Raw genomic sequence first — 50,252 nt, 5'->3', positions numbered from 1 at the left:
CAGTAACGTCACCCACCTAACCTCCCTCGAGGGAGGAATCGGGTAGTGCAGGAAACGCAGGTTTGAAAGCAATTTATGACAGCGACAATAAACCATTCCGCTGACCACCAATATGGGATCCGCACGCAAGGAAATCTCTCAGCCCGGTGCGTGTCCCCACTCACCGGAAAATCCCATTACATCAAAGGCCTTTTCATCGGTTCTGCAAGCTACTTTGTTCGGCAAAATAGCCTTCCAGCCCAATGAACACCGAGTATAGTACGAATATAGGGCGACTTTAGCACGGACAACCATCGCTATAAGGTCGCTGAAAAGACGCTATATAGTCGCTGTAACGTCGCTGTAGTTAGGAAGAATTGGAATTGAAAACAGCTGGAAATTGTTATTTTTAGTCGGATGATCTAAAATACATATTATTTTATAAATGGCAAGAAAAAAAGCAGAACGAACGGTAACAGGCGACATTATTGTTGAAAGCCGCTCTTATGGCACGCATACCCGCAAACCCAGGGGAACTCATAAACCTGTTGAAATTAACGCCGCCTTTAAGGCAAGCGCTGTTAACCTGGCAAAGGCTAACAAGGCAGCCGCTTTATTAAAACGGGAGATCGACCAGTTTCGCCATGACTTTGGCGGTGGTTTACTATGGCAGCGAATGCTGTCGGTGTTCCGCGGCTATTATAAAAACAACGAAGCGCCGAACCTGCAGGGTTTCCGGCATTTCGAGATACATAAGGATTACCCGCTTAGCCGGCTGATGACTGTAACTACCAAAAATGTTTTTGTGGAAGATGGCAGTATCCACGCAACACTCCAACTGAGCACGCCGAATTTTAAGCGAAAATTTGTAGACGGATATTGCATCGGACTGATCGCTTTCTTCGCTGATTTCGAAGAAGAGAAAACCGCCAGCAGCGTTGACTGGACTCCCGTTATTCCTTTAAGCAAACCGCTTGAAAAAGTTGAGTTCATCTTACCTGTTCCTGATGGGTATAAAGAGTATTTGCTCGGCGTAAAGCTGCTGGCAGCTGAAGGAAAAACCGTTCAGAAGAATGTAACAATAACGGGAATGTGCTGCATCGAAAGCGGGTTGATCCAAGCGCCTGATAATGAGGGATCAACCGAGAATTAAGGGTAAAAATTTTACACAGCTTTTTCCGGCAAAAATTTCTGCGGTGATATGCCAAAATGATCTGCCAGTAAATTAATGTGGTTCAAATTATATTTAGCTCTGCTTTTTGAACTTTCGATATTCGCAACAAATGCCTGAGATGATCCGATAATTGTTGCTATATCTTCCTGGTTTAAGTTATGATCAGCTCTTAGTTTCCTTACAAAGTCGATTACATATTGTTCAATATCGGTAGTGCGTTCCTGGCTTTTCATTTAAGCCTAAATAATAGAACAAAATGATTGCATATATAATACATGTATTATATATTTAAATCGTGAAATCTTCTTTTATGAAACTTCAAAACACTTCACTAAAACCGATAAACGCGCAAATTGCTGGACCACCATCCTTCATCCGCCTGATTATTGAAACGCTAAGACCGGACAAGATCTTCCGGATTAAACAGCAACTTATTGATGAGCCGGAACAGACTCTCCTTATAATCGTCTTGCCGGATAATTGCACGCTTACTTTCGATGAGCTCCAGCCTTATTTAGATTTTGCCATAATCGGCCAGCCGGCTTTGAGTTGTATGCTGCATCGTTCGGATTGGCTGATTCGCCAGTTGCGAAGCGGGCATCCATTTTATTCATTTGTATGTATCCAAAAGAATCTCTTATTCGATACCGGATTAATACCCTTGCCGGATTTCTCAACTGAACTAAAGGAGCTTGTTTTGCTAAAAGCCAGGCGTAGCTTTGACCATGCATTTGAGCGTTCTATCAGTTTTTCGGAAGGCGCTTGGTTTTATTTTAACAATGTAAGTAACCTGCCCCTTACTATGTTCATGCTGCACCAATCTGCCGAGCTGGCTTTGCGGGCGGTGATCTCTTCTTTTTGCGAAAGGGCGAAACGTTCGCATGAGATACGTATATTGCTGCGCTGCGCCGGATATTACCTGCCGTCGCTGTACGTTTCTTTAGCGATTGACTGGGAATTAGTAAAACTACTGGATCAAGCTTATTTAAAAGGGCGTTACGCCGGCGATTGGATTGTTAGCGCTGACCAGGTAAATGCCGCGTTAAGGATGGTCGATCGGTTGCAGCTGGTTGTGTTCGAAAGTATGGCGGCATTTGTGTCTGGAATATAGCTTAAATGTATACAACAGGTCATAGCTGTTTTGTCCGGGTCAGTTCTCTTACCTCAGCAATTGTATCCACCCTTTATACACCTTCGCATTTTGCCCGGTACCGATCGTCAGTAAATAGAAATAAGTTCCTTCATTCAGCTGCGAGCCGTCCCAGTCATTTTTATAGTTATCCTGGTGATACACTTCATTTCCCCAGCGGTTATATATTCTAATTGCCATTCCCTGAGTCGGATCTACGCCTTTAACTACAAACCTATCGTTCCGGTTATCCCCATTTGGCGTGATAACATTTGGAATGAACATGCCGGATATCTCCTTTTGTACCGTTGATGAATTATTGGAGATTTCCGGATCCTGGTCAGTTGTGCTTATGGTAGCAGTATTCATTGCTGTTCCCTGTAGTCGCGCTTGCACCGTGATGCCGGCTGAAGTACTTTCGCCCGATCCCAGTGTGCCCAGTATCCAGATCAGCGTACGTGTTGCCGGATCGTAATTGACCTGGCGGGGGCTTGTTGGCAGGGGAATATAATCTACCTGCAAAGGCAGAACATCCGTTATCGTCACATTTCTTGCGTCGTCTGGTCCGTTATTAGTTACAGTTAATTGGTATTCGAACTGATCACCAATGTAAATTTTCTCTGCTGCCTGAGTTTTAACGATGCTCAGGTCTGCCAGATTTTGCACTGGCGTAATTACCGGATCCTGGTTACTTCCATCCGATTTCGTACCGGTTGGAAAAGTCTGTGTGTCCACAGTTACCAATGCCTGGTTACTGATCGTTGGAATACTGACATCGTCGTTTACTTTCACGCTAAAGTTTACGGATGTTTCCGCATTAGGAGCCAAGGGTCCCGGAACCAGGAACTGTATATTATTTCCATTCAACGTACCACCCGAAACGTAAGCTGTTCCTACTGGTAACGGATCGGAAACGGCAATTGAGTTGATTGATGCCAGACCAGTATTGCGTATATGCACGGTGTAAGTCAGCACTTCGCTCCGTTGTGCCTTGCCATCGCCGCTGGCATCGCTTACCGTTTTCCAGGTAATCAGCTTGACTTCCGAAATAACATCGACCGGAATTTCTGTTTCACAATTTGCATTGGGATTGGCTTCACCGCAGCCCGTCGGCTTTTCAAGACTATCCGCTTTAACAATTGCCTGGTTGGCTATTGCGCTTGCTCGAGTCGGCGCATCCGATGCTCTAACGCTGAAAATGTATGTACGTTCTTCGTCAACGTTCAAACCTGCGTCTGTAAACGTTACCTGGTTATTGCTGAATGTGCCGCCGTTTACGTACGCCGTCATAGCCGGAAGCGGATCCGATACAGTTAATGTGTTAAGCTTGATGGTTCCAGTATTTTTTACATGGATGGTATAGGTGAGTATTTCTCCAGGTTGCGCCTTTCCATCACCGTTTGCATCTGTAACGGTTTTCCATGTTGAGAAATCACGCAGATAAACCAGGAAGGTATCTAATCGAACCACATTATCGCAAGGCACTTTGTTGATAGAGGCAACCAGGTACCTTCCCGCATCGGATTTTTTGAAAGAAGAAATAACATAACTATTGCCGGTTACGCCGGGAAGAATCTGCCGGTCCTTATCCCACAGGTAAAGATTCGCTGAAGGTGGAACACTAAGCGTTACTGTTGAACCAAGCGTAGCAATGAAGTTTGAAGCCGACACAGCGACCTGGTTTAGGTTTCCAGGGAACGGTGTAACTGTAACTGTTACCTCGTTAGCTGTAAACGCCCTGTTCTCACAAACACCATTACCCTGAACGGTTACGTAAAAAGTTGTAGAGCGGACCAGCAGTGGCAATGTCGGATAATCAGGCCCGGTAAACAGTAATTGCGTTAAACGCGCATCGGCATACCATTTAAACACCGGGTTGCTAATCGTAGTGGTAGTTGCATGAAGTGTTACTATGTTTCCGTAACAAACGATGGTGTCCTTAGCAATAATATCCGATGGCACAGCATTCCGTATCACATTTACCGTAACAGGTTGTCCATTTAGACTTTCGCAAACACCGCTTGCGTTAACGGTTACATAGTAAGTGGTATTGCTGGTTAAAGAGCCAGTCGTATAAGTTGGCCCGGTCGCCAGGTAGTTGGCAAGCCCGGCATCGGCATACCATTTAAATTCGGCTTCCGCGATCGTTGTACTTGTTGCAGTTAATGTTGCCACGCCTCCACTGCAGATTTCCTGGCCGTTAACGGAAATGTCGGCAGGCATACCTTTGCGGTTAACGGTAACTGTAGCTGTTCCGTTAAGGCTGAGATTAGCTGGCGCGGAAACACTTCCGCAAACACCATCTCCTGTCGCAACGATATAGTATATAGTCGTGTTAGTCAGTGCAGGCGCGCTGTAAACACTCCCTGTGTAAACAAGTTGGGTATGGGCGGCATCAGCATACCATTTATAAACCGGGTTTTTCAGATTGCTTGCCGCAGACAATTCGGCGGCTTCGCCGGCGCAGATGATAACATTACTAAGTCGTAGTGTTGGCTCGGTTGAAGAGGCGCTCACCTGCACGGTAACGGGTTTCGCGGCAGAAGGCGAACTTTCGCAAACCCCGTCCCCTCTTACCGTAACGTAGTAGGTAGTGTTTTGAGACAATGGTGGTGTGGTAAATGATTCGCCGCTGCCCACTGCTGTTTGCAGGTTCGCGTCACCGTACCACTTGAATACCGGGTTTGTTAACGTGCTCGAAGCGGTTAGCGTTGCTGGTTCGTTAGTACAGGTGATGCTGAGATCGGAAACGCTTAAATCTGATTGTTGCGCAACGTCGTTTACCTTCAGCTCAATTACTTTTGCTGTTAGGGGCAGGTTTTCGCAAATGCCATCGCCGCTAACGGTTGCGTAAAATATGGCGTTAGAGTTAAGTGCAGGTGTAATGTATTGAATGCTGCTTCCGCTCGCCACCAGGGATGTGAGCCTTGAGTCATTGTATAACCGAATAGTTGGATTGCCCACAGTTGTAGTAAGATTGATGGTGCTCACCTCTCCCCTGCAAACAACCGCATCTCCGCTGCCGCTGATATCGGTTGGCCGGCCGAAACGGTTAACATTTACTTTTACAGCTTTCGCTTCGTCCGGTGCATTTTCACATACATTATTCCCGCTTACCGTCACATAAAAAGTGGAAGTCGAGGTTAGCTCGGCTGTGCTGTATTCCGGACCGCTCGCCAGGTAGTTGGTCAACTTTGAATCGGAATACCATTTTATCTGGGCGCCCGGAATCGCACTCGATGCACTTAATACCACATTGTTTCCGATACAAGCCTGTTGATCGCTCGCTGTGATATCAGCAGGTATTGCCCTGCGGTTAACAACAACCGACACCTGGAAGGAGCTGCCCGGAACATTTTCACAAACACTGTTCCCGCTTACAGTTACGTAATACGTTTTCGTATCGCGTAAATTTGGTGTGGTCAGTTCTGTTCCAATATATATCAAGGAAGTTAACGCAGCATCGGCATACCACCTGAATACAGGAGATTGAACCGTACCGCTTGAAGCCGTTACTTTAGTTGCGGTATTATAACATATAACCTGGTTGGCCGCTGTTATGTCACTCGCAACAGCATTTCGCTTAATGCTCACATGTACCGGCTTAGCGCTGCCGGCAGCAGCCTCACAAAGGCCCGGTGCGCTGACGGTGACGTAATAAGTAGCGTCGGTGTTGAGTGCCGGGGTTTGATACATATCACCGGTGTGCAGCAAGTTGCTTAATGAATTATCCGCATACCATCTAAATACCGGGCTATTAATAGTAACACTGGATGCGTTTAAAATAGCGAAGGAACCGGCGCATATTGCCTGATCGTTTACAACTAGATCAGTCGATGCTGTACGAGCCTGAACTGTCACCGTAACTTTCTTGGCTGTTCGCGGCGTGTTTGCGCAGAAACCTGTGCCGCTTACGGTGACGAAGTAACTGGTACTGGAAGTTAAGGCAGGTGTTTGATAAGCTGAACCGGTAAAGAGCAACGATGTCAAGGCTTCGTCCGCGTACCATTTAAACTCAGGATTGGGGATCTTACTGCTTGTTGCAGTTAGAGTCAGTGCATCTCCCGAACAGGTAATAACATCAGTGATCGCTATATCTGACGCAGTTGCGAGGGGATTCACGGTTACGTTAACCGCTTTGGCATTATTGGCTGCATTTTCGCAAACGCCGCTGCCGCTAACCGTCACATAGTAAATAGTTGAATAATTTAAGGCCGTTGTCGCGAACTGCGCACCGGTTCCCAGGTACTGACTCAACCCTGCATCGGCATACCAGTTGAAAACCGGGTTGGCAACCGTCGTAGATGAAGCCTGCAAAGTAGCCGTGCTTCCGGCGCAGATAACCTGATCCGCGGAGCTGATATCAGCGGATGTGGCGAGGCGGTTAACATCTGCATGTATAATTTTGGCGGTACCAACGGCATTGGCGCATACACTGTCACCTTTCAGTGTTACATAATAGTCGGTTGGAGCTGTCAGAACCGGCGTCAGATAATCAGGTCCGGTATGCAGGTATTGAGTTAAAGCGGCATCGGCGTACCAGTTAAATTCCGGGTCTAAAACATCATTTGTACTAACCGCAAGAAGCGTACTGCTGCCGTTACAAATATTCGCATCGGCTGCAAGAATGTCTGATGCTGTCGCAAGCCTGTTCAATTTAACAGTAACAGGTTTCGCATTATCCGCTGACGTTTCACATACATTGGTACCGCTGACCGTTACGTAAAAAGTAGTTTCGGCAGTAAGCGGAGCAGTAGTATACGTCGGACCGGTAAATAACAGAGTGGACAACAAGGTATCGGCATACCATTTAAAAACCGGCGCTGTTATCGTATTGCTGCTTGCTCTTAGCTCCGCTGCCGATCCCGCACAAACGGCATCAGCTGCAACTTCAATATCATCAGCGACAGATTGCTTGTTTACCGATACCACCACAGATCTGGCATCGCCGGGTTTATTCGCGCATACACCATCGCCCGATACAGTTACGAAATATGTGGCGGATGAAAGCAAAGCCGGAGCAGTAAAGCCAGGTCCGGTAAAGATGGGTGTTGCCAAATCGTTGCTCTGATACCAGTTAAATACCGGGTTGCTGACTGTGCTTGTTTGTGCAACAAGTGTGGCAGGCGTACCGGGACAAGTAGTAACGTCAGCCAGATTAATATCTGATGTTGTCGCACTACGGCTGACCGTCACTGTAACGACTTTCGCTTCGTTTGGCTTGTTTTCACAAACTCCGGCTGAACCCGCGGTGACATAGTAAGTAGTTGTGGCGGTCAGTGAAGCAGTAGTATATGTTGGCCCTGTCGCCAGGTATTGTGTTAAGGCGGCATCCTGGTACCATTTAAATTCAGCCGCATTAACCGTGCTGCTACTGGCCGCCAAGGTAACCCGGCTCCCGCTGCAAATGGTTTGATCATCAGCAACGATATCAGTTGCAACTGCGTGCTTATTAACGGTTACTGTTACCGTTTGCTCCACCTGAAGCGCCGCAGGTCCGCCTACCTGGTCGCATATTCCATCACCGACAGCTACCACGTAATAAGTGGTTGTCGCATTCAACGCCGGCGTGGTAATTGTTTTCCCGGTAAACAATGCAGGCGCTGTATGAGCGGCATCACCATACCAGTTATAAACGGGGTTCTTCAGGTTACTTGCTGCCGATAAGGTTGCCGCCTCACCCTCGCAGATAACAGCGCCGGGAATGATGAGCGTTGGTGTGGACGTCGAAGCATTAATATTCACAGTTACAGGTTTTGCAGCAGCCGCACTGCTTTCACAAACACGGGTACCGCTTACCGTTACATAATAGGTTGTAGTTTGGGCCAGCGGCGGCGTAATAAACGTAGCGCCCGTGCCTGCCTTAGTTTGTAATCCGGCATCCGAATACCAATTGAATTGTGGATTTTCCAGCGTACTGGAAGCAGACAAAGTCGCCGGCTCGTTGGTACAGGTTAGGCTGGCATCCGTAACGGTCAAATCAGCCGTCGTTGCCCGGTCGTTTACCGTGATGTTAACCTGTTTCGTATCGGGTTTAAGATTTTCACACACTCCGTCACCGCTTACCGTTACATAATAACTTGTACTTGCCGCTAAAGGAGGTGTTGTGTAAGCAAGTGTGCCAGTGGCGCTGCTTAGCAGTGTAGTTAGATTGGCATCGCTATATAATTTTATTGTCGCACCAGGAATAAGGGTACTGAAATTAAGCGATACCGGATCTCCGTTACAAACAGTTGCGTTGCCGCTGCCAGTGATATCGGCGGCAATCCCGTGACGATTGACTACTACCTGAACCGCTTTCGCAGAATCAGGCGCATTATTACAAATTCCCGTCCCCCTTACCGTCACATAATAAGTAGTGTTAGCAATCAAAGCATTGGTAGTATAAACCGGTCCTTCACTTAAAAAATTCGTGAGTGCCGCATCGCTATACCAGGAGAATACGGCTCCGGGGATGGTGCTGCTCGCTGAGATCGAAGCTGTTGAACCTTTGCAAGTCTGCACATCATTGGCAATAATATCTGCCGGCAAAGCTTTGCGGTTAACAGTAACAACAACTTCTTTTGCCGTATTTGGACTGTTCTCACAAACACCAGTGCCGTTAACGGTTACATAATAAGTACTGTTCGCCCATAACACAGGTGTAGTAAAATCAGCTCCCGTCGCTAACGGCTGTGTTAAAGCGGCGTCGGCGTACCACTTGAATATAGGACTGTTTATTCCTGCAGCCGAGGCGTCCAGCTGAACGCTGCTTCCGGAGCAAATCGCTTTTCCATCCGATGTTATATCCGCATTGATGGCCCTGCGCTGCACGGTGACATTCACTGCTTTCGCTTCACCTGCCGGTGTTTCACAAACTCCAGTTCCGCTTACTGTTACAAAATAGGTCGTATCTGCGTTTAAGGCGCCGGTGGTAAAAGTAGCTCCTGTAAACCTGAGGCTGGTGAGGGAAGCATCGGTATACCACCTGAAAACGGGAGCAGTAACCGAAGTACTGCTTGCGGTTAAAGTAGCTACAGTGCCGGAACAAATACTTGCGTCGGCTAAAGTAATATCAGCGGCCGTCGTTCCCGGTGTGACGACTACCGAAACTGGTTTCACTACCTGGCAGCCTTCTTCGTTCTGGTATGAGATGTAATAAGTTCCGCTGGCTGTCACGGCTTGCGGACTAGCCAGAGGCTGGGTCGAGGCGGCATCAAGCCAATAGTGAAATGCCGAGCCACCGCTACTGCCTGCTGTTACTCCGGCGGCGGTTAGATTAATTGTTTGAGGCGAACACACCGGCGCTGGGTTGGTAATAACCAAAACAGGCTGCGGGTGAATAGTAACGGTAACAGACTGAACGTCCGAACAACCGCTGGCATTCGTCAACTTGATATAATAAATTCCGCTTTGGGTAACAGCGGCGGGATTTGTTAAAGGTGTTGTGCTGGCTGTACCATCCAGCCAGTAAGTTTTCGTACCGGCATCGCTTCCTGATGTAATGGTGGCGGCGGTAAGATCAACAGCTTGCGGAGCGCAAACGGCTGCCGGCTGATTAATGGTTAATATAGGCACTTCATTAAATGAAACGTTCACCGGCTTCACGATCGGGCAACCGCTTCCATCATTTGCTTTCGCCTGGATATAATAAATGCCTGCCGCGGAAACTCCTGATGGATTAGAAGTTTGATTCAGCAGCGCCGGATCTGAGAAATAAGAGAATGCAAGATTCGGATCGCTTCCGGCGATGATGGCAGGAAGTGTTAAGTTTACTGCTTCACCTGTGCAGGCTGCAGCAGGATTAGTAATAACCAGTTTGGGTTTCACGATAGCAGGCACAACGACCGGTTTGATGACACTGCAACCTTTATCGTTCGTTAGCTTGATATAATAAGTTCCGGGGATAAAAACATCATGCGGCATAGGTACAATACCGGTGCCGTCGGGGTTTCGCCAAACAGACAATATACCCTCGTCACTTCCTGCAGTTAAACCCGGGTCTGTCAGGTTAAATGTGGGCGGAACATCGGAAAAGCTATTGCAGTTAATTTTTGTTACCGCATTTACCACCAGGTTCGGAATGGCATTAACGGTTACCTGCACCTGCTTCACGTTGGGAACCACGTTCGCACAAACACCATCGCCGCTAACTGTCACATAATAATAAGTGGTACCAGTAAGAACAGGAGTTGTAAAATCCGGACCAGTGAATACTAGAGAAGCTGGATCAAGATTGCTATTTGTATACCAGTTAAATACCGGGTTGGTTACCGTTGTTGTTATAGCATTTAGCGTAGCTGATGACCCCGAACAGACAGCGACATTCGGCGCCAGGATGTCCGCAGTAACTGCATGTCGATTTACGGTAACGGTTACAGGCAATGCCGTCGGTACGGGATTCTCGCAAACGCCTGCACCCTGTACGGTTACATAATACGTTGTGTTGGAAGTTAACGCGCCGGTTTCAAAAGTGGGACCGGAACTTAATAAGGTATTCAGTTGAGGATCGGCATACCAACTGAAAACGGGAGAACCGACTGTTGTGCTGCTTGCCGAAAGAGTTGCCTCTTCGCCGCTGCAGACGGTAGCCGCCGGAACAGTTATATCAGCGGCAGCTGCCCGGCGACTGACTGTTATTGTCACCTCTTTTTCTACGAGAATCCTTGTCGGAGCAGATACATTATCACACACGCCGTCTCCGGTCACCACTACATAGTACGTCGCCGTGTTGTTCAGGTTTGGTGTGCTGAAAACTTTGCCGGTATACAGCGGCGGATCCGTATGGCCAGCATCAGCATACCACGTAAAAACCGGGTTTTTCAAATTGCTGCTTGCCGAAATAATGGTTGCCTCGCCCTGGCAAATGGTTGTGCCCGGAATGATCACGGTTGGTGAAGCTCCCGCCGCGCTAACTTCTACGGTAACCGCTTTTGCAGTTTGAGGCGTACTTTCGCAAACACCGGCGCCCCTAACAGTGACATAATAAGTAGTGGATTGTGCTAAGGGAGGTGTAGTAAAAGCTGCTTCGCCACCTACAAGGGTTTGCAGCGAGGCATCCGAGTACCATTTGAAATGAGGATCTGTTAACGTGCTCGAAGCTGTGAGGGTTGCCGTTTCGTTGGTACAGCTAAGGCGTGCACCTTCAACGTTCAGATCAGCGGCCGCGGCCCTTTTATTTACCGTAACGGTAATTTGCTTAGCGTTCGCACTTAAATTTTCGCAAACATTATCACCACTCACGGTTACGTAATACGTGGTACTTTCATTTAATACCGGAGTGTTATAAGTAAGACTACCGTTTCCTGTCGCCAGTGCAGTATTCATCTGCGGGGTATCATAAATTTTAAGTGCAGCGTTAGGAATTGTACTACTGAATTGCAGAGTAGTGGCGTCACCGCTGCAGACCAGTGCATCGTTAGTTCCCGAAATGTCGGAGGCCTGTCCTCTTCTGTTAACTATGACCTGAACAGCTTTTGCTGAGTCCGGTGCGTTAGCGCATTGCGCCGATCCCTTTACGGTGACATAAACAGTAGTAGTAGAGAATAATGTTCCGGTGGTGTAGACGGAACCCTCGCTCAGGAAATTCGTTAATCCGGCGTCACTGTACCATTCAAACGCCGCACCGGCGACTTGGCTGTTCGCAGTCAATGTCGCTTTGGCGCCGCTGCAAATCGTTGCGTTATTGACCACAATGTCGCTGCTTACTGATTTCGGCTTCACTACTACAGTCACCGCCTTTGCACTGCCCGGCTCATTCTCGCAAACACCGGTCCCAGTTACAGTTGCATAGTATGTTTTGCTCGTCCACAGAACCGGAGTTTGAAGAGAATCCTGGTCACTCAAAAGCTGTGTTAACGCCGCATCCGCATACCATTTAAAACGTGCGTTAGCAATTGTGGCGGAGGGAACCAGGTTAGCAGAACTGCCGGAACAAATCGACGGGTTATTAATCTGGATATCAGCAGCAACTGCTTTCCGGTTAACATTTACTGTAACTATCCGCGCGCCCGCGGCATCGTTCGCACATACACCATCGCCGCTAACGGTTAGATAATATTGTGTGGTTGTATTAAGAGTGGGTGTTGTAAATGATGGACCTGTAAAAATTGGGGTATTCAATGCGGCATCGCTGTACCAGGTAAATACGGGATTTACAACACCGGCAGCAGTTGCATTTAAAACAGCGGTAGCGCCCGTGCAGATTGATGCATCCGGTAATAAGATGTCAGCAGCAACAGCTTTCCTGTTAACTTTTACCACGACTTGCTGCACATTTTCGCAGCCATTGTAAGATGTGGTAAATTGATAGATTACGTTTAGCGCACCGGCTGTCGAATTGATTAAAACTTCATTGACACCATCGGTCCCGCTGCTTGCAGGCTGATCGATTCCTGGAACGGCCGCGCGTGTCCACTTAATTATAGATCCCGGAATAGAACTTTGCGGTGTATAAATAAAGGTAGAACCGCTGCATATATCCGGCGGAGTAAGTGTAGTGGTAAGGGCAGGTTTTGGCTTTAGCGAAAGTGTGACGAAATCACTGCGGACGCAACCTCCCGATTCGTAAGACACGTTATACCTGCCTTCATCTGCTGCTGAGAAGTTTGCAATCGTTAAAATAGCGTTAGCGACTCTGCTTCCGTTGGGTTTTGTCCATTGAACGTTGGACGATCTTCCGATGATATTCAGCGTTAGCCCGACTGTATTTCCCTGGCAGGCAACACCGGTTCTCCCGACAGTATCAGCGCCTGATATACTTACACTCGAAACAGAAGTGGTTCGTATCAGGGTTAAATTTTGGGTAGTGGAGTATCCACAGGCATCGGCAATCTGGACGGTGTATTCACCTGCCGCGCTGCCCGGAAAATCGGGCGACGACTGGTAAGCAGTATAACTAGCATCAGAGGCTCCCTTGGGCTTGATCCGATAAGTAAGCGCTTTACCGCTTCCACCCTGTGCTTCAATATGCAGCTCACCGACACCGTTATCGCAGGTTACACCGCCTGATTTCCCAACATTCACCGATACAGGCTGATAAGGAGGAATGGTAACAGTACGTTCCAGGTAATGACAAACCTCCTTTGAATTGACGGAATTCATGTAAGTTAATTTATAAGTTCCGGGGCCAACTTCAAGTGTGGAAGTATAATCTGTATTGTTCGGTATATTTTGAACAGTTCCTATATTTTTATTTGAGCTGTCAAATATCCGCACACCATACGTATCAGTTTTGTTAGATATACCTCCATCCGGTGCCAGGTACCAACCCTTCCCTGTAAGCTTATATTTTCCGCACGCGCTGCCCGGCACATAAGAAACTTCGCCGGCATTAAATCCGCCGAAAGGCATCGTTAACGTAAAATCTCTTTCTGAATAATTACAGTCACCGAACTTAAAACCTATCCTGTAAATTCCTCCGGGCAGATCGTTCCAGATCGGGTTCTTATCTGCAGTGCTGGTAACCGAAGGCCTGGATACCGGCCCTGAAACAATGGAATAAGTAATCGGAACCGTATTATCTACCGGAATACCATAAGATCTGATGCCCCCGGTTGTGAAATCGCAGCCCAGCGTACTGATATAATTGTAAATAAAAGCCATGCTTACAGTAGTCGCTGTGGTTGTACTTATGTTATTGCTCTGATAGGTTCCATTTTCAGTTGTTATAAACACATTATAAGTTCCTGCTGGAAGACCGCTAAGGTTCAGCGGGTATGAATTATTGTTATCATTCCAGGTAAAGGTCCGCTCAGCTGTACTGGTTGTATGTTTAATCCGTATGTCGACAGGGCCGCAGTTATAGCTGCTAAAATTTCGAACAACTGAAGGCGCACAATAACCGCCGATGGAGGAATAGGGATATATAAAATTATACTCAGGCGAGGTAAGAACAGCGCCCGGATCGCAAGGATGCCGGAACTGAACCCTGTATGTGCCGTTTGCCGGAAAATATTGATCGCCAGGTATGTTAAATGTCGTAAAAATATTGGCCCATGGCGTGTATATCCCGGAGCCGGATGGATATTCTACCCGTATATCTACCGGGTATCCACCTGGCATATTTTTCCCGTTTCGTTCAAAAATTATGTTTCCACTGATATCCTTCAGCGTTACGTTGGCAACGGAAAAGTAAAAGCTCAGATCGCAACCGGTACTGCTTTGCGTTGTTCCCGCTATCTCAAAACTGCTTAATGTTATACCCTGAAGATTGTATTTGGAAGTGACCGTAATATTATTGGCAGTAATCGTATTGCCGCAGGCATCCGTAATATCCACCGCATAGGTGCCGCTCGTCAACTGAAGGAACGCCGCTTTCTGATCGGAAGAAACAATGTCAGCAGGTGTACTCGGGCCATTCTTCAGGTGATAGGTATAGGGTGCATTTCCGCCGCTTATTTCCAGATCGATACTTGCGTCATCGTTGCAGGCTGTAACAATGCGGTTTCCTGGCGTGATTGACTTTACCGTTACCGGCGTATAGGCTTTATTGCTTAGAATTGCCGGACTTGACGATGATATTCCTGACTCATCATAAACAGCAACTATATAATTACCGGAAGCAAGATTTGCAAATACATTACTTGCCTGCTGTGGCGAAAAATCAGCATCTCCATTCCGCTTTATAGCATACAGTACCGAGCCAGTGGTTCCGCTGGTTGTTACAGTTATGGAACCGTTACCGGGACAGGTGCCATTCTTCGGGGTAAGGGTTACAATAACAGCGGCTGATGCCTGGAAGCTGAAAAGCAGGCAAAAGAAAGCCAGTATGAATGCGGAGCTTGGCTTATAGCGGTAAGGCACCCTATAAGCCTGATCAAAAGTTACTTTGCGTAAATAAATACCCATAGGCCCTAACAATAAGCGAAGTATGCTGTATTAGGCAGCGCACTTACTAAACCTTTTGTACTGGCAACGGCGGGCTTTTGCTGGTGAAATTCTAAACGAAAAGAGTATTAATTTAAAATTGATATTGATGATATAAAGTTAAATTAACCGAAAGAATGATCGAGTTATTTATATTTAAAAATACGTTGCAGATTATAATATGGAACATTCAAAAGTCTGCTAGTAATTATAGATATTTTGACGGTACCTTTCAAATCTCCCGCGAGGGATACCAGTCTTTCTAACGTGATTTCTTCTTTATCGGTAAATCAGGTTTCCAGCAAAGTATTTTGTTCGGCTAAAATACCTTCCAGATTATAGATAGCACAATGTCAACCGAATGAAGGCGCTATGAATATATAACAACTATCGATATGAGGATCGTTGTAACGTTGCTCGATAAGTTTTCAACGCCATGCAAAAAAAGTTTCATGAAATTATAATAATAAGCCGGTTTTAATATCTTTACTACAACCAATTGTATATAAAAAACTCCTTCTCAGGGAGCTGGTAAGCCTATGCCGTTTCGGCAAGTTTAAATCAATACCTTATTTTATCATGAATATTAAATGTATTTCGCTATACATCATACTGTGTCTGGCGTTTTTCAAACCGGCAGCCCACGGACAAGTAAAATCTCAGAGTTATTGCGAATTGTATTTTCGGTATAGCTATAACAATTCGACTAAAGTAAAATTTGATGGTGGTGTGGCCAAAATCGACTTAAAAGCAGCTGAAGATAATCTCCCGAAAAAAGATTCACTTTTGATAGAGAAAACCAGAAAGGTAGAAAACCTCAAGACCTTATCAGCGTGTTTTACTTATCTCAGCAGTTTAGGCTGGAATTATAAAGTTTCATTTCCAACACCGCCGGATGCGCTGCCAGCAATACGATTCATTTTTTCCAGAGATAACACCGATGATTAAAATTCGCCGCCTTTTGCGCTCAGTAAGTACTGTTAGATAATCCTCAATTAACACATAAATCTAAAATTATGCCTCATATCAACTTAGACAAGGACCTTCCTGGTATGCGTTCGCTGCTGGCTTTTTGTCCTGAAATTGGCGAACCCTTAGGTCAAATCGCCAACATACTACTCCGCAGCAACGACAGCCTGAGCATGGCCGACCGCGAGCTGATTGGCGCCTATGTATCCTATTTAAACGACTGCTTTTACTGCCAGCATTCGCATGCCGCCATAGCAGTTTGCTATTTGAACGGCGACACCGAATTGGTGGAGCAAGTAGTAAAAGATTTTAGCAACGCTCCTATTTCCAATAAGCTAAAAGCCTTGCTGACCATCGCCGGCAGTGTGCAAAAGGGCGGCAAATTCGTAACCACGGAGCAGGTTGAAGCAGCCAAAGCTGAAGGTGCGACCGACCGGGATATCCATGATACGGTGCTTATCGCGGCAGCCTTTTGCCTGTTTAATCGCTATGTCGACGGGCTGGCAACCACCACGCCAACGGACATGTCATCTTACCCGCTGCGAGCGAAACAAGTGGCCGAAACAGGCTACGGCAATCATATCGCAACTAACCCTCAGCCAGCAGCTCATCATAAAGAACACTAATTACTAGTCCTGATTAACTAACTAATACTATTAAACCAAAACCCAACAATGAGAAATAAATTACTCTTCAAAATAGGCTGGTTGGTACTAACCCTTATACCTGCCATTCTTTTTGCACAGAATAGAACGCTTACCGGTACAGTTACCACTGGTAAAGATATCCCGGTTCCCGGCGCAACGGTCCTTGTTAAAAATGGTTCGCAGGCAGCGGCTACCGACGGCAATGGTGCGTTTACGATTAATGTGCCGTCCAACGCAGTACTTACGATCAGTGCGATCGGTTATAAAACACAAACCATTGACGTTGGCAGTCAAACAAGCCTCAATGTAAACCTGGCCGGCGACGTATCACGGCTCGACGAGGTCGTGGTAACCGGCTTATCGACTTCCGTTAAAAGGCAAAACCTGGCCAATGCGGTTGCCGTTATCGGTCCAAATCAGTTAAGCGGAACGGCACCCGCCCAAACTTTTGACGCCGCACTGGAAGGCAAAATTCCCGGAGCTTACATTAACGCTAATTCGGGTGCGCCCGGAGGTGGTATATCGGTGAAGCTGCGCGGGGTAACTTCGGTGTACGGTAATACACAGCCCTTGTATGTGGTAGATGGCGTTTTTGTAGATAATACGGCTACTTCCGGGGGCCTAAACGCAGTAACGTCTGCCGGTACCAGCGGAGCAACTTCTAACCAGGATAATCCCTCCGGCCGTATTGCCGACCTGAGAATAGAGGATATTAATGATATCGAAATATTAAAAGGAGCGTCAGCGGCGGCTATTTATGGTTCGAAAGCTGCTGGTGGTGTAATTATCATCACTACCAAACGCGGCAAACAAGGCAAAACTGCCGTTACACTGTCACAGGATCTTGGTTTTTTAAGGCCTATAAAATTACTGGGCGTAAGGCAATTTACTGCCGAAACCGCGGCGACCCTGCCGGGTGATCCCGCAACATTAACCAAGATGTTCAACGATGCCAATGCGAAAGGAGAAATCTATGATTATGAAAAGGAAATCTATGACAACACTCCTTTTACATCAAATACTGTTTTAAGTGTAAATGGCGCTAACGAAAAAACTGGTTTTTACTTCTCCGTTGGCCATAAAGACGAAGACGGACTGGTGGACCGTACCGGTTATAACAACACCAATGTTCGCCTGAACGTCGATCATAAAATATCCGATCACATAAAATTAGGGGTGAGTACTAATTATATTCATTCATCTTCAGACAGAGGTATTTTTGGCAATGATAATGCCGGTGTCACAACTGGAATTGCATTATCATCTACTCCGGGCTTCGCGCAGCTGCATCCTGACGCAAACGGCAACTACCCCGCCAATCCATTTGCGGCATCGAATCCTTTACAAACAATCGCTTTAATGGAAAACAACGAGGATGTGAACAGGTTGATAACCGGCGCGAACCTGGAAGTGTCCTTACAAAAAAGCGCTCATAGCTTAACCAGGTTTATCGGCCGGGGCGGGTTTGATTTTTATAATCTTGAAACCAAGCTATTGTTTCCAAGCGTCCTGCAATTCGAGGCAATAAACAAAGGTGCATCGGCGCAGGGATTTACCAAGAACATGAGCACGAATTTCATTTTATCATTGGTAAATACTTACACTCCAACTGCTAACCTTAGCCTGAATACCTCGGCAGGTATCACGCAGGAAACCGGCGATTACAACAACTTGCTAAACGTAGCTACGCAGATCATTTCGGGTCAGTCGAATATTGACCAGGCGGGCTCCATAAATGCTACTCAATTGCGTACCAAATACCTTAACAGCGGTATTTTTGTACAGGAGGAAGCCACCATTGCTAATGCCCTCACCTTAACGGGCGGTCTTCGTTTTGACAGATCGAGCAATAACGGCAATACAGCCAAATACTACGTATACCCAAAAGGCGCCGTATCTTTAAACCTTACTAGCCTCGGACTTATCAAGGAAGGTTTTTTTGAGAATGTAAAGTTGCGCACCGCTTATGGAGAGGCCAATAATACACCAGCTTATGGCAGTAAATTCACTTCGCTCGGCGTATCGAATATTTCTGGCTTTCCGGGCCTGTTAGTTAACACAGACGCGGGACAGCCCGATATAAAACCCGAGCGCCAAAAGGAATTTGAAACCGGTATCGACTTTAGTTTGCTAAAGGGCCGCCTCGGTTTCGAGCTTACTTATTACAACAAAAACATCTCTGACTTTTTATTGCTAACCACTCCGCCTGCATCGACGGGTTTTGCACGGCACTGGGTTAATGCGGGCGACTTGCGAAACCACGGCGTAGAATTAGGACTGAACGCACGTCCCGTTGAGGCAAGAAACGTTACGTGGAACAGCTCAGTGAATTTTTGGCTCAACCGGTCGAAAGTAACCAAGCTGACTGTACAACCGGTACAGTTGGGCTCAACCGGTGGCGTGCTGTTGGGTACTTACCAGATAGAACAAGGAAAATCAGCAACACAAATTGTAGGACTTAACGGCCAGGGTGTAGGCATACTGGGCGATGCCGAACCAACCTTCCAGATGAGCACCTACAATGAAGTGACCTTCTTCAAGAATTTAAGCCTTCGCTTTTTGATTCACTGGAAAAAAGGCGGACAGAATGTTAACGTGACCAGCCTGCAAAACGTGTTTGGCGGAACATCTGCTGATTATGATGAGAAAACTCCATCCGGCATGCCTAAAGGCGTTACGCAGTTGATGCAGATCGGCACCAATGCGCAGCAAACGGTTGAAACATCGACCTATTTGCGTTTCCGCGAAATCGGTTTGTACTACTCGTTTACCAAACTGCCTGTTTCATTCGTTAAGTCGATAAGTTTAGGCGCGTCCCTTAACAACTACTTTACCATCACGAAATACAAATCGTATGACCCGGAGGTATCCAATTTCGGGACAGGTTTTTCATCCGGTGTAGACATAGACCCATACCCATCAAGCAAAAGAGCAGCGTTCCACCTAATGTTTAATTTTTAATTGTCAGAGAAGTCATATCATGCAAAATCATATCAAAACATACGGCATTTTGTTTATCTCCGCCAGCCTGTTCTTTACGGCATGTAAAAAGGATTACGGCAATTTAAACAATGCAACAATCGAAGATCTGTCGAAAAACGCTTCGAAAAGCGACCTGAATAACTTAGTAAGCGGCACCGAATCAGGCACGCGTAATTCGCTTAATTTTTACCTGGATGACGTTGGTGTTATAGGCCGAGAGATTTATCGTTTTTCCGGTTCGGAGCCACGCTACGTTTTAGATCTGCTTGGCGCCAACAGTTCGACGCTGAGTGGCAATAACTTCTACATCACTACTCCCTGGGCGGCAAAATACAGGGTAGTTAAAAACTGTAATATACTGATACAGTCGGCGAATAACTCTTCCCTCATAACGGCAGACGAGAAAAAGGCTTATACCGGCTTTGCTAAAACGATAGAAGCCTACCAGCTTCTGCTAAACCTTAACTTAACCTATCAGAACGGAATACGTGTTGATGTCGCAAACCCCGAACAGTTGGGACCGCTTTTAAACTATACAGAAAGTTTAGCCGCAATTGCTTCTTTACTTGATGAAGGAAAAACGGACCTGACAGGTTCCACTGTATCTTTTTCTTTAGCAGGTTTCCCCGGGTTGAGCGATGCTGCAGGTTTAATACAGTTTAACCGTGCGCTTGCAGCAAGAGTTAACGTTTATCAAAAAAACTGGCAGGGAGCGCTGAGCAACCTGAGCGCGTCATTCTTTGGCCTCGACAGGAACCTTAACTTAGGCGCTTACCATGTTTTTGGTACCGGCTCCGGCGACCAGTTAAATTCAGTTTTCATTCCACAAAACCAAAATGGCGAACAGCGCGTGGCGCATCCATCCTTTGCGACTGATATTGAAGCAGGAGATGACAGGTTGAGCAAAGCCACGCTACGCACGACCCCCGCTTCTTTAAGTGGTCTGAGCAGCGACAGGGATGTATGGGTGTACACCTCGAGCACTGCACCTGTCGGCATCATCCGCAACGAAGAATTGATACTGATTTACGCGGAAGCTAACATTCAGCAAGGCAATTTAACTGAAGGGCTCAAAGCGATCAATAAAATACGTACAAGCCATGGGTTGGGCGTTTATAGCGGAGCGCTGACACAAGCAGATCTGATTACCGAAATGCTTAAGCAACGACGGTACTCCTTGTTTGCCGAAGGCCATCGCTGGGTAGATCTGCGCAGGTATAATCTGTTAAACACCCTGCCTATAGATCGTACAGGCGATGATGTCTGGGTACAATTCCCATTACCGGTAACCGAACAATAAAATAATCAGAAACGCCGGGTCCCATACCAATTGGGATGAGGCCCGGCGTTTGATAGCTAAATACTTCGACATGAATATTCAAAAGAAAGTGCTGCTTACGGCTTTCAGCTTTGCCTGCGTGTTAGACGCATCGGCTCAAAAGTTTACTACAAGCTTTACCACTTCGGCATCCGACAAAAGCTTTACCGGTAAAGTTTTTCTTTACCTTTCTAAAGATTCGAAAAGCCCTAAAGATGAAATGATCGGGGCGTACAAATTCCCCTGCTTTTCCATTACGGTTAAAGATGTGCAGCCCGGCCAAAAGGTAGTGTTTGATGACAAAGCCGTTTCGTACCCTACAGTTTTGTCAGACATTGAACGCGGGCAATACAACGCTCAGATAGTGTGGGATCGTAACCTGGGCGGACGAGCTATCGGCAACAGCCCTGGCAATATGCTTAACCAATCGGCGGTTGTTAACATTACTAAAAATACGACTCAAACTTTTAACGTTGTTTGCAACGATGTTGTGAAAGAACCGGCATTCGTTGAGACGCAATTCATAAAGGAATTGAAATCTCCTTCGGCGCTGTTAACAGCTTTTTATAAAAGGCCGACGACTGTAAATGCGGCTGTGCTGTTACCCAAAGAGTATTACAGTCAGCCTAACCGCAAATTTCCGGTCCTGTACTGGATTTCAGGTTTTGGCGGAGATTACCATAATTACTCTGGACGTAATGACGTCAGTATGCCAATAGATACCACCGCCTGTATCCGGGTATTTTTAGATGGGAACTGCCCGCTTGGCCATTCGGTTTACGCCAACAGCGACAACAACGGGCCATGGGGAGATGCACTCACAACCGAACTAATACCACTGGTAGAAAAAACTTACCGCGCCAATACGGCTCGTCTGCTTACCGGCCATAGCAGCGGCGGCTGGACTGTTTTATGGCTGCAAACGCATTATCCAAAAGTATTTGCCGCCTGCTGGTCGAGTTCGCCCGACCCGGTTGATTTCAGGAGTTTCCAGCAAATCGACTTATACCATGATAAGAATATGTTTTATGCTAAAGACAGTTCGCAACGAGTTGCAGGAACCATTGCGGGCCGTTTCCCCTGGATCATGATGAAAACAATGTATAAGATGGAACACGTGATATGGCGTGGCGAGCAAATGTATTCGTTCAACGGCGTGTTCAGCACACGAAACGCAGACGGCACGCCACGTAACCTTGTAAATTACCGTACCGGTGAGATAGATCCGGCGGTGGTTGAACGTTGGAAAACCTATGACATCAGCCTGTACCTGCGCAGCAACTGGCAACAATTAAAGGCTGATTTACAGGGCAAGATCAGGGTATCTGTTGGCGAACAGGATAATTTCCTGCTTAATTACCCGGTACACCTGCTGGATGATGAGATGAAGAAAGTTGATGCCGGCTTTGTTTTTAATTATTATCCCGGCGACCACTTTACGGTTTCGACACCCGAATACCGCACTGCTGGATACCAATTTTTGCAGCAGAAATACAATGAATCAGGCTTAGCTAAATAGTGCTTTATGATCTTTTTAACCTCTTAATACATTATGGAGACTTTAATAATTGAAACGCCAAATAGTACGGCTGTAAAACGCATTCACCTGGTTTCGCTTTTTGTAATATGCTTTCTTAGTACGGCATTTGGCGGCGTGATTTCTACGTTAATGTCGGTTTATTTACCGGTCGTGGTAAAAGATTTGCAGGTGACAACGAACACGGCAAAACTAGACACGATTAGCGGTTATATTAATTCACTGTTTATTTTCGGTTGGACGGCCGGCGGATTTTTATGGGGATTAATAAGCGATAAAACCGGCAGGAAGACAGCGTTTTTGTTAGCTCTTGGCAGTTACGGTTTAGCCACCATAGCGACAGGCTTAATGTCGAACTGGGAAGGCGTGATGGTGTGCCGGTTTTTGAGCGGTGTCGGGGTTGGCGGCGTGTTAGCGGTGTCGGTAGTTTTGCTTTCCGAAATATGGCCCGAAAAAACGCGTGCCATATTTATCGGCATTATCTCCGTTGCTTTTCCTATCGGGATATTTTCCGCAGGCCTCATCAATTTTTTTGTATCATCATGGCGGCAGGGATTTTTTGTAGGACTTGTCCCGATAGCCATCGCCATTATAGGCATTTGGACACTGAAGGAATCCGATCTGTGGCTTTTGCACCGCTCGGGCCGAACTAACAAGGTTAAAAAGTCCGATGCGCTTTTTTCGATCAGTAACCGTAAAGCGCTCATAACAGGATCGGTTATATTCGGCACAATGCTTATCGGAATGTGGGCATTATTCTCGTGGATGCCTACATGGATACAAAGCCTGTTCACCGTCGATGCGCCGAAAGAGCGGGGTTTAAGCATGATGTTCTTAGGAATGGGCGGGTTAACCGGAGGATTTTCTTCAGGATGGGTTGCGAACACGATTGGCCTCAGGAGGTCTTTAATATCCAGCTTCGCAGTTTGTGCCATCATGGCCTTTATCCTTTTTAAAACAAACGACCATTTTTCGACAATAATTTATATCGAAATCGCAGTATTAGCGTTGTTTTTTGGTGTAAGCCAAGGCGTTTTATCTGTCTATATCCCAATGTTATTTCCAACGTCTGTACGAGCTTCGGCTACCGGATTTTGTTTTAACATAGGGCGATTGTTTACTGGCGCCGCGGTATTATTTATAGGCGTATTGGTAAACGTAATGGGCGGTTACGCTAATTCATTATTCATTTTTTCATGGGTGTTTGTTGTGGGATTGCTTGTCGTGATATTCATCAGAGACATCCAACCCGTCAACCAGGTTGAGAAATAATATATAAGAACCAATTACAAAAATTCTATTTATGCCACACATCACTTTGTCAAACGAATTTCCGGGAATCAGAAGTTTGTTTATATATCGCCCCAAAACGGCTGCTCCGTTAAACGCGTTGGTTCAAGCCATGCTGCATGATCCGCACCCAACGCTAAGCGCGGGAGAGCGGGAATTAATAGCCGCTTATGTATCCCGCTTGAATGATTGCCACTATTGCTCTAATATTCACGGCGCCATAGCCAGGCATCAGTTAGGCGACGATGCCGCCCTGATGGAACAGGTTTTCCAAAACCCGGAGACCGCCGATATAAGCAGCAAACTGCGGGCTCTGTTAAAAATTGCCGCCAAGGTCCAAAAAGGAGGCAAAAATGTTACGGACGAGGATGTTTCCCTGGCCCGTTCGGAAGGCGCGACCGATCTTGAAATACATGATACGGTTTTAATAGCGGCAGCCTTTTGCATGTATAACCGTTATGTAGACGGGCTTGCCACCTGGCAGCCCCATGACGATGAGCTTTATGATAAAATGGGAGAACAGCGGGCCAGGGAAGGCTATCTGACACCTCCTTTTAAGGTAAAAAGGGAAGCGTGACGAACTGAGCTGATCATATTATAAACACAAACAAAAGATTAACATAAAAACCGTTTAAAATGGCACACATTAAATTATTGAATGAAGAACTACCCGGCATTGTTGGCTTATTGAATTACCGGCCTGAAACAGCGAAGCCCTTACTCGAACTTGCTGAAACTTTGTTAAGGGGCGAGTCGACTTTAACTAGCGGTGAAAGAGAGATTATTGCAGCGTCCGTTTCGTATTGGAACCAATGCCACTTTTGCCACACCTCTCACGCGGCGGCAGCAGCGGCACATTTACAATCAGGCTTGAGTATTATCGATGATATTAAGGCTGGCTTACCTCAGACCAATGTATCTGATAAATTAAGGGCGCTGTTAAATATTGCTCACCAGGTTCAGCGCGGAGGTAAGCATGTTACCGAAACAGACATTGCAGCTGCAGTAGAACTTGGCGCCACCGATCAGGAAATACATGACACCGTACTTATTGCGGCAGCTTTTTGCATGTATAACCGCTACGTCGATGGTCTGGGAACCTGGGCGCCCGTGCCGAACGAGGCTTATGAAGAAATGGGCCAGAGAATGGCGCATGTAGGATATGGTAAGGCATAAGGGTTTAGACGTATTAATCCTGATTTTTAAATGTTTCACTTCAGGAACCATGATTGAATAATAGAATTAAAAAAGGAGTCTTTCGACTCCTTTTTATTTTGCAATCCGTAGTGACCGCTGTGCTCAACACGACGGACAGAGAATGTGACTATTCTGACAGATAAAAAAGTGATCGCTTTTTTGAATAAACGAGCCAACACGTAAAAATCCTGGAGAATACGTATTTATACTATGATAGCGAGATAAATACGGTATTTCCCGTTTTTAGTCTAAATAATTTAGGAACCAACAACAAATCAGTTATTTAGTGGAATAGGTAAGCGGTGTTGCTGTTTTCGATGAACCAAATAAAATAATGTGTTCATTTCACGATTCATTCAATACAAAAAGTGGGCTGTTGTTGACGAGAGTGCTAATCGACTAATCTGTTAAAAATAAATGCTTTGAGTCAGCCCATTCCCGGGTGCCCGCCCAGCTAAATAAATTTAGCTTGGAATGGAGCTGACTCAAAGCAAAACAATAGAATGTCAAAGATTACACCATTTTAAACGAAGTTATTATTTAGACATCTAAATGACTAACGAATAGTTAAAATAATTCACTGATTAAAGGCAGTTGCCAAGCAATGATTGTTTTACAATAAATCCTAAAGACTTTTAAATCTATCTGCGCATCCGTCTGACAGTGTTTAGAATCTAAAAAGTCGTCTTCAGCAAAGCGAAACAGCTTTTTTATATCGTGCGTCTACCTGGTCTCCAACCAGGAACCAAGAGATTATGAGTCTTCTACTCTAATCAAGAAAGCTTTGCCACGACGTTATTGAAACTGTCTTCTTGGTAGATGCTAAATTATCGGCAATCGGTCACCGCAGATTTTATTTGAAAAGTGTTTGTAAATCAAGCTGCATAATCTCTTAAGAAGCTGACCAAAAAAGTAGACCCTTTGGCCGGTTCGCTTTCTAACCAGATCTTCCCGTTTTGTTTTTCCAGGATCCGTTTTACAATTGATAGACTAACACCCGAACCAATAAATTCCATGCCATTATACGCTCTTGAACAGAGCTCGAAAATACTCAAATGAATCCTGTTCATCGATACCAATTCCGTTTTCTTAATGCAGCAACTGCACCCACCCTTTGTACACTTTGTTTCCAGCCGGCCTTTTAACAGTCAGGATATAATAGTATGTGCCGTCGTTCAACTGCGAACCGTCCCAATCATTATGATAATTCTGCTGCTTATAAACCTGGTTTCCCCAACGGTTATAAATTTCAACAGATAGCCCCTCTCCTTCTGTTAATCCAACCACGACAAAACGGTCGTTCCTGCCATCTCCATTTGGCGTAAATACGTTTGGTATAAAGATCAAATCACCGCTGATTTCTGAAGAAACCGTCACGCCATTGTTATTGCGGGTAATGTCTGGTTCAAAACCGGTCACGTTAGCTGTATTAATTATGATCGGACCGTTTAAAATTTTTGAAGTAAATGTGAGCGTCTGGCTTGCACCTACAGGTAGCGATCCTACCTGCCAGTTAATTGTCTTTCCGGTGATCGTCGCTGTGCCGGCATCCGTTTGAATAGCCGTTGGAATATCTAGCGAAGGCGGAAGAATATCATTCATTACAACAGCTGTCGCCCCGTTCGGACCATTGTTCGTAACCGTGATTTTGTAGGTGATTTTTCCATTAATCGTATATGGAGCGGACGAAACAACTTCCTTCTGTACTGAGAGATCAGCGGAATATACAGCGTTAATAACTGAAACAGCTGTATCTGGTATCGACGAATCCAACGGACCGGAGGCGATCGCAATATTCCTTATATCACCCGGCTGGGCGATAGTTGCTTTGTACATAACAAACGCGACGCCTTTAGGAGGAAAAAAAGTGCCATCGACGTGCAATATCCTGGTCTGCGGATCGTAGAAGGCCGTATCAACGTTAGTCGTTATGTCGCCGATATTTGTGAGTGAGGCCGGTATGCTATCGACCAAAGACGCCGGTGTAATGGTGCTTTCACCGGTATTTATGCCGGTTATTTTATAGGTAATCCGTTGCCCCACGTAATAAGGGCCTGGTTCAATGATTTCTTTAGTTAAATTAATTTTAGCTTTCGGTTGCACCACGGTGATAACTGATGAACTGGTATTTTCTGGAACCAACTCTATTACATCAGGCGGAACCGCCAGGCTTACGGTATTTACGATGACTGTATTACCACCTTTTTCAATTGTACCATGCGCTTCTATGATGGATTCGCTGTTCGCCGGGAAATCAGGAAGCAGGAATTTCTGGGTATTCCCTTCCCGTGGAAGAACCACCGGTTTAAAATCCGGTATGTTCGTTGAAACGACGGTATAGACTATATTTTTAAAAGACGCCGGCAACTGATCGGTTACAATTGTTCCATTCGCTGCTGATGGGCCCAGGTTACGAAGAATGACCCGGTATGTGATTTCATTATCTTCAAATATACTGGTTGGCCCCTGCTTACTGATAGACAAATTGGTTACCTGCCGAACCTTTGTATTTACCGTATTTGAATAAATAGTGGTATCCGGCAATGAAGAACTTGCCCGGTTCGACAGATTCAGAACACCCGCTACTACGGTACCGTTTATTTCAATCCGTATATAGTCCGTGCTGGCGGCGGGAATATCCGCAGTTAACGAAATATTACCAGTGGTTCCGCTTGCCGACCCGGTGATCGCGGCAGCGCCGTAAGCGGTCGCGGTCCAGGTCACATTTGTAATTCCCGCGGGTAATTGATCGGCAATTGAAACATTACGCGCCAGGGAAGGACCACTGTTATCAGCAATCAGCACATACCTGATATTGCCGGCTGCATTAACGCTGTCGGCCCCTGTTTTACTCAGGCTAAGATTAAACCTTCGGCTTACCACTGTCGTTACCGGATTGCTTGGAACGTCAGCCTGACCGGTGACTGTCGCCCTGGCGATATTGGTATAAGAACCAGTATAATCCGGATCAATAATGCCGGTGATCGTAACCGTGATCTGGTTTCCTGTTCCCGCGGCGATGTCGCCGGTCACCAGGATCCTGTTTCCCGATCCGGTACGTCCGGCCGATATGACGGCTCGTCCTGAAACTTCAGCGTTCCACTGAACATTGCTTAACTGCGGCGGCATGAGATCGCTTATATTCACGGCGGTGGCATCCGACGGGCCCGCATTCGTCAATCGGAGTCGGTACGTCGCCAGTTGACCGGATGAGGCAACATTCGTTCCTGTTTTGCTCAGGGTTAACAAGCTTCTCTTTTCCAGCGTGGTGGTAACTGCAGAAGTGACAGTAGTTCCGCCAGGTGGCGCCGCGCTGGCTGTATTGTCCAACTGACCGCTGGCATCAGGTGCGATTGTTCCGGTTGCCACTATTTCTATTACACTCACCGTATCCGCCGGTATCGTGGCTCTGAGGTTAAAGTTACCTGGCACAGTGTCGCGGTTGCCGCTGTTAAGCCTCGCATTACCGAGCCCTCTTCCCGACCATCGCACATTTAAAATCCGCGGATCAAAAACGTCCTGTATATTAATGTCCGAAGCATCAGATGGCCCCTGATTATTTACCCGGATCGTATAGGTTATCGGATCGCCGGGGATAGCAATAGCGGGAGCGGTTTTAACTATACCAAGTTTGGAAAGGGTAATGATCTGCGTTGAGACATTGCTCGTATCTTTCATGCCGCTGAACGAGGCTTCGGCGTGATTGTTAATTCCCCCGGTGGCGCCGGGTTTGATAAGCCCAACTACCCGCACTTCCACTGCGTTGCCTGCGCCGGCGGGAATTGATGCATTGAAGTTAACATTGCCAGTTTGATCTCTGAGATTTCCCAGGCTAATTGATGCAGCGCCAATCGCCGTTGCCGACCAGTTAACATTTGTCAGGCGGGCATCAAAAATATCTGTAATGTTTACCGAAGCCGCATCTGAAGGACCTTTGTTTGTTGCTCGAATCACATAGCTAACTAGTTCACCTGCATAAGCAATTGAGGGACCTGATTTAATGATTGTGACCGAGGGTTTACTGATGACGTTGGTTATTACAGACACTGTCGGAGGTGAAGGATCGTTAAAACCTGGAGCCGGGGTTGCAGTAGCCGTGTTTGTTAGCGGACCTGTAAAGGAAGCGTTTATAGTTCCTGTAACCATTATTGTAACCCGGTTATCATAGTCGATGGGCAGATTAACCGGCACATTGATCGTATTGCCTGTACCGGTAGTACTTCCAATAACGGTGGCGGTGCCATAAGGAGTTGCCGTCCAGCTTACATTTTGAATTTCTGGCGGAACTATATCGGTAACCGTCGCATTGTTTGCCACTGCAGGGCCGAGGTTGTAGGCATTTATGATATAGGAAACCTGTTGGCCGGCTATAGCTTCCGATGGCCCTGACTTTGTGACCTTCAACTTTGAGGAACTGATGCTGGCTGATGTTGACGACTGGTGTGTATCGCCTCCATAAAACGCACTGGCTGTATTCGTTAAGGTGGCAGCAACATTCGGACCTACGGTTCCGGTTACATTAATGGAAACTATTCCTGATCCTGCGGAATTATTAACTCCCGGGATGTTTGCTGTCACATTTATGCTGTTACCTGTCTGTGGCCCAACAGGAGTAAAGGTCGTTGCCGGGCTGTTTCCCGATACACTCCAACTTATCCCTGCGAGCTCTGTTGGTATGTTATCGGCTATCGAAACATTCGCGGCGTCACTTTGCCCTGTGTTCTGTACATCGATGGTATAGCTGACCTGCCCGCCGATATTTCCGCTCTCCGGACCGCTTTTGGAAATAACAATCCCGACATCGGTGTTTATAACCGTAGTAATTGCACTCTCATTATCGGTGAGATCAGGATCGGACAAACCATCGGGCAGTTCTATTTTTGCCGTGTTAGTTGCGGTTCCGTCGGTTATCGCATCGCCGTAAACATCGATAATAATTGAATTTGCAGCACCAGACGCCACGTCACCGGTAATTTCAACCGGCAATCCAGGCTGACTGACGGCCGTTACGCTTGCCGTCCCCGTAGTGCTGGTTTGGAAAGTAACATTCGTGATCTCAAAAGGAACACTGTCTGTCACGGTGACACCGATAGCATCAGAAGGCCCGTTGTTAGTTACAACTAAGGTATAGTGTACCCGCTGATTGACTGACAGGTTTGAAGGACCTGATTTTAAAACACGCAGATCAGCCGAGCGGGTGATAACTGTACTGGCCGTACTGCTTACCGGTTGAGGATTAACAACGTCCGATGCGGGAGTCGCAAAAGCGATATTGCTCAAAGTTCCATTAACGGCCGAAGGTGAGACAATTCCCTTAATGCTCAGCATCACGTAATTGTTATCGCCTGCCGGAACATTAACCGACGCGTTAATCTGGTTACCTGATCCGCTGACGGCGCTGTTTAAACTGGCGGCGCCGTAAGCAGCTAAAGACCAGGTAACATTTTGTATTTCCACTGGCACGTTATCGCTTATTGCTACATTGACGGCATTTGCAGGGCCGCTGTTTTTTAACAGAACGGAGTATTCGATATTTTCCCCCGCATTGGCTACCTGGGGGCCGGTTTTAGTTAAAATAAGATTTACCTTCTTATTCACAGCCGTACTGATCACGTCGACCACTGGCGGCTGCCCGTTAACTACAGCGCCTGCTGCATTTGAAATAGTTCCTGAAAAAGATGGATCTATTTTTCCTTTATAGTTAACCACAAGATAATTTTCAGCGCCGTAGGGGATATTACCACTTACTGTCACCAGGTTGCCGGTACCCGAAGCCCCGCTCAACACTTGCGCTCTTCCATGAGGTTCAGCCGTCCAAATAACATTTTGCACATTGGGCGATACAGGATCGCGAAAGCTTAAATTTAAGGCATCAGAAGGGCCATCGTTACCTAATATTACCGAATAATTAATTTCTTCGCCTGCTGAAATAAATGCCGGACCGGATTTATCAACACGTAACGCAGCCGAATTTGTTACCTGCGTACTTACAAGAGTTGATAAAATTGGAGCGGATCCCGGTAAGGTAACACTCGCCTGGTTATTAATGGTACCACTGAAAGCCTGATCGATCTGACCGGTGACCAGTATATAAAAACTTTTTGTGGCCGGAATATCCGACACGACGCTTACATTATTTCCATCACCAGACGTGCCGCTCACAATTTTTACAATCGGTTCACTTGACGTTATCCATGAAACATTTCTGAGCTGCGGGGGTATCATATCAGCAATAACCACATCATCTGCGTCGGAAGGGCCTAAATTATTCACGCGTATGGTGTAGCTGACCGTGCTACCTGCGATTGCATTTTGCGGACCTGTTTTGCTTATTGCCAGCACTGGATTTTTTGTAAGAACTGTAGTGATCACGTTCGAATTAAAAGTCGGTTTGCCGTCAAAAACAGCAGTTGCCGAGTTGGTGATGGTTCCTGTGAAGGAAGGGTCGCTCTGACCTGATACGCTGACTATAACTCTGTTATCAGGGCCAGCCGGAACATTTACAACGACATTGACCTGATTCCCTGACCCGGTTGCGCCCGAGCTTATTACCGCTGCTCCGCTAACAGTTGTGGTCCATGTAGGATTTTTGATCTGCGGCGGAATTAGGTCGCTGATTACTACTCCCGGGGCATCAGAGGGGCCGTTGTTACTGAGGCCAATTCCATAAGTAATGATACTTCCGGATGTTAATGCTGTCGGGCCTGCTTTGGTGATCACCAAACCAGGGTTGCTCAAAACCGTGGTGCTTACTGTGTTTGAATTTAATACCGGTAAATTTGAGAAATTAAGAGAAGCAGTATTGTTTATAATTCCGCTCGCACTGGCACCGACACGTCCGCTGATGGTAAGCGTAATTTTATTTTCAGCGCCTGCCGGCAGGTTCACATTCAAATTTACTGCGTTTCCTGTCCCTGTTTGGCCGCTGTTAATGCTGGAGGTTCCCGAGGTAGTAGCTGTCCAGCTTGCACTTTGTATATCGGATGGTAAGATATCGCTTATTGCAACATTACTTGCCGCTGATAATCCCTGGTTTATTATTTCCAGCGTATAGCTAATGTTTTCTCCGGCATTTACATTCGGAGGACCGCTTTTTCTCAAACTGAATTTCGGGGTGACCAGAACCTGTGCCGTGCTCGAAGCTGTGAGCGAAGACCCGCCGGCAGGGGTTGCCGTCACCTGGTTAAAAATTTGTGTGCCGGCATCGGGGCCAACAACGCCGTCGACCAGCACAATAATTTCATTATTCGCCCCGGCAGGAATTGACGCGTTAAGCGCGATGTTATTCCCGGTTCCGGCACTCACGCCGACCCTCGCATTGCCCGAGGTTTGCACAGTCCATTTGACACCTGTGATAGCCGATGGAACAATATCTGCTATCGCTACAGAGGGCGCATCTGATGGGCCACCGTTTCTTACTGTAACTGTGTATTGTATATTGTCTCCCAGGATGATCGACGCCGGCCCGCTTTTCGTTATTTGCAAACCGGTTTGCTGGATGATATCCGTTTCAGTTATTCCCGAGTTAACTGCAGGGCCAGCATCCGGCGTAAGTGTGGCAGAGTTCTCGATTGAACCACTTTCGCCCGGCCCAACTGTACCGCGAATATTGATCGTAATGGAATTTGCATTTCCGGCCGGGAGTTTGCCCGTGAGGTTGATCTGATTACCGGTTCCTGATGCTGCGGAAACTTCGGCGCTGCCGGCTGTAACGGCGGTCCAGCTTACATTGTTTACCTTATTACTGATCACATCAGAAATCACTGCTGTGTTCAGATCCGACGGCCCTGTATTAACCGCCCGGATCTGGTAGTTGATCGCTCCGCCGGCCAATACCGTTGGCTGGCCTATTTTATTAATAATCAGAGTATACTGCGGGGCATAGTTGCGTGTAACTGTTCCGGAGTTATTTAACAGATTAGGGTCGGGTATGGTAGCAGAATTCACTGATCCGTTTGTTATCAGCGGGCCGGATGAGCTTTTATCAACAAAAACGTTTATTGTATATGTCACAGACGAACCAGCGGGCATATTGAGGATTTCGTTTATACCGCCTGTGCCTGAACTGTTCGCTACCGTTGCACCGTTCCGGGTAGCTGCACTCCATGAGACATTGCTGAAATTAACAGGGGACGGAACCACAAAATTTGCGTCGGGCACATTGGAAGGTCCGTTATTAGTTACCGTGATCGCGTAGGTGAGTGTAGCCCCCGGCGTATAATTAAAGTTGGTACTTGCGTCGCTTAATGCCAGGTCGGCTTGCTGGATGTTGGTTACTTTCGTATCTGAGAAGCTGATGGCGCAAGGACTTTCGGCAGCGATCGTCCAGCGCAGCGTTGCTGATGAATTCGTCGGTATGGTTACAGTTGTTTTCGGGTTAGCCGGGTCGCCAATAACCGCCTGCCCGCTTACCACGCTCCAGGTACCTATTCCACTCAAAGGGTTGTTCCCGTTCAGGGTGAAGCCATTAGAAATATAGTTTGTTTGCTCCGGTCCTGCGATTGCAATTGTAGCTGGACGTACAATCCTTGAAACGCTGACCGGCGAATACAATGTTCCGCACACGCCGGCATTGACTGCCCGCCGATAGTAAGTTGTTTGAGTGATGACTGGTGGATCATAGGTTGAGCTGGTAGCGCCTGGGATATCTGTAAAATTGGTATTATCGGGGCTGCTTTGCCACTGGTAAGTAAAGTTCCCGCTGCCGCCGCTGGCAGGAGTGGTTTCTGTTATTAATACCGGGTCGGCTGACGTACCACAAAGAAGTTGTATCAACGTAACTGCTCCCGGATTAAAGGTGCCTAGAGGATTGTAAAATAAGACGTTACTGTTATTCGTGCAGTAACCGGTATAGGCGACTCTCCGAAAGTAGATGGGTGATGTAATAATTCCCGGATTATATTGCTGGCTGGTTTGGCCGGTGATATTTGTAAAAGTTGTGCCATCGGTGGATGACTGCCATTGGAACGTAAACTGATTTAGATTTCCACCGGTAGCCGTATTACCGATATTGTATTCGCTTATAGGTCCGCAGGCTGTTGTAGCGGTTGAAGCAGCTATGACATTATTAACAACAGGCGTGACATAATACTTGATTTTATTACTCGCGGAGGTACAACCATTAACGGTTAACAGGCGCCGGTAAGCACTGTTGGTTGTAATCGTGCCGGGATTGTAATCCTTCCCTGTTGCTCCGGGAATATCCTGGTAAGCGAAATCGTTATCAAAATTGTATTGATCTGTAACGATCTGCCACTGAAAAGCGGGCGTTCCTCCAGTAACTGCATTTCCGGTTAAAGCGATATTTGTCCCGGCGCTGGTTTCGCAAAAATTAGTAACTGCGGAGCCCGTGATGGCGTTTGGCGCGGTGTAAAACGTTGCCGCTGCGGTGGTATTGTTGGCGGTATTTACATCATAACCGTTAACAACCGTCGCCTGACTAGTGAAGGCCGAATTAGTATTGGCTGTAGTTGGCTTCAGCGTCAAAGTGATATCCGGATAAAAAGCACCGTTTGCCAGGTTATCAAAGCGAGTGAATTTATAAGCGCTGCCAGTATTTGTGACCGTCCAGCCAACAGCGGACGTACCTGCTACCGCTAATCCGGCGGGAACTGTATAATTCACATCAACCTGCCCTACCGAAGGTGAACCAACATTTTGCACTCTGAAAGTTACAGGTGAGCCGTTCGTAACATCGATACAAGCCGGCGGAGGTATTTGCGTGATGGCAAAATCCGGGTTGCTGACTACTGTTTGTACAGTGGAAATGTTGTTAGTTGGATCTATGTCGGGAACGTTATTGGTAGTTACATCAAGGGATGCGGTGTTTGTAATTGTGCCTTGAAAACCAGATGTTATTGCACCGACGACGGTATAGGTTACGCTGCTGCTCGGTGCCATGTTAAGCGTCACGCCGTTTACCGAGCCTTCGTTGGATGTTGTGCTGGCTGAACCGTTTTTATTAAAAGTAATTGAATTTGCAGTGAAGTTTGCAGGTAATGCATCGTTAAGTATGACCCCGTTTGCCTGAACAACATCGTCGTTATAAACTGTGATGGTATAAGTAAGTGGATCGCCCGTTTTAGCGTTTACCTTATCTACTGTTTTTGTAATGCGCAGGTTGCCGGGTGTGGTGACGAGTAGATTCCGGATTTCGTGTTTATTAATATTTGCACCCGTTGAGCCAGCCAGGCCTACTTTTAAATTTGCCGGTGGGTTATCAATTTCGACAGGACCAAACAATTTCGTAAACTGTCCGGTTAAGGATGTTTTCCATTGTACTGTAATGCTGTATTTTCCCGAAGCGTTATTTTTTACAATATTAACTTGCACACGTCTGTAAAACTGGTTTTGTGAAGGCCGGGTAGTTGCAGGAGTCTGATAGTCGATAAGACTCCCGGTCAAAGAGGTAGTACCAGATAAATAGGCAAAGTTTCCTGATTCAGGACCACGCAATGCCACAGCCTGCGGCCGAAAACCCGGTCCGCCGACTCTGCCCTCATTGGGATTGGAATAATTTCCATATTCATCCAGGCCAATACCGATATATCCTTTCGATAAACCTAAAGCTGGAGTTTTAGGTGCATACCCTAGAGAGCCTCCGAAACCGCCTATTTTGAACGGACTAGCTGTTGCGTCATATAAAAAGACAGAAAAACCGTCGGCGCCTGCCTGGGTGGTATTTCGCCAGGCTGTATATTCAAAATCTACGAAAACGCCTAATGAAGACGGGAATGATTGATTTACCAGCACATACCCCACTTGATTGGTAACATCGGTGGTAAGCCGCAACCATCCATCGTTTGTCGGGTCGGCTACGCCCGAAGTAAGCAATGAGTTACCGCCAATTGTTAAGCCGGGAATATTGTTGTCTTTGAAGGAATTGTTGATGGTAAATTGTGCACGGGCAGTTATCGAAGTCAATATAAGCAGAAGTAGTACAGTCGCTACGTATGCTTTACGCCGATTAATTTTTTTTAAAGGAAGCTGCTTTGTAAAAGTCGCCATACGCAATACCATTTGAGGAACACGCGAAATCAGGGTGCAAATCCTTTACTGTAATTATTTATAATTTGAAATAAATTTAGAAAATACACATCCAACAACCAGCTAAAATCCAAACAGTTAGTAGCAGATTATAAGATGATACAAGTACAGAAAGAAAAAAACGGGAAACCCCGGACTTACAGGGATAATGTTTGTGATTTGCTGTTTAAAAAAAGCTAAGGATGGGAGCCTTCGATTATTAAACATCGCACTGATGGTTCTAGTCTTAAAAACGCTGCAGATTAACTATCAGGAGCTTTACGGCTTCCACCCTTTTTTTTATAGATCACCTTCATTCCCGCTTCTCTCCGTTTTCTTCTTCCCGGAATCAATGCATCGAAAACCGCCCGGATCCTCATCCAGACTAAATGAAAAAACCCGTTTTGATGATCGTCATACATGTTCATGTCTCGAAATCGGTTTTGATCTTCTTCCAATTCGTTTAACATCATGAAAGCTTACAGCTTACTTTGATTTTTGACGCTCCTTTACCAAGTTGCTTTATAATAGTTAACGCTTCTCCATAACTAAGACCCGTCAACTTTACCCGGTCAGACTGCATAATATATATCCCTCCCGTCCAGGGACTTGGAGCTCCGGGAATGTAAACCATGCGCTGATCGTTTTCCATTTCCTCTATCAGGAAACAGAGCTGCGCATTATCATCAAATAGCGCGACAGCCACCTTCTGAGTACTGCTTTCACTCAATCCCATCATCCCTGCACCGGTTTCTTTAATGAAAGTATAACCGGGAATATTGCTCAGCAGCTTATCTTCCAAACCGGCGATCAGCCGCTTGGCGGGGCCTGTAAGCGAGATTAAGCCGAATATAAAACAGATAAATACCAGCAAAAAGATCACGACCAGGTTGTGAAATTCTACGCCAGCCAGGTTAGCGGCAAGCGGCGCCGTGATCCGGTGAAGCAGGTGATAGGCTTTTTCGAAAACGATGATCAGCACAACAAGGGGAGCGAGAAACAGCAGACCGCCCAGTATTGTTGCTTTTAAAAACCTCAGAACACTTTTCATATTCAAACTAAAATCTGTACCCCACATGAAAAATATATCGGTAACCAAAAGCCCAGGTTTTGATTCCGTTATCATCTACGAACTCGCCGTTGTCGAACAATTTTCCAAATCCCGGAAGAGACTTTTGCAACCGCCCATATAAAGTATTTAACAGCTTATTGTCTGACTCGACGCTTAGCTGGCTGGTCACTTTTGGTTTGATGGAATATCTTGCTATACCCGGACCAATCAGTACAAAATCGAGCGAAAGCCGTTTCCATAAAATAAATTGATAACCGAGCTCAGCGCCGATGCCGATAAAGTTCATATCAAGATCAACACCTACCTGCTCTTTTAACGCCCCGGAACTTGAGTAGAATGTCCAGTCTGAGTTTCTTTTCAGCCAATTATAATTGATATAAGGGCCGACGTAAAGACCGTGTGGGGCAGCGAATTTATTTTCTGACGACAGGTAAAAACGGTAATCGCCGGAAATATGAAAACTTTTGTCTGTGCGGTTATTTTGTATCGTTACACTGTCACCATCGCCGCCAACAAAGTACGGCAATCCAAACCGGCCAACACTGATAGAAAATGACTGGTTTTTTTTAACCATTCGTTCATATCCGAAGACAAGATATCGGTCGCTGAAAATGACCGGAGCCGACAGGTTGAAACGGATAGTGTTTTCCAACGGCCGGCTTGTGGTGTCGCTCCGCTGCGCAAAAGCTGTTTGGGTTACTGCCGCAATAAAAGCGGATGCAAAGAAGAGATTTCGCATATTAACCTTCGTTTAGCCAAAACAACGAAAAGGATTTGGCTTTAAGCTAACCCGAAGGGGGTTAAGATGTTCCATATTAGAACATGAAACAAGGCCGATATCCTGTTATAATTCAAGCCGTTGCTGCGGCTCCGGATGGTGCGTCGCCGGGCTTTGACAGATGGCCGAAATACTCTGAAGGCGAGTGACCTGTGAACTTGATAAACGCCCTGAAAAAAGTAGTTCGAGACTTGAACCCAACTTCCCAGGCCATGCCTTCCAGTGACAGCTGCTGCAACTCCGGATCATTGATACGTTCTTTCAGATATTCGATTCTCTGGAGATTCATAAAATCCTGGAAATGCAGGTTAAACTCCGTGTTGATCAGGTAAGATAGCTGGTGAACAGGAATATTTATTGCTTCAGCAAGCTCCTTGATGAGATAGCCCTTTTTTAGAAATGGTTTTGTCTCCTTCACAAATTCGTTCAGTGTGTCGAGATATTGCCTGCGCTTGTCGGGCTCAAACATAGGATGAACTTGCGGGGATAAATCACTTAATTCAATATACTCCTCATGGCCGTTTATCGCAATCGGATTAGTTTCCGAACGTTCGGCCGCTATGTCCATACCGTAGAGGATATGCGGCTGGAAGATCAGCCATAATGCTATAACGATCAGGATCAGGCTCATACTTGTTTCATTCATAAAATCAAGGTTTACCGATTGAATGTTCAATAAGCGTTGTGTGAGCAGCGAACTGTATAAGATCATCGTCAAAAGATTGTACGTTTTCAGCCAGTTCACAAGTTTGTAATCGTAGACTGATTCACTGTAGGCTGCCCTTCGCTCATAGTTTATGATAAGCAGGGTTTCCGCTGCCCCGTAAATAAACCATATGACCACCTTCAAAAGGGAAAAATATTGAAAACTTACTCCAAGTGCATTGTAGAACTGCCATACATTAGGCGAGTTGCTCATCATATCCAGGTATTCTTTTGAGCGGGTAAGCCGGTATATCTCACAATAAATAAGTACGGCAAAAAAGGGCGCAAAATGTACCCATTGATATTTTTTTCGCGAGTTGTTCGGGTATAGTATATTCCTGATATATAAAAACGAGCAGGGGGCGATCAGAAAAGAAAGCGACTTTGCGAGTGTAAAGAACACCGGTCCACTTGATATAATTCCTGCCGAGAAACAAAAATTATATAAACTACAGATAGCCAGACTGAAAATAGCGAGACTCAGAAAGACATTCTGCCGGAAATTTTTACGCGGCCAAAGCAGTAAACCTGAGATAAGAAGGCCAAGCTGACTGGCCGTAAAGAAAAACAGCGATAGGTAAGAAAGGCTCATAAGCGGGCACTTTAATAAAAAATCCAGTTCGTTAAGGGTTCATCCGGTCCCTCGAATACAATAAGAATTGAAAATTATGTTGGCAGACTCAGGTTCCCCGGGCAAGGACTGATTATTAAAAAAACTGCAAAATGCAGTGCGGTTTATTTTGAATGTATACTCGTGCTGTTGAGTAAAAGTTACAACAAATTTTAATCTCCTCAATTCTAAATAAATATACATGTAAATTAACTTAAATGAGAAGTTTTTGCCATTTTTTTTCTCTATCGGGTCGAAAAAACCAATCCTATCTGTACCCCCAGGTGCTGGAGATTATCTATTTTAAATGAATCGTTCGAATTAGTTGCATAATTGTAAGTGGCTCCTACAAATGCCCCTACAGTACTGTTGAACGGAATCAGCAATCCCACCTGCGGCCTGACAAGAAAGCCCCAGTTCGTATCTTGTATCCCGTAAATGTTAAAATATGCAGTTTGATCGCTATACTCTGTTCCAAGGCTCAGGCCAGCATATGGTTTAAGCTTTCCGGTGTTCTGAAAATAATAATATCCGTCGATTGTTACCGGGAAGACGTAAACAAAACGATCCATATCTGTTGTGATAGCAGATCCGTTATCCGGTGCGTAGTAAGTTTTTCTCTCCACATATTCCTCGAAAGAATTCCAGCTTACCGTTGCACCTATCGCCAGGTTCGGCTTAACCATATACCTATATTGAAGTGTGGCGCCCCTGTAACTAGTTTTATTTACAAAATTTGTCCCGGTAGGTGATGCGACTTCCCAACCTACCAGGAACTGGCTTTTCCCTATGGAGCCGGACTGTGCTTTTGAAACGCTTGTGATGAAGCAAATGATAATCAGTATTACAAGATATTTTTTCATGGCTATTTGATTTTTGCCGTGGTATAAGTGATCGCTGCTATTAATTAGTTTTGATGTATGGCGATTGAGAAAATGCCTGGTTGATCCCGTCGACACCCGCCTGTACATTTGCGTCAGGGTTATCTCCCAGGGCTCCTGCGATCACCGAATTCCAGAGAACTTTTAATTCCTTTTTATTATCTGTGATCACCGGGTTCTTCAGATCGATCATCGACGAAATGACGGTGCCGGTTGTGTAGGCATAGGCCACTGAGAACGGATAATAGTAACCCCAGTTAGGATATCCCCAATAATACGGTGGCCAATACCAGTAATACCCATCCCAATACCCGGGATAGTACACGCCGACGTTAAGATCTTTTACAACGCCAAGTCGTACTCCCAGGTTAGGCTTCTGATTTTTCTGCACAAATGTATAGCCGCGGCTAGCCATGTTATCCTTGAATGCAGTTACCAGTTTTAGTGCTGTGGCACCGACCAAAATCGTGTCCTCCGATGTATCCGACAAATACGCTACCGTATCAGACACGAAATAAGTTTTGTAAGAGGAGAAGTTTGTCGCCTTGTCCTGGGCAGTACCTACCAACGGTTTGGTAGAAAGTTCGTCAAGATCAGGCGTTTTCCGGCATCCCAGCGTAAGCACCAGGAGGCAGGCAGAAATAAGAAGCATTTTCATGAGACTATATTTTAAGAGATAGGTGTTTAATCGCGGATCAAAAACAAAAGCCATAAGGCCACCCACATGTTTCCAGATTCCTTCTTTTGGTGCCCGCCAAAAGCTGATTTCCAGCTCAAAAGAAACAGAACATACATATGGGTGACCTTATGGCCTGTACCGGCAACAGAATACCGGAACATATCTTTCAAACCAAAGAAGGCTTGTTTTATGAAAGAACTTTCAAAAGGGATTGAAGAGGGAGGAATCAAAAAACAAGCCTTCTTTGGTGTTACAAACATTTTTATGTTCGTGGTGAAATTCATTTAATCCCCTGCTTTGTTTATGAAGCAAAGAAAATGAATTAACCAGTGTTAAAGCTCGTTTTTTCGATGAATTGCGTTTCATCTTATAAGATGAAACATTAAACACCTAATAAATATATTCCACGCTCTTGCTTTCAAAACCCACATTTACTCATAACGAGCTAAATACATTCCATTCACTATATAACTGCAAAAACTTATTTAAATCCAATAACATTTTACCGAAATACGTTTTATGCTTCATATGCAAAAAACGCTTAAACCAAACGAGAGGATGCCTTTTTAGAATATGCAATATTCCCCCCAACGTCGGTAATTTATAACGCATCTTAACTACAAAACCCGGTGAACCAGTATTAAAACAACTTGTTTAATTCTATGCCTTAAAGACTGAGCTAATTCAGGAATTACATTATTGTTTGATTTTTACTTTACTGGTTTTTATAACCGTATTATATGCAGCATTAATAAGCGAATACTGATCGTTCGTATCCATGCCGAACTCCCAGAACATAATACCTCCCCCGTATCGCTTTGCCCCGCGGGCTTTTCGTTGTATAGTTTTTATGCCATCGTAATAAATAGTATATAACCTGCTTGTATCTCCCTGCCTTATCGGTTTTTGCGCCAAAATCACCGCACTGTCTAAAAATGCATTTCCACCTTTAGCTATAATAGAGCTATAATTCAAAACATGATCTTTTTGAGGGATGCCGCTTGGGCGGCCATATAACGGCAGTCCCATTACGGCTTTCTCCTGCGGCATCTTCCTTATTTTAAGCCAGTACCAGAAACTCCGGTAAGCCATATTAAAATCACTGTGATGTTTATAAGGTTTGGTTAAACTAAATTCGTCGTACACCATCACGTTGAACCAGTCCACCCAATCGCCGGTAAGCAGTTCTTTACGAATCGCACTGCTTCTTCTTCCTTTATTTGTTCCCGGAGTGATTGCACAGCTAAGGTAATATCTGCCGCCCAGATGACAACTATCGCTTAATTGCTTCAGAAATACGGTAAAAACACTATCTGTTTTATCCCTCCTGCTCGGAAATTCCCAATCGATGTCCAGCCCGTCCAGGTGATGGGTGCGAACAATCTGCATAAGCTGGCGGATACAGCGGGCACGTTTTAAGCTGTCGGAAGTGACGCTTTTAAAATTTTCATGTTTGCCGTTAATGCTTAATGATATCTTGCATTTATTACGATGCGCTTTGTTTGAAAAAGCCAGCAGGTTTTGTGATTCCTTCAAAAAAACACCTCCGTTGTTTTGAATTTCTCCGAAGGCGAAAACGAGCATATTTAGCTGCCTGATCTTTTGATCCGGAATCGTTTCCGGCTTCCTGTCGCCAATAACATAAGCAACTATCTTAAAATATATGGCAGGTGGCGGAAATATTTTCGAAACTGACAAACGTTTATCTGTAATTGCTGATGCATCTTTTTTACTAGTATCCTGCACCATGTTGCTTGCTATCTTCTTTTCCTCATTCTGCCGGCACGAAAATTCAAGACTTCCTAGCAAGGCCAGCCCAATGAGAACAAACCCAAATTTCCTGATCTGTTCAACACTTCCACATTTGTTGGTTTTCATTTAAAACTCCCTCTGACTTTTTTTCCTTTTTACGCAGTTCTTTTCGGAACGAACCAACCTCCTTTTTAAACGACGGTTCACCTGTGACTTCTCTTCGTGAAGAACCAAATGCCTGTTTATAATATTTTTCTAGATTTTCATCCACGGAAATATCCATATAAACACCAGTTTCCCTGATCAATGACGACGAGCTGCCGGCGGGCTTGAAACGATCCCACCAGGCGTACAGGTTGCTAAGCAAAGCCGGCAACAGCAATGAAGACTTTTCAAACTTCCTAAACCAATAAACTTCGCTTGAGGTGTATTCCTGGTATCGCCTCCTGATAAACCGGTACAATCGACCGAACATAGTAATCAGTAAATATCCGATTGCGAGAAAAGCAAGCGTGTACAAAAGGAACCAATACCATGGTATTCCCATGATCAGGTAAGGCCCTTTTTTTGCCACCGCAACCGCGGCAGGTGTTTGCGAAGCATTTAAGCTATCCTTTAAGGTTTTCAGCATGCCCAGATTTGGATTCGGGCCAACACGTATATTAACAACGCCGGTTCCGCGGGCATACATTCTCCCGGCGACGGGGTTCCACCAGCGGAGACTAACTGATGGAAAAGTAAAATTACCTTCCTTCTCAAGCAGATAAGTCACTGTTTCGGTTCTCCGGCCATTGGCATCGTATTCATCACGGGTATCTTCCAGGCTTGCGGGGCCGGGATAAGCTGACGCCCAGTCAAGACTATCCTTTTTAAGCTCGGGAATAAATTGAGGCAGGGTTCCCCGCGCGTTAATGACAATCGTCCGTTTTAAAACATCGCCTACCTTAAGATTTTTTAGTGATCTGTTCCAGCTTTGCGTAATGGCGACATCCTTGGCCACCAGCCATTCTGAACTTTTCGAGCCACCGGGAAGAGGTTTTACAACGTACGAAAGCTGCTGGGTTTTTATATTGATTTTTTTGGCTACAGATTCTCCGACCGGGGGAGTTGTCGCCACGATATTTATTGCCGGCAGCGTAAAATGGCCTGGTTTATAAGGAAAAACAATAAAATAAAATTGAATACCCGCAAACTGTTTCCCATTAACATCGAACATTCCGGGCATCGTCCTGTCGAAGGGAATTATAAAAGCATTAGGGATCTGCAGGTCATCCCAATCCACCGGTGCAGTAAACCAGGTTTCCGTCATTATTGTATAGGTCACCTTGAAAGGCTGCTGAACATATACGCTTCGCTTATCCATTTCGGCACGAGCAAAGCAATGAATCTGGGCGAAGCAGGCCATCGTCCGGCAAAAAAAGATGATAAGTATGAGCCTCTTTATTACCATGGATTTTTACTCTTTTTAACTTTATATGAACTGTGCCGTTCCTGCAGCAGAAAGCGTTTGTGCAAAAACTCGACGGGATCGGCCTCGGCACGCCGCAAAAGTATATTGCCGGCAAGCTGCTCATTTCTATTTGCAGGTTTAGTAAGATCCGGCTTTGAAGCCTCTTTCGCCCGACGGATATTGCTCGCAACTTCGTCGGTAACGCGGTTTCCGGATTTCGGCAGGTTTTTCACCCGTGTATCCGCACTAAGTTCTTCGTCCTCACTTTGCGCCTTACGCTCTTTTAACGGATCATTTTTTTTCTTCTTTTCGCGAAGGCTGTTCACGTTCTTACTCACCGAAGTTCCGCTGTACCGCATTACAGAATCGGTACGTTTCTTAGCTTCATGGCTTTTCTCAATAGTTTTGTTAATCTTTTCCGCCAGCGAAGGATCAAGCAGGATGGCCTTATTGAAAGCACTGTCGGCATCGTCATATCTTCCTAGGCGGGAAAGCGCAAGCCCGCGATTATACTGGCCGGCAGCAGTGCTGTCGAGAGCAAACAGGTCGGCGGCTGCCTCAAAATTTCCTGTTTTATAATAGGCCACTGCTTTGTGACTATCGTCCCGGTAGCGTTCAGCAGCTTCGCCAAAATCCCCGGCATCTTCAAACAATCGCCCCTGGTAGTCTTTCGAATACCACCAGTCAGGATGTTTGCTTTTCACGCCGCATGAAGTAAATCCCGCACATATAAGCAAGGGTATAAAACACCATTGGATCACCCAGCCTCTTCTGAACCAGAAGGCGGTGATAAGCGCGGCTGGAATGATCAACAGCCAACCCATGTCATCCCATTCTTTTTCATCCGTTTTTTTTTCTTTTTGAAATTCAAGCTTTGCTGCGATTCGCCTTGCAACTCCGTCAACATCTGACTTATCAAGCGTTAAGGGAGTAACGGTTACTTTCGAATTCTGGGAAAGATTCTGAATCACCGCCGGATCCTGCTTTGAGAGCACCTTATATCCCGGGATCAATCCGCCCCCAGGCGAAGAAACCACGATGATCTCCATACGATGTACTGACTGATCAACCCAATTGCTTAGCAGTGCTGCATCCTGGCTGTCGACCGCATCGGTAAGCAGAAAAACTGTGCTCGGCGCTCCCACATTTTTCATCATGTCATTCACTTGCTTCAGCAGCATCTCAATACTGCTTCCCTGAACAGGCATCACGCGGTTCACCAGGCTGGATGCATGAAATTTTATAATCTTATAATCCTGGGTGAAAGGCAGCACGGGATGTGCCGTGCCGGCAAAAGCAACCAACCCGGCACGTGCCCGGGGATTGGCATCCAGAAAATCATTAATTTTAAACTTAGCACGGTCAAGCCTGTTCGGTTGAATATCTGTACTGAGCATTGATTTTGAAAGATCCAGTGCGATCAGGACCACTGCCTGAATTTTTTCTCCGGGGATTTCCTTTTTCTTCCATGCCGGCCCTGCCAATCCCAGTATCATAGCCGACATTCCGATAATAAAAAGAAGCAGCGGCAGAATAATCGACCAGGGGCTGCCTTTGCGGAACATATATTTGCGAAGCGGTTTGCTGACGACCGACATCCATTTAAATTTCCCCTTATTGCCGATCAGGAGAAGCAGAACGATTACAGTCAGCGGGACAAAAAGATATAGGGCCTTCGGCCTGAGAAAATGAAATTGCTGCCAGTCGATATGCACCAGCAGATCTTTTAGTTTATCCCAATAGAGCGAAACTTCCTTCATATCGCCCTCCTCCTGAATAAATGGAATATTCCGTTCAGCAACTGGTAAACAAGAGCCAGCCCTATCGCCGCAGCAAGCGGGTACATGTACAATAGCACGACCGGCTTGTAGGTATCTTCGTCATATTTTATGGGCTGAAGCTTGTCTAGCGTAGTATAAACACGCTTTAGCTGTCCCTCGTTCATCGCGTTGAAATAAATGCCCCCGGTAGCGCTGGCAATGTTCTTCAGGGTTTTTTCGTCCAGATCGTAGCCTCCGCTTCCGCGTGCCTGGCCAATTCCCAGTGTATAGATCGTTATTGAATCCCGCCTGGCTGCTTGCGCGGCATCGAGCGGAAGGATGTCATTACCTGCGTCAATCCCATCGGTGAGCAGTAACATAACCTTTTGCTTGATCGTGTCCTCTTTAAAAACTTTGATCCCATACGCTATGGCATCACCGATACTCGTCATTTGCCCGGCCATGCCTACTTCTGTCTGGTCCATCAGCCAGCTTACCGTTTCCAGGTCGGTTGTGAAAGGCGATTGCAGATAAGCATTCGTTCCAAACATAACTAGGCCAACCTGGTCGCTTTTGCGGTCCCTCACGAAACTTTTCATGATCGACTTAACCGCGTTCCAGCGGGTAGTTCTTCGACCGTCGACTATCCAGTCGGTAGTAGCCATGCTATAAGAAATATCGGTAGCTATCAGGAAACTGCGAACCGTTTTTGTTTTTTTACCAGGTTTCCCCACATATCGCGGCGATGAAGCGGCAGCAAGAAGGCATACCCAGACAGCGGAAAGTACGATCCAGGCCAGCAGGTTTTTACGTGTGATCCAGGCCCGGCGTTTGGGCCGCCGACCCGATACATCGGCGGCACGCCAGAAAAAAGGTGCGAGCAAAGCAGACCTTCGCTTTCTTAACGGCGGCAGCAATATGAAGAACAGTAAAGGCAAAGGCAGCAAATAGATCACCCATTTATAGGCAATTTCGAAATGCATATCTGCCGGGATATTGAACATAGATATAATTAATAAATTTATCAGATCGAGAACCGTTAACTTTTTGTCGCTCCGGATCGCATTCTCCGTTTATGCTGCCTGATCCACCTTCTGACTTTATCAGCGAATTCTGTCGCTTGCGGTAATTTGATGACTTCTCTTGAATAGATAGCCTGACCGAAAAGCCTGGCATCATTTTCGTCAAATGAACGCTCCCGCCATGTACTGTTTATAAAATCCGTCCATCCCGATTCGCGTTCACCGGCAACCAACCTGCGACCATAATTTTTCATCGCTATACGTTTCAACAGCATCTGGGATTCGTACACGAGTGCGGCAGGGGCATCCGGTGAAAGATTGTCGGATTCGGCGCCGATTAATTGTTCGAGATAATGCACTGCCTCGGCCCGATACCTGTTAAGTTGATAATGTCTCATTATGAGCCAGCCGGCGACCAATAAAATAATAAGTATGAGAACCCCCAAGACGTACCAACCCGGGGCCCCGAATGTGAAGGGGACGGGCTGCGGCTCTATTAAGGTTCCTATATCGTTATTCATTTACTTTCGCTTAAGTCGTTTTCCCATCGATTGCATTACCTGGTCCTCCACCGCTTCAGCCGTATTAAAATAAACCACCGGCACACGGTACCTTGAGAAATTGTCGCTCAGACGCTGATGGATATCCCGGAATCGTTCGGTATATTTTCCACCCCACTTCCGGTGGCTGTTTTGCCAGGTAATCTGACGGTGGCCATCACTCAAAACCAGTTTTCCGTCAGGCAACACTTCGTCCATCTCGTCATCAATATGTATAAGGATCACATCATTATGATTTGCCAATCCGAGGATTTGCTGCCGCAGTTCGGGGTCGAAATCTGAAAAATCGCTTATAATCGTGATAACAAAGTCGTGCGAAACAGCAGCCTGTGTACGTTTCAGCATTTCCTTCAGGCGGCCGGGGCCTTCGCGAATAACCTTGCGTTCCGGCAATGCCCGGTTATGTTTAGTAATAAGCTGCATAAAGTGCTGTACTAAAGCCTTACTGCGCTTAGGTGCAACATAATCGTATTCTTCATCGCCGAAAACAATTCCGCCGACACGATCACCTCTTTTGATAGTATAAAAAGCACCGATAGCCGCGGCATGTGCAGCTGATACAGATTTAACAAATCGCTTTGAACCAAAAAACATGCGGCTGCCCTGGTCCAGCAAGATAAAAGTCGTCCGCTCCTTTTCTTCATTAAACACCTTAGAATAGGTTTCACCAATACGGGCTGTTACCTTCCAGTCGATATTCCGGATGTCATCGCCCGCAACATATTGGCGTACCTCTTCAAAGTCCATCCCGCGCCCGCGGAGTTTTGACGCATGCCTGCCCGCCAGTATCGAATAAACAGGGTGGCCCGGCAGCAGGTTGCCCGATTGTACCAGGAACTCGTACCGCATAAGATCTTCCAGTGCTACTGCTACGTCGCTGGGGTGACCAGTTTCCTTATGTTTCAAAAATCCCAGCATATTTTATACACTATTCCTTAAATGACTACGAATTGCATCCCGGTTAATTATGGCAAACGACAGCTCCATGATTAGGGAAATAAACGTGAAGGCGCTGAACAGAAGGCTGAGAGCCATATAATTTTGCAAAGGCGTTGCAATTACCCAAAAGCCCGTAGCGAGAAATAAAAGGCCGAATATCAGAGATACCCACCCGTTTTTAACGACGGCCTGTACTTTTTTAATGATAGGTGTCATTGATGTGTTTTTATTTACTATCCAGTAGTCGTCTTTTTTAATATTGCGCTGAACGGAATCGAAGCTCTTTACAATCAAAAAACTTTAGCGTTATGACACAGATACGACCTTCAGTATCTCATCTATAACTTTATCAGGGCCGACTCCCTCCGCATTTGCTTCATAACTCAAGATGAGCCGGTGCCGCAAAACATCGTGTACAATGAATCGTATGTCATCTGGTGTCACATAGTCGCGCTTGTCGAGCCAGGCCACCGCCCTCGAGCAGCGGTCCAACCCGATTGTACCCCTGGGGCTTGCTCCGTAGCTGATCCATCGCTGAAGATCCTTACTGAATTTATCAGGATACCGGCTCGCTGAGATCAGATCAACAATATACTGCTCGGCCGGAGGCTTAACCTGTACCTGGGCGATTTCCGCACGCGCATCAAAAACTGCCTGCTGCGGAATAGCTTTTATCTTTTCGGCCTGACTTTTCGACTCCTCGCGTACCAGTTGCATAACTTTCAGTTCATCTTCATTTGAAGGATAGCCGATTTCTACTTTCATAATAAATCGGTCGAGCTGAGCTTCCGGAAGCGGATAGGTCCCTTCCTGTTCCACCGGATTTTGGGTAGCCAGTACCATAAAAAGAGTCTCCATTTTATGCGTTTTTCCGGCAACGGAAACCTGTCTTTCCTCCATCGCTTCGAGCAGGGCGGCCTGTACCTTCGCGGGAGCACGGTTAATCTCATCGGCCAAAACAAGGTTGCTGAAAATCGGACCGGGCTGAAAAACAAACTTTTCGTCGGCCTGCGGCTGATATACTTCTGTCCCGGTAATATCCGACGGCAGCAGGTCGGGTGTAAACTGAATACGGCTCAGCTTACAATCGAGATTGCTGGCGAGGCTTTTCACCGCACGTGTTTTAGCAAGTCCCGGCAATCCTTCCAGCAGTATGTTGCCGTCCGTCAGCAAACCTATCAGTATTTTAGTGATCACATCCTGCTGCCCGATGATTGAGTTTCCAATCCGGCTTCGTAATTCTTTTATTTGTTCAAGTGCTGACATGAAGGAATTTTTATCGTTATACAGTTATTCAGGTTGTCTACGGCTGTACATAAAATTAGCTACCAATTAAAAGGGACACGAATTATCTTCTGGTAAGTGGGTTTCACATTTTAAAATGAAACACAACAAATAAAGTCTCACTTCAAAAAACAGATAAGCAATAAGAATCTTCGATTTATTCACTGGTAATGGGTTACAGCTTCAACGGACGCTCTTCGTAACCGCTGTCTGCGTTGAGTATCACTCCAGCATTTTCACCTCCAGCCTTCTGTTCATCTGATGCTGCTGCGGGGTACACTTGACACCGTCGCTGCAGCCATTCACCAGCTGCGTTTCTCCGAAGCCGCGGGTATCCATCCGGGCTGCTTCGATGCCTTTGTTTATCAAATATTTCTTTGCTGACTTGGCCCGCTCATCCGATAGCCATTGATTGTAGATGGCCGGCCCGCGTGAGTCGGTATGTGCTCTCAATTCTACCCGCTGTTCTGGGTCCTGCCTCAGGTAAGCGGCCAGCTCGTCAAGCGCTTTGGCCGCATCCGGCCGGATGTTGTATTTGTCGAAATCATAATACACCTTTTCCAGCTGAAAGACCACGCCGGGCTTAGGTTTGGGTGACGGTGGTGGTCCCTGCGCAACAGGTGGCTGTGGCGGAGGCGGCGGTGGAAGGCTCACATAATAGATATCG

The 50,252-nt window shown here is 46.1% G+C and carries 30 protein-coding genes; 10 read left to right on the top strand and 20 right to left on the bottom strand.

Features of this window, described 5'->3' with window-relative positions:
* Positions 1-424 precede the first annotated feature (424 nt).
* On the top strand, positions 425-1,132 hold the full coding sequence (locus GS399_RS20045; RefSeq protein ID WP_160846448.1) for a hypothetical protein: 708 nt from the start codon (positions 425-427) through the stop codon (positions 1,130-1,132).
* Positions 1,133-1,143: 11 nt separating this feature from the next.
* Here the strand turns inward: GS399_RS20045 and GS399_RS20040 are convergent, their stop codons facing one another.
* Positions 1,144-1,386 carry a helix-turn-helix domain-containing protein gene (locus tag GS399_RS20040; protein ID WP_160846447.1) on the bottom strand — a complete coding sequence of 81 codons (243 nt, stop codon included), beginning with the start codon at positions 1,384-1,386 and terminating at the stop codon, positions 1,144-1,146.
* 77 nt (positions 1,387-1,463) lie between these two features.
* Between GS399_RS20040 and GS399_RS20035 the strand changes: the two genes are divergently transcribed.
* Positions 1,464-2,264 carry a HEPN domain-containing protein gene (locus tag GS399_RS20035; protein ID WP_160846446.1) on the top strand — a complete coding sequence of 267 codons (801 nt, stop codon included), beginning with the start codon at positions 1,464-1,466 and terminating at the stop codon, positions 2,262-2,264.
* 48 nt (positions 2,265-2,312) lie between these two features.
* Here the strand turns inward: GS399_RS20035 and GS399_RS20030 are convergent, their stop codons facing one another.
* Positions 2,313-15,110 (bottom strand): Ig-like domain-containing protein, encoded by a 12,798-nt coding sequence (locus tag GS399_RS20030; RefSeq protein WP_160846445.1) that lies wholly within the window; start codon positions 15,108-15,110, stop codon positions 2,313-2,315.
* Positions 15,111-15,707: 597 nt separating this feature from the next.
* Here GS399_RS20030 and GS399_RS20025 point away from each other — a divergent pair.
* The 8 genes from GS399_RS20025 to GS399_RS19990 all read left to right on the top strand — a co-directional run bounded on the left by GS399_RS20025 (position 15,708) and on the right by GS399_RS19990 (position 25,047).
* On the top strand, positions 15,708-16,076 hold the full coding sequence (locus tag GS399_RS20025; protein ID WP_160846444.1) for a hypothetical protein: 369 nt from the start codon (positions 15,708-15,710) through the stop codon (positions 16,074-16,076).
* Positions 16,077-16,144: 68 nt separating this feature from the next.
* Complete coding sequence (locus GS399_RS20020; protein ID WP_160846443.1) at positions 16,145-16,723, top strand: carboxymuconolactone decarboxylase family protein; 579 nt, start codon at positions 16,145-16,147, stop codon at positions 16,721-16,723.
* A 48-nt stretch (positions 16,724-16,771) separates the two neighbouring features.
* Positions 16,772-19,705, top strand: coding sequence for a SusC/RagA family TonB-linked outer membrane protein (locus tag GS399_RS20015; protein WP_160846442.1), 2,934 nt, complete (start codon positions 16,772-16,774; stop codon positions 19,703-19,705).
* Positions 19,706-19,724: 19 nt separating this feature from the next.
* Positions 19,725-21,026, top strand: a complete 1,302-nt coding sequence (locus tag GS399_RS20010; RefSeq protein WP_160846441.1) for a RagB/SusD family nutrient uptake outer membrane protein — start codon at positions 19,725-19,727, stop codon at positions 21,024-21,026.
* A gap of 70 nt (positions 21,027-21,096) precedes the next feature.
* Positions 21,097-22,563, top strand: a complete 1,467-nt coding sequence (locus GS399_RS20005) for an alpha/beta hydrolase-fold protein (protein ID WP_160846440.1) — start codon at positions 21,097-21,099, stop codon at positions 22,561-22,563.
* A 33-nt stretch (positions 22,564-22,596) separates the two neighbouring features.
* Positions 22,597-23,853, top strand: coding sequence for an MFS transporter (locus GS399_RS20000; RefSeq protein ID WP_160846439.1), 1,257 nt, complete (start codon positions 22,597-22,599; stop codon positions 23,851-23,853).
* A gap of 31 nt (positions 23,854-23,884) precedes the next feature.
* Entirely contained in the window at positions 23,885-24,448 is a 564-nt protein-coding gene (locus GS399_RS19995) for a carboxymuconolactone decarboxylase family protein (RefSeq protein ID WP_160846438.1), read from the top strand.
* Between the two features lie 59 nt (positions 24,449-24,507).
* A complete protein-coding gene (locus GS399_RS19990) occupies positions 24,508-25,047 on the top strand; it encodes a carboxymuconolactone decarboxylase family protein (protein ID WP_160846437.1) in 540 nt (179 codons plus the stop codon).
* An 896-nt stretch (positions 25,048-25,943) separates the two neighbouring features.
* Here the strand turns inward: GS399_RS19990 and GS399_RS21160 are convergent.
* The 18 genes from GS399_RS21160 to GS399_RS20875 form a co-directional block, all read right to left on the bottom strand.
* Positions 25,944-26,138, bottom strand: a complete 195-nt coding sequence (locus GS399_RS21160) for an ATP-binding protein (RefSeq protein ID WP_160846436.1) — start codon at positions 26,136-26,138, stop codon at positions 25,944-25,946.
* 19 nt (positions 26,139-26,157) lie between these two features.
* Positions 26,158-36,075, bottom strand: coding sequence for a DUF8696 domain-containing protein (locus GS399_RS19980; protein WP_160846435.1), 9,918 nt, complete (start codon positions 36,073-36,075; stop codon positions 26,158-26,160).
* Between the two features lie 281 nt (positions 36,076-36,356).
* A complete protein-coding gene (locus GS399_RS19975) occupies positions 36,357-36,566 on the bottom strand; it encodes a hypothetical protein (protein WP_160846434.1) in 210 nt (69 codons plus the stop codon).
* The gene (locus GS399_RS19970) at positions 36,563-37,144 is read right to left on the bottom strand and encodes a DUF502 domain-containing protein (protein WP_160846433.1); all 582 of its coding nucleotides are present in this window, start codon (positions 37,142-37,144) and stop codon (positions 36,563-36,565) included. The genes GS399_RS19975 and GS399_RS19970 overlap by 4 nt, the downstream gene beginning before the upstream one ends.
* Positions 37,145-37,151: 7 nt before the next feature.
* Positions 37,152-37,904 (bottom strand): DUF3575 domain-containing protein, encoded by a 753-nt coding sequence (locus GS399_RS19965; RefSeq protein ID WP_160846432.1) that lies wholly within the window; start codon positions 37,902-37,904, stop codon positions 37,152-37,154.
* Between the two features lie 112 nt (positions 37,905-38,016).
* The gene (locus GS399_RS19960) at positions 38,017-39,240 is read right to left on the bottom strand and encodes a helix-turn-helix domain-containing protein (protein WP_160846431.1); all 1,224 of its coding nucleotides are present in this window, start codon (positions 39,238-39,240) and stop codon (positions 38,017-38,019) included.
* Positions 39,241-39,503: 263 nt separating this feature from the next.
* Entirely contained in the window at positions 39,504-40,121 is a 618-nt protein-coding gene (locus GS399_RS19955) for an outer membrane beta-barrel protein (protein ID WP_160846430.1), read from the bottom strand.
* Positions 40,122-40,161: 40 nt separating this feature from the next.
* Positions 40,162-40,797, bottom strand: a complete 636-nt coding sequence (locus GS399_RS19950) for a DUF4136 domain-containing protein (RefSeq protein ID WP_160846429.1) — start codon at positions 40,795-40,797, stop codon at positions 40,162-40,164.
* A 26-nt stretch (positions 40,798-40,823) separates the two neighbouring features.
* Positions 40,824-41,102, bottom strand: coding sequence for a hypothetical protein (locus GS399_RS19945; protein ID WP_160846428.1), 279 nt, complete (start codon positions 41,100-41,102; stop codon positions 40,824-40,826).
* A 412-nt stretch (positions 41,103-41,514) separates the two neighbouring features.
* A complete protein-coding gene (locus tag GS399_RS19940; protein ID WP_160846427.1) occupies positions 41,515-42,696 on the bottom strand; it encodes a glycoside hydrolase family 18 protein in 1,182 nt (393 codons plus the stop codon).
* Positions 42,668-44,020 (bottom strand): BatD family protein, encoded by a 1,353-nt coding sequence (locus GS399_RS19935; RefSeq protein WP_160846426.1) that lies wholly within the window; start codon positions 44,018-44,020, stop codon positions 42,668-42,670. Before GS399_RS19935 ends, GS399_RS19940 begins: the two co-directional genes overlap by 29 nt.
* Positions 44,014-45,780, bottom strand: coding sequence for a VWA domain-containing protein (locus GS399_RS19930; protein WP_160846425.1), 1,767 nt, complete (start codon positions 45,778-45,780; stop codon positions 44,014-44,016). The genes GS399_RS19935 and GS399_RS19930 overlap by 7 nt, the downstream gene beginning before the upstream one ends.
* A complete protein-coding gene (locus GS399_RS19925) occupies positions 45,777-46,784 on the bottom strand; it encodes a VWA domain-containing protein (RefSeq protein WP_160846424.1) in 1,008 nt (335 codons plus the stop codon). The genes GS399_RS19930 and GS399_RS19925 overlap by 4 nt, the downstream gene beginning before the upstream one ends.
* Positions 46,785-46,819: 35 nt before the next feature.
* Positions 46,820-47,323, bottom strand: coding sequence for a DUF4381 domain-containing protein (locus GS399_RS19920; protein ID WP_160846423.1), 504 nt, complete (start codon positions 47,321-47,323; stop codon positions 46,820-46,822).
* Positions 47,324-48,280: a DUF58 domain-containing protein gene (locus GS399_RS19915; RefSeq protein WP_237488014.1), complete on the bottom strand. Its 957-nt coding sequence runs from the start codon at positions 48,278-48,280 to the stop codon at positions 47,324-47,326.
* Between the two features lie 3 nt (positions 48,281-48,283).
* Entirely contained in the window at positions 48,284-48,517 is a 234-nt protein-coding gene (locus GS399_RS19910) for a hypothetical protein (protein WP_160846421.1), read from the bottom strand.
* Positions 48,518-48,607: 90 nt separating this feature from the next.
* Positions 48,608-49,567, bottom strand: a complete 960-nt coding sequence (locus tag GS399_RS19905) for an AAA family ATPase (RefSeq protein ID WP_160846420.1) — start codon at positions 49,565-49,567, stop codon at positions 48,608-48,610.
* Between the two features lie 240 nt (positions 49,568-49,807).
* On the bottom strand, positions 49,808-50,239 hold the full coding sequence (locus tag GS399_RS20875) for an OmpA family protein (RefSeq protein ID WP_160846419.1): 432 nt from the start codon (positions 50,237-50,239) through the stop codon (positions 49,808-49,810).
* Positions 50,240-50,252: the final 13 nt, after the last annotated feature.

This window comes from Hufsiella arboris, assembly GCF_009834875.1.
Classification (GTDB): Bacteria; Bacteroidota; Bacteroidia; order Sphingobacteriales; family Sphingobacteriaceae; genus Hufsiella_A; species Hufsiella_A arboris.
This window is presented reverse-complemented; position numbering and strand designations above follow the sequence as displayed.

Excerpts from the sequence above, each read along its gene's own strand:
- GS399_RS20045 (WP_160846448.1), top strand. The coding sequence starts at position 425 with ATGGCAAGAAAAAAAGCAGAACGAACGGTAACAGGCGACATTATTGTT.
- GS399_RS20040 (WP_160846447.1), bottom strand. The coding sequence starts at position 1,386 with ATGAAAAGCCAGGAACGCACTACCGATATTGAACAATATGTAATCGAC.
- GS399_RS20035 (WP_160846446.1), top strand. The coding sequence starts at position 1,464 with ATGAAACTTCAAAACACTTCACTAAAACCGATAAACGCGCAAATTGCT.
- GS399_RS20030 (WP_160846445.1), bottom strand. The coding sequence starts at position 15,110 with ATGGGTATTTATTTACGCAAAGTAACTTTTGATCAGGCTTATAGGGTG.
- GS399_RS20025 (WP_160846444.1), top strand. The coding sequence starts at position 15,708 with ATGAATATTAAATGTATTTCGCTATACATCATACTGTGTCTGGCGTTT.
- GS399_RS20020 (WP_160846443.1), top strand. The coding sequence starts at position 16,145 with ATGCCTCATATCAACTTAGACAAGGACCTTCCTGGTATGCGTTCGCTG.
- GS399_RS20015 (WP_160846442.1), top strand. The coding sequence starts at position 16,772 with ATGAGAAATAAATTACTCTTCAAAATAGGCTGGTTGGTACTAACCCTT.
- GS399_RS20010 (WP_160846441.1), top strand. The coding sequence starts at position 19,725 with ATGCAAAATCATATCAAAACATACGGCATTTTGTTTATCTCCGCCAGC.
- GS399_RS20005 (WP_160846440.1), top strand. The coding sequence starts at position 21,097 with ATGAATATTCAAAAGAAAGTGCTGCTTACGGCTTTCAGCTTTGCCTGC.
- GS399_RS20000 (WP_160846439.1), top strand. The coding sequence starts at position 22,597 with ATGGAGACTTTAATAATTGAAACGCCAAATAGTACGGCTGTAAAACGC.
- GS399_RS19995 (WP_160846438.1), top strand. The coding sequence starts at position 23,885 with ATGCCACACATCACTTTGTCAAACGAATTTCCGGGAATCAGAAGTTTG.
- GS399_RS19990 (WP_160846437.1), top strand. The coding sequence starts at position 24,508 with ATGGCACACATTAAATTATTGAATGAAGAACTACCCGGCATTGTTGGC.
- GS399_RS21160 (WP_160846436.1), bottom strand. The coding sequence starts at position 26,138 with ATGAACAGGATTCATTTGAGTATTTTCGAGCTCTGTTCAAGAGCGTAT.
- GS399_RS19980 (WP_160846435.1), bottom strand. The coding sequence starts at position 36,075 with ATGGCGACTTTTACAAAGCAGCTTCCTTTAAAAAAAATTAATCGGCGT.
- GS399_RS19975 (WP_160846434.1), bottom strand. The coding sequence starts at position 36,566 with ATGATGTTAAACGAATTGGAAGAAGATCAAAACCGATTTCGAGACATG.
- GS399_RS19970 (WP_160846433.1), bottom strand. The coding sequence starts at position 37,144 with ATGAAAAGTGTTCTGAGGTTTTTAAAAGCAACAATACTGGGCGGTCTG.
- GS399_RS19965 (WP_160846432.1), bottom strand. The coding sequence starts at position 37,904 with ATGCGAAATCTCTTCTTTGCATCCGCTTTTATTGCGGCAGTAACCCAA.
- GS399_RS19960 (WP_160846431.1), bottom strand. The coding sequence starts at position 39,240 with ATGAGCCTTTCTTACCTATCGCTGTTTTTCTTTACGGCCAGTCAGCTT.
- GS399_RS19955 (WP_160846430.1), bottom strand. The coding sequence starts at position 40,121 with ATGAAAAAATATCTTGTAATACTGATTATCATTTGCTTCATCACAAGC.
- GS399_RS19950 (WP_160846429.1), bottom strand. The coding sequence starts at position 40,797 with ATGAAAATGCTTCTTATTTCTGCCTGCCTCCTGGTGCTTACGCTGGGA.
- GS399_RS19945 (WP_160846428.1), bottom strand. The coding sequence starts at position 41,102 with ATGAATTTCACCACGAACATAAAAATGTTTGTAACACCAAAGAAGGCT.
- GS399_RS19940 (WP_160846427.1), bottom strand. The coding sequence starts at position 42,696 with ATGAAAACCAACAAATGTGGAAGTGTTGAACAGATCAGGAAATTTGGG.
- GS399_RS19935 (WP_160846426.1), bottom strand. The coding sequence starts at position 44,020 with ATGGTAATAAAGAGGCTCATACTTATCATCTTTTTTTGCCGGACGATG.
- GS399_RS19930 (WP_160846425.1), bottom strand. The coding sequence starts at position 45,780 with ATGAAGGAAGTTTCGCTCTATTGGGATAAACTAAAAGATCTGCTGGTG.
- GS399_RS19925 (WP_160846424.1), bottom strand. The coding sequence starts at position 46,784 with ATGTTCAATATCCCGGCAGATATGCATTTCGAAATTGCCTATAAATGG.
- GS399_RS19920 (WP_160846423.1), bottom strand. The coding sequence starts at position 47,323 with ATGAATAACGATATAGGAACCTTAATAGAGCCGCAGCCCGTCCCCTTC.
- GS399_RS19915 (WP_237488014.1), bottom strand. The coding sequence starts at position 48,280 with ATGCTGGGATTTTTGAAACATAAGGAAACTGGTCACCCCAGCGACGTA.
- GS399_RS19910 (WP_160846421.1), bottom strand. The coding sequence starts at position 48,517 with ATGACACCTATCATTAAAAAAGTACAGGCCGTCGTTAAAAACGGGTGG.
- GS399_RS19905 (WP_160846420.1), bottom strand. The coding sequence starts at position 49,567 with ATGTCAGCACTTGAACAAATAAAAGAATTACGAAGCCGGATTGGAAAC.